Source organism: Coprococcus sp. AM97-35 (assembly GCF_027697525.1).
In the GTDB taxonomy this organism is placed as follows: Bacteria; Bacillota; Clostridia; order Lachnospirales; family Lachnospiraceae; genus Allocoprococcus; species Allocoprococcus comes.
The window spans coordinates 1-40377 of the sequence record NZ_JAQESL010000023.1; the positions used below are offsets into that span (position 1 = coordinate 1).

The 40377-nt window shown below is 43.6% G+C and carries 52 protein-coding genes and 1 pseudogene; 7 read left to right on the top strand and 46 right to left on the bottom strand.

What is annotated here, in order from left to right:
- The 43 genes from PG840_RS13005 to PG840_RS13215 all read right to left on the bottom strand — a co-directional run.
- Positions 1-827 (bottom strand): hypothetical protein (locus PG840_RS13005; protein WP_270613708.1); only part of this gene is annotated, 827 nt, incomplete at its 3' end.
- Positions 824-1822: a Gp37-like protein gene (locus PG840_RS13010; RefSeq protein WP_270613709.1), complete on the bottom strand. Its 999-nt coding sequence runs from the start codon at positions 1820-1822 to the stop codon at positions 824-826. The genes PG840_RS13005 and PG840_RS13010, both read right to left, overlap by 4 nt.
- Positions 1816-2598 (bottom strand): hypothetical protein, encoded by a 783-nt coding sequence (locus tag PG840_RS13015; RefSeq protein ID WP_270613711.1) that lies wholly within the window; start codon positions 2596-2598, stop codon positions 1816-1818. Before PG840_RS13015 ends, PG840_RS13010 begins: the two co-directional genes overlap by 7 nt.
- Positions 2595-5129, bottom strand: coding sequence for a phage tail protein (locus PG840_RS13020; RefSeq protein ID WP_270613713.1), 2535 nt, complete (start codon positions 5127-5129; stop codon positions 2595-2597). The genes PG840_RS13015 and PG840_RS13020 overlap by 4 nt, the downstream gene beginning before the upstream one ends.
- A gap of 44 nt (positions 5130-5173) precedes the next feature.
- Positions 5174-5329, bottom strand: coding sequence for a hypothetical protein (locus tag PG840_RS13025; protein ID WP_270613715.1), 156 nt, complete (start codon positions 5327-5329; stop codon positions 5174-5176).
- Positions 5326-5901: a bacteriophage Gp15 family protein gene (locus PG840_RS13030; protein WP_270613716.1), complete on the bottom strand. Its 576-nt coding sequence runs from the start codon at positions 5899-5901 to the stop codon at positions 5326-5328. Before PG840_RS13030 ends, PG840_RS13025 begins: the two co-directional genes overlap by 4 nt.
- A gap of 6 nt (positions 5902-5907) precedes the next feature.
- Positions 5908-6351, bottom strand: coding sequence for a DUF6673 family protein (locus PG840_RS13035; RefSeq protein WP_270613717.1), 444 nt, complete (start codon positions 6349-6351; stop codon positions 5908-5910).
- A 23-nt stretch (positions 6352-6374) separates the two neighbouring features.
- Positions 6375-6878 carry a hypothetical protein gene (locus tag PG840_RS13040; protein WP_195196651.1) on the bottom strand — a complete coding sequence of 168 codons (504 nt, stop codon included), beginning with the start codon at positions 6876-6878 and terminating at the stop codon, positions 6375-6377.
- Positions 6879-6891: 13 nt separating this feature from the next.
- Entirely contained in the window at positions 6892-7314 is a 423-nt protein-coding gene (locus tag PG840_RS13045; protein WP_270613718.1) for a hypothetical protein, read from the bottom strand.
- A complete protein-coding gene (locus PG840_RS13050) occupies positions 7301-7684 on the bottom strand; it encodes a hypothetical protein (protein WP_270613719.1) in 384 nt (127 codons plus the stop codon). Before PG840_RS13050 ends, PG840_RS13045 begins: the two co-directional genes overlap by 14 nt.
- Before the next feature lies 1 nt (position 7685).
- A complete protein-coding gene (locus PG840_RS13055; RefSeq protein WP_270613720.1) occupies positions 7686-8087 on the bottom strand; it encodes a DUF6751 family protein in 402 nt (133 codons plus the stop codon).
- Positions 8056-8469 (bottom strand): hypothetical protein, encoded by a 414-nt coding sequence (locus PG840_RS13060; protein WP_270613721.1) that lies wholly within the window; start codon positions 8467-8469, stop codon positions 8056-8058. Before PG840_RS13060 ends, PG840_RS13055 begins: the two co-directional genes overlap by 32 nt.
- Before the next feature lie 16 nt (positions 8470-8485).
- Positions 8486-9466, bottom strand: a complete 981-nt coding sequence (locus PG840_RS13065) for a phage major capsid protein (protein ID WP_270613722.1) — start codon at positions 9464-9466, stop codon at positions 8486-8488.
- Between the two features lie 14 nt (positions 9467-9480).
- Positions 9481-10080, bottom strand: coding sequence for a hypothetical protein (locus PG840_RS13070; RefSeq protein WP_270613723.1), 600 nt, complete (start codon positions 10078-10080; stop codon positions 9481-9483).
- A gap of 87 nt (positions 10081-10167) precedes the next feature.
- Positions 10168-10455 carry a ribosomal-processing cysteine protease Prp gene (locus PG840_RS13075; protein WP_195488890.1) on the bottom strand — a complete coding sequence of 96 codons (288 nt, stop codon included), beginning with the start codon at positions 10453-10455 and terminating at the stop codon, positions 10168-10170.
- Between the two features lie 7 nt (positions 10456-10462).
- Positions 10463-10738 carry a hypothetical protein gene (locus tag PG840_RS13080; RefSeq protein ID WP_117835780.1) on the bottom strand — a complete coding sequence of 92 codons (276 nt, stop codon included), beginning with the start codon at positions 10736-10738 and terminating at the stop codon, positions 10463-10465.
- Positions 10739-10795: 57 nt separating this feature from the next.
- The gene (locus PG840_RS13085; protein WP_175305076.1) at positions 10796-10951 is read right to left on the bottom strand and encodes a hypothetical protein; all 156 of its coding nucleotides are present in this window, start codon (positions 10949-10951) and stop codon (positions 10796-10798) included.
- Position 10952: 1 nt separating this feature from the next.
- A complete protein-coding gene (locus PG840_RS13090; RefSeq protein WP_270613724.1) occupies positions 10953-12671 on the bottom strand; it encodes a phage minor capsid protein in 1719 nt (572 codons plus the stop codon).
- Position 12672: 1 nt separating this feature from the next.
- Positions 12673-14088 carry a phage portal protein gene (locus tag PG840_RS13095; RefSeq protein WP_270613725.1) on the bottom strand — a complete coding sequence of 472 codons (1416 nt, stop codon included), beginning with the start codon at positions 14086-14088 and terminating at the stop codon, positions 12673-12675.
- Positions 14075-15481 carry a PBSX family phage terminase large subunit gene (locus PG840_RS13100; protein ID WP_270613726.1) on the bottom strand — a complete coding sequence of 469 codons (1407 nt, stop codon included), beginning with the start codon at positions 15479-15481 and terminating at the stop codon, positions 14075-14077. Before PG840_RS13100 ends, PG840_RS13095 begins: the two co-directional genes overlap by 14 nt.
- Complete coding sequence (terS, locus tag PG840_RS13105) at positions 15414-16172, bottom strand: phage terminase small subunit (protein WP_270613728.1); 759 nt, start codon at positions 16170-16172, stop codon at positions 15414-15416. The genes PG840_RS13100 and terS overlap by 68 nt, the downstream gene beginning before the upstream one ends.
- Positions 16173-16219: 47 nt before the next feature.
- Entirely contained in the window at positions 16220-16645 is a 426-nt protein-coding gene (locus tag PG840_RS13110; RefSeq protein ID WP_270613729.1) for a hypothetical protein, read from the bottom strand.
- 187 nt (positions 16646-16832) lie between these two features.
- Positions 16833-17288, bottom strand: a complete 456-nt coding sequence (locus tag PG840_RS13115) for a DUF1492 domain-containing protein (protein WP_227120838.1) — start codon at positions 17286-17288, stop codon at positions 16833-16835.
- Entirely contained in the window at positions 17254-17466 is a 213-nt protein-coding gene (locus tag PG840_RS13120; protein WP_195488720.1) for a hypothetical protein, read from the bottom strand. The genes PG840_RS13115 and PG840_RS13120 overlap by 35 nt, the downstream gene beginning before the upstream one ends.
- A 165-nt stretch (positions 17467-17631) precedes the next feature.
- Positions 17632-18090, bottom strand: coding sequence for a DUF551 domain-containing protein (locus PG840_RS13125; protein ID WP_270613730.1), 459 nt, complete (start codon positions 18088-18090; stop codon positions 17632-17634).
- Positions 18091-18104: 14 nt separating this feature from the next.
- Positions 18105-18305 (bottom strand): hypothetical protein, encoded by a 201-nt coding sequence (locus tag PG840_RS13130; RefSeq protein ID WP_270613731.1) that lies wholly within the window; start codon positions 18303-18305, stop codon positions 18105-18107.
- An 8-nt stretch (positions 18306-18313) separates the two neighbouring features.
- Positions 18314-18484, bottom strand: coding sequence for a hypothetical protein (locus PG840_RS13135; RefSeq protein ID WP_270613732.1), 171 nt, complete (start codon positions 18482-18484; stop codon positions 18314-18316).
- Between the two features lie 4 nt (positions 18485-18488).
- Positions 18489-18686: a hypothetical protein gene (locus PG840_RS13140; RefSeq protein WP_270613733.1), complete on the bottom strand. Its 198-nt coding sequence runs from the start codon at positions 18684-18686 to the stop codon at positions 18489-18491.
- A complete protein-coding gene (locus PG840_RS13145; protein ID WP_270613734.1) occupies positions 18683-20071 on the bottom strand; it encodes a DEAD/DEAH box helicase in 1389 nt (462 codons plus the stop codon). The genes PG840_RS13140 and PG840_RS13145 overlap by 4 nt, the downstream gene beginning before the upstream one ends.
- The gene (locus tag PG840_RS13150) at positions 20061-20345 is read right to left on the bottom strand and encodes a VRR-NUC domain-containing protein (RefSeq protein ID WP_055247277.1); all 285 of its coding nucleotides are present in this window, start codon (positions 20343-20345) and stop codon (positions 20061-20063) included. The genes PG840_RS13145 and PG840_RS13150 overlap by 11 nt, the downstream gene beginning before the upstream one ends.
- 262 nt (positions 20346-20607) lie before the next feature.
- Positions 20608-23031 carry a virulence-associated E family protein gene (locus PG840_RS13155; protein WP_270613735.1) on the bottom strand — a complete coding sequence of 808 codons (2424 nt, stop codon included), beginning with the start codon at positions 23029-23031 and terminating at the stop codon, positions 20608-20610.
- 14 nt (positions 23032-23045) lie between these two features.
- On the bottom strand, positions 23046-25016 hold the full coding sequence (locus PG840_RS13160; RefSeq protein WP_270613736.1) for a DNA polymerase: 1971 nt from the start codon (positions 25014-25016) through the stop codon (positions 23046-23048).
- 45 nt (positions 25017-25061) lie between these two features.
- Positions 25062-25667, bottom strand: a complete 606-nt coding sequence (locus PG840_RS13165) for a DUF2815 family protein (RefSeq protein ID WP_055247271.1) — start codon at positions 25665-25667, stop codon at positions 25062-25064.
- 1 nt (position 25668) lies between these two features.
- Entirely contained in the window at positions 25669-26844 is a 1176-nt protein-coding gene (locus PG840_RS13170; protein ID WP_270613737.1) for a DUF2800 domain-containing protein, read from the bottom strand.
- Entirely contained in the window at positions 26844-27284 is a 441-nt protein-coding gene (locus PG840_RS13175; protein WP_270613738.1) for a hypothetical protein, read from the bottom strand. Before PG840_RS13175 ends, PG840_RS13170 begins: the two co-directional genes overlap by 1 nt.
- Positions 27284-27520 carry a PC4/YdbC family ssDNA-binding protein gene (locus PG840_RS13180; protein ID WP_270613739.1) on the bottom strand — a complete coding sequence of 79 codons (237 nt, stop codon included), beginning with the start codon at positions 27518-27520 and terminating at the stop codon, positions 27284-27286. The genes PG840_RS13175 and PG840_RS13180 overlap by 1 nt, the downstream gene beginning before the upstream one ends.
- Before the next feature lie 46 nt (positions 27521-27566).
- Positions 27567-27824, bottom strand: a complete 258-nt coding sequence (locus PG840_RS13185; RefSeq protein ID WP_270613740.1) for a hypothetical protein — start codon at positions 27822-27824, stop codon at positions 27567-27569.
- A gap of 28 nt (positions 27825-27852) precedes the next feature.
- Positions 27853-28083, bottom strand: a complete 231-nt coding sequence (locus PG840_RS13190) for a hypothetical protein (protein ID WP_270613741.1) — start codon at positions 28081-28083, stop codon at positions 27853-27855.
- On the bottom strand, positions 28061-28297 hold the full coding sequence (locus PG840_RS13195) for a hypothetical protein (protein ID WP_270613742.1): 237 nt from the start codon (positions 28295-28297) through the stop codon (positions 28061-28063). The genes PG840_RS13190 and PG840_RS13195 overlap by 23 nt, the downstream gene beginning before the upstream one ends.
- Before the next feature lie 213 nt (positions 28298-28510).
- A complete protein-coding gene (locus PG840_RS13200; protein WP_270613743.1) occupies positions 28511-28801 on the bottom strand; it encodes a hypothetical protein in 291 nt (96 codons plus the stop codon).
- A 4-nt stretch (positions 28802-28805) separates the two neighbouring features.
- A complete protein-coding gene (locus tag PG840_RS13205) occupies positions 28806-29015 on the bottom strand; it encodes an ORF6C domain-containing protein (protein ID WP_270613744.1) in 210 nt (69 codons plus the stop codon).
- A gap of 15 nt (positions 29016-29030) precedes the next feature.
- A complete protein-coding gene (locus PG840_RS13210) occupies positions 29031-29780 on the bottom strand; it encodes a phage antirepressor (protein ID WP_270613745.1) in 750 nt (249 codons plus the stop codon).
- Between the two features lie 27 nt (positions 29781-29807).
- Positions 29808-30008 carry a transcriptional regulator gene (locus PG840_RS13215; RefSeq protein WP_055260623.1) on the bottom strand — a complete coding sequence of 67 codons (201 nt, stop codon included), beginning with the start codon at positions 30006-30008 and terminating at the stop codon, positions 29808-29810.
- Positions 30009-30138: 130 nt separating this feature from the next.
- Here PG840_RS13215 and PG840_RS13220 point away from each other — a divergent pair, with 130 nt between their 5' ends.
- The 7 genes and pseudogenes from PG840_RS13220 to PG840_RS13250 all read left to right on the top strand — a co-directional run.
- A complete protein-coding gene (locus PG840_RS13220) occupies positions 30139-30621 on the top strand; it encodes a helix-turn-helix domain-containing protein (protein WP_055260621.1) in 483 nt (160 codons plus the stop codon).
- Positions 30622-30632: 11 nt separating this feature from the next.
- Entirely contained in the window at positions 30633-31208 is a 576-nt protein-coding gene (locus PG840_RS13225) for a hypothetical protein (RefSeq protein WP_055260619.1), read from the top strand.
- Between the two features lie 43 nt (positions 31209-31251).
- Entirely contained in the window at positions 31252-31713 is a 462-nt protein-coding gene (locus PG840_RS13230; RefSeq protein ID WP_270613749.1) for an ImmA/IrrE family metallo-endopeptidase, read from the top strand.
- Between the two features lie 47 nt (positions 31714-31760).
- On the top strand, positions 31761-32258 hold the full coding sequence (locus PG840_RS13235; RefSeq protein ID WP_270613746.1) for a hypothetical protein: 498 nt from the start codon (positions 31761-31763) through the stop codon (positions 32256-32258).
- A 197-nt stretch (positions 32259-32455) separates the two neighbouring features.
- Positions 32456-33217, top strand: coding sequence for a type II toxin-antitoxin system PemK/MazF family toxin (locus PG840_RS13240; RefSeq protein ID WP_055261971.1), 762 nt, complete (start codon positions 32456-32458; stop codon positions 33215-33217).
- A 356-nt stretch (positions 33218-33573) separates the two neighbouring features.
- A complete protein-coding gene (locus PG840_RS13245) occupies positions 33574-34965 on the top strand; it encodes a recombinase family protein (protein WP_055261969.1) in 1392 nt (463 codons plus the stop codon).
- 17 nt (positions 34966-34982) lie between these two features.
- Positions 34983-35786, top strand: a pseudogene (locus PG840_RS13250) (ABC transporter substrate-binding protein); the annotation flags it as partial.
- Positions 35787-35864: 78 nt separating this feature from the next.
- Here the strand turns inward: PG840_RS13250 and PG840_RS13255 are convergent.
- From PG840_RS13255 to PG840_RS13265, 3 genes are all read right to left on the bottom strand, one after another.
- The gene (locus tag PG840_RS13255; protein WP_044998726.1) at positions 35865-36569 is read right to left on the bottom strand and encodes a DUF975 family protein; all 705 of its coding nucleotides are present in this window, start codon (positions 36567-36569) and stop codon (positions 35865-35867) included.
- A gap of 79 nt (positions 36570-36648) precedes the next feature.
- A complete protein-coding gene (locus PG840_RS13260) occupies positions 36649-38472 on the bottom strand; it encodes an ABC-F family ATP-binding cassette domain-containing protein (protein ID WP_270613747.1) in 1824 nt (607 codons plus the stop codon).
- A gap of 287 nt (positions 38473-38759) precedes the next feature.
- Complete coding sequence (locus tag PG840_RS13265; RefSeq protein WP_270613748.1) at positions 38760-40142, bottom strand: NCS2 family permease; 1383 nt, start codon at positions 40140-40142, stop codon at positions 38760-38762.
- Between the last annotated feature and the right edge of the window lie 235 nt (positions 40143-40377).

A 40377-nucleotide genomic window follows, 5' to 3' on the forward strand; every position in this document is an offset into this window, starting at 1 on the left:
AAAATAGCTCTTGTCGCAAAAAGAGTCCATGTGCCTCCATTTTTGTACGAAGTAATATGAAGCTTATCGCCTTTTCTACATTTTCCTGTAAAAGTAGAAACTAATTTGTAATAGTTTCCGTTATTTCCCATATTTACATTGTTTAATGCACAAGCGATTTCCTGTTTATAGCTTTCACTGCTGATATTGGAGGAAACTATAACGATGAAAGCATATGTAATGCCAGCTTTCAAAAAGCTATTGGTATCCAAATTTGCTGTTCCTTGCGCCGTTGAATCAATGAATATTGGTTTCCTGTTCTCTAAAACAGTGTTAGTTTTGGTTAAATTGCTACTTAATCCAGAAAGTCCATCCGTCACACTCAACAAACTCTTCACTTCTGTAACATTGATTCCATCATAATGCACTTCAAAAGCCGGGCATTCATCCACAAGATCTCCATTCTGCAAATTTCCCGAAGTGTATGCCGGCACTGCCGGATTACTTGCAACCGGTTTTCCCTGGATTACCTTCCAACTGCAGTTTTCAACCTCTGTCTCTGCATTTCTGGTATACCGATTTACAATAAGATCAATCCTTTTCATTCCCTGACTACCATTTGTCAGTGTAACCTCATCATAAGTACCAATATCCACGCAAGATATACAGCCGTGATGCGCCATCATCCCACTTCGGATTTTCAGCAGATTATTACTGCTAAGTTCCGGCTTCAGATTCTCTCCGCTTGTTATAATATAACTCCCCTGCCCGATAATCCCCTCCAGCATCTGCCGGAACTGCTGCGAAGTCACATGTGGTGATCCGGTTCTTCCAGATACAATTTTCATTCTTCATCTTCTCCTTCCAGTTTATAAGTAATTGATTCCACATCATTCGTAATCTCATAAATGATATTTTCGATTGGTTTTGACATATACATCCCAGTCAGGTAATCCCTGCCACCGACAATATCTCCAATCCCAACCTCGATTCCAAGCTTTGCAACATCCATCTGAAATGTCTTTTTATTCATCAGCTTCTGCAATTGTTCCGCGGACGTTTTCTCCAGCTCTGCTGTTTCTGTGCTCGTATTTTCGTATACTGCTGAGATCTCATTCAGTCCTTTGTAATACTGCGTCTTTCCAATGCTTCCATCTTTCTGCACATACAGATGGAATATGTTCCTCTCCTGCATTTCCCCTTTTCCGGTTACGACCAGATGATTTACGCCATTTTGTTTATCATCCATCGTGAAATTTAGTCGACTGTCCTGTGACAATTCAATCCGCGCAGAATAATCAGTAATTGGAACTGCTTCAACCAGAATATAACATGGTTCATCCTGTTCTTTGATCAACCGGATCTGCAGGCGGTATCCAACACTTTTCAGCATTTTGGTAAGACCTTCCAGTAATGTGCAGTACCGGTCAAATTGAAAATTCTTTACAGATATACCCGTATCTTCTGATGAAACTCTGAATAATCCATCAAACTCCGGCTCGATCAGTGTTTTCATTACCTGATTCAGTTCTCCGGATACTGTTTTATAATCCGATCCGGCAGGCGGCTCGATCACCTTATACTGCAGTCTTCCCCGCCATGTGATTCCCTTCAGCTCCACATAATCCAGCGTTGTATCTGTCAGCACCTCTCCGATAATGCCTCCATATTCCGTATCCGTAATATACACATAGCTTGAAAAGGTCAGCTCAGGGTACCAGTTCGACCTTGCAATCTGTACAGAGAATTCGTACTCGCCATTCGTATCCACTGTGATATTTGAGTCCAAAATCGCTCCAAGTTCTCTTCCATCACTATCTGCAAGAATTATGTCCTTTACCACGGCGGCTCCCTCCTGTTCAAAAATAAAGTCAGGTCAAATCCATAATCCCCGGACCAGTTAATATTTAAAAGCCCGGATGGTATTCTCTTGAAAACAGTTTGTTTCTGCGCTCTCTGATTAAATAAATTTTGTATCGTTCCATTCGTCAAATACCTTCGGATCGTTCTTCTCTGGCTATCTATGATCAGATATTCCCTGCTTTCAAGCGTTACGAAAAACTCATAAGGATAATCGTTGATCAGAATCTTCGGATTTACACATGGTCCGTAAATGATCATCCGGTACTCGCTTGGAATGATGTGATCAACATCCCATGCTGCGATTCCTCTTTTTTCTCCGGCAAAATCAAACGGATAGTCATACTGAAAGTCGATTCCGGATGCTGCCGTTTCTTCCAATTGTGGAAAAAACTGCCTTGTCGCTTCTACTACCCATACAAGCTCCGGAGCCTGGAAAGTGATCTCCACTTCCGAATACACATACCCCTTCCATCCTTCTTTTGCTGACTTCAATACCTTGCATCTTAAATACGCACCATTCACGTACAGCTTCCCGTAGGTATCATTTTCTGCATCAACTGCAATGATCCGGTATAACTGCTCCATATTCGCCTGGAACTCTTCCCTCTTTCCAAACACATCAATCGTCACTGTTTTTTCATATCCGTCCGAAGACTTTGACCAGTCCGCATCGAACCAGTCAGTCTTCGTTGTACGAAAAGGAGCTTTCAAAAGATTCAGCTTTTCGCCATTCATATTTTCATAATACACAATCATACCTGTGGCACTGCTCCTTTCGGTAATGGTCTGTCTATCCGTTTCGTATCCAGGAATACCGGCTTATTGCCATTTTCTTTTGCAATCTTCCTCTGGATACGTTCAAATCTGTCGTAATCAAATCCTTGATCCTTAAAGATCGGATTATTCTTTATTCCGCCTACCGTTTTATCCGGATTAACGGATGTCGTAAGCTGTACACTTCTCTGCAGGCTCTGGACTGCTTTTTGTACTCCGGCATTCATGGATCCGACCGGAATATTCTTCTCAAATCCGATTCCCATACCAAGAGCCATCATCTTACCAACCTGGTCCCGGAATACTCTCGATGGCGAATGAATACCAAGTTTTGACTTGATTGCATCTAATGCGCTACTTGCCGCAGATGTTGCCGCGCTGATCAGGCTTCCTACCGCACTGGATATACCACTTGCAATGCCGGAAATGATATTCATACCAACACTGCCCCAGTTTACGCTGGTAAATGCATTCTTGATCTGGCTGATCATGGATGGAATCTTACCAAGTAACGCCGGGATTCCCTGAACCAGTCCGACTGCGAGCTGCGTGATAATCTTCACACCAGTCTGTATGATCTTCGGCAAATTCGTGATAATCGTAGATGCCAGCTTACCGATGATAACCGGTGCTTTCGCTGCCACCTGCGGAATCGCGTTTGCAATTCCCTGTGCCAAGCCTTCCATTAACTGTAATCCGGAAGTTATTAACTGCGGAAGATTACTGATCAGCGACTCAACCAGAGTCAGGATCATCTGTACCGCTACCGGAATTAACTGCGGAAGTTGTGCGCCCAGGCTGCTTACCAGAGTTGCTATGATGCTTGCACCTACGGAAATGAGCGATGGTAGATTTGCCGTAATCGCATTCATCAATCCCAAGATCAGGGTTGCACCTGATGAAATCAGTCCCGGAAGTGCTGCTGTGATTCCTGCTCCAAAGTTAGATATGATCTCCGGTCCTTTGGTCTGCGCCAGAAGCAGGATCTGGTCAATCTGTGCACCAAACTGACTGTAAACCAGTCCAAGACCGGCTATCACAACGGCTGCAACTGCACCGAAATTCATCAACCCTACAAATGACGGAATAAAGCCGGCTACTGTTCCAAGAACTCCCTGCAAAGCAGAACCAATCTGTCCGCCCCATGCTCCCAGATAACCGGCAGTATCTCCAAGTAGTGAAAACGCGCTTGTAATTCTGGGGATTTTTGATGCGATTGCAGAACCGATTTTGCCGACTGCCCCACCAATTTTTCCCGGAACACTGGAAACGACCTTGCCGATTTTTCCGACAGTAGCTGACAATTTCGGAGTCAGTACCTGAAACGGTCCTGTAACAGCGCTACCGAGCCCTTTCAGGCTACCCGTAAAATCTTTCTGGAAATTTGCAGCCGATTTTGTTGCACTTTTGAATCCCTTCGGAAGCTTTCCAAGCTCAGACAAAACACCAGTTGTAATTCCGCTGAATCCTTCAACGGCTGACTGTACATTACCGATCTGTGATCCGAATAATGAGATCGCCGGTCCAGCTCCTGCAAGCACTGCTGCAGTCTTGCCAAGATTCATGAGTTCATCCGTACTCATGTTCTTTAACTTATCTGCTAATTTTCCGACACTATCTGTAAGTCCCTTTAATTGTGGAACCGCTTCACCGATTTTTCCGGATAAGGATTCCACCACATCCATTCCGGTCTTTCCCAGACGCGGGATCATTTGACCAAGATTATTTAAGATATTCTTTGCCGCTGTCCAGAATGTGTCAACCAGGTCGTTCGCACTGATTACACCGGCTTCAAAATTTTCCCAGGCGGCTTTAGCAGAATTAACAGAACCTTCAATCGTTGTAGAGGCTTCTTTTGCGGAAGTTCCTGTGATTCCGAGATTTTGCTGGACTTTGTGAATTGCCTGAATCATCTGGTCAAACGTTACATTATCCAGATCTTCTATTTTTTCATTTAAGATACCGGAATCATTGATCAATCGGATCATTTCCGACTGTGTACCGCCGTAACCTAATTTAAGGTTATCCAACATTGTGTAATTCTGCTTTGCAAAGCCCTGATAGGCATTCTGGATATCCTGCATATTCGTACCCATCTTATTGGCATTGTCTGCCATATCAATGATTGCCATATCTGCTATCTCTGCAGCCCTTGCAGTATCTCCGCCTAAGCCCTGTAGTAATGATGCTGAAAAGCTTGTAACCGTTGACATGTAATCATTAGCAGAAAGCTGTGCTGTTTTGAACGCATTGTTTGCGTTTCTGATCACTGTCTTGGCACTATCTTTAAATAATGTCTCTACACCACCGATCTGCTGCTCCATATTGGCGACTACACCAAGAGAAGACTTTACAATCACCGCCGCTCCAGCTCCTACAGCTGCAACAGCTCCGGTCATTGCCTTGCTGACTACAGATAAGCCACTTTTTCCAAGACTTCCAAGCTTATTTATGCCTTCATTGAACCCACTCTCATTGATTTTGGTATCAAAATTCAAATATCCATCTGCCATACTATCATCCTTTCTGATAGCACGGCTCAGGGGCTCACAAGTGCTTAATTCTTAATTTTTATCTCCACCTCCCGTCGGCATTTGCGGCATTTTACATACAGTCCGCTGCACACTGCAGTATCTGCGTAAACAAGCAGATGCTGACCGCAGTACGGACACAGATACCACTCACGCCGTGTCGGTATTTTAATTTCCATCATGAGAACATATCTCCAATCTCATAATCATCAAGCTTTCGCTGTTTCTTTTTCAGTGCAACAGCTCTCTGGATCTTCTTGATCCGTTTGCGTTCATTCTTATCCGGAACCGTTCCTGGATCAATCGAACGGTACATGATGCGTTGTTTAATCTCTGTGTCATCCGGCAACCAGTCAAACAAGCTCCGGAACTCCCACCAGTGCATATAATCGATCTGCTGCAGGTCGATTCCATATGCCTCCCGGAACGCTGCATAAATGCAGCCGGCATCTTCCGAAAAAGAAAATACCGGCTTCCCTCTTTTCTGCTGCCCTTCCTCTTCATCTTCCAGATCATCCTGGTACATCCTTTTGCACATCAGGAAATCTCCAAGTGCATAAATTGCAACTTCAATATCATCCGGAATCTGATCCAGATACCACTGCAACAGAAGTCCGCACTTCATCCGCCACGGAACCGAGTCGTCTTCAACCAGCTCCGTAAAACGGATCCATTCACGGAAATCTGTCACGATCGGGTAGTACTCCCCGTTCACCTTGACTTCTTCCGGAAACTGCTCATATAAAATATTCATGCTCTGCTACCTTCCGGTATTGGAATATTTTCCTTTACCATACTGTTTCTGGTAGTTTCTTCTCTGCTGACGGTTTCCATTTGGCTGTGACTGCGGATGCGGGAACTGCTGCGTTGTATTTTGATTTGGTACATACTTATCATATTTATCGTCCAGTTTCTTTGTTTCCGCTGTTTCAAAGTCTAACAGTGATTCTGCCGCTTCAGTGCACAACTTGATGCTGTTCTTTCCGCAAAGGATACGCTCCCCAGCTCCATCGCCAAAAAGGGTATCGAAGAACACATAAAAACACGCGCACTGCGCGCGGATGATATCACTCTGCTTTCCGGTTATGGGAACCTTTTTCCCTGCTTCAAACATTTCTGCTTTTGCTTCCTCTAACACATCCAAAAAATCCGCATCCGTGAAATCCACTTCTGCTTCAAAATTTCCAAATTTCCAAAGGCTCATAGGCTCACTCTCCCATTTCTTCTTTATTCTCCGCCAGCAGTGAATGTACAGGTCTTCCATCCGTCTGTGGTGGTTGCAGTACCCTTTGTGATTTCTCCGGCCGCTTTAAAGCTGCCTTTGTAAATCAGGGCATCCGTACCGTCCCCTTCTGTATCCGGAATTACACTCCATGTTCTCTTTCGTGCGGTACAAGTTGTTTCCGATGTCTTCTGCTCAAACAAATCTACCACCACAATATCAACCTGTGCTTCTGTTCCGAGAATCTCATCATCGGTAATTGCTGCAATCTTTTCATGTACCGGATCATTGGTATACCGGTCAAATTCGTAATCGATCGCCGGCGCATAACCGACTACGTCACTTCTTTCAGACGCCTCATCCACATACTGCCGGCTGTACTCTGTCGAGTTTTTTCCATCCGACAGCGATGTAAATCCCGTCATTCTGGTAAATGTCTTTCCTGATCCGTCAGCGTCCATAAAAGCCACTCTCTTATGTCTGCCAACTAACATTTTTTCACTTGCCATTTCTTCACACTCCTTACTTATAAATCAATCTGCAAATCATCTGATACCGTCCCAGATCGACCTCTGTACTAAACAAATAGCCGGACTGCAGCACTTCCACTCGAATAGCATCGTGCCCTTCCAGCTCTGGAACAATATCATTCAGGTTATTCTGTTCTGTCCACTCTTCAAAGTTCTGATAAAAACCACTGTTGGCAATACCGGTTCTGGCATCCCCATCGTAGGCTTCCTTACTTGTCAGAGCGAACTGGAACTGCTTCAGGCAGCTCCCGTCCACATATCTCTTGTAAATGGGATCTGCTCCAATCGGATCAATGGAATATTCCATTCCATTACCTAAACGATCAATATTGATTTTCCAATTATTGATATCCGGATACATTCTCACGTACTCACGAATACTCTCAATAATCGTTTTCTTCTTATTCTCCGGCAAGCTTCTCAGCTCCTTCCCTGATTGTATCCTTGTGGCTCGCTTTCATCTTCTCAAACCATCTCGCCTTGGTTTTATGCTCGTAATACTGCCGACGGGCATATGGGGCAAGATATTCAATAGAACCGGAACCAACCACCGTACCAAGCGTCCCGGACTTAATCAGCATCCCGGTTCTTCTCGGTGTCAATGGATTCATATAGCGCAGACACTCGGAATCCACAAATGCCTGCGCCCTTGAAAATCCCTCCGCTTTTTTCTGTGCGAATCCCGGAGCCCATTCCAGCCGTGCCGTGGTAGAACCATTCTTACCAGTCACGGTAAATACACTTCCTCTCGGAGTTGTGATCCGGAACTCTTTCTTTCCTGCCATCTTACTCGCCTCCGATCCGCCAGTGCGGAGTCGTACCAAACCGGTTGTCCGACCAGCTTGTCACCTTGCAGTGCTTCTGGAACACGGCTTTCAGATCTGCAGGCCTTTCAATTGCAATCTGACACTCTCCCAGGACAATCTGATCATCATTCTGTATGGTCCAGTATCCATAATCTCCACAGCAGGCGAACTGATCCGGCGGAAGATACTGCCCTGCTTCCGGAATATCCGCGGGAATCCGGATTTTGTAAACCTCCGCACCTTTCAGTCCATTATCCGTAACTGCTGTCTTATGGTCCACATATACATGCACACCGTGAAGAACGGTTCTATGCCAGGTATCATAATTGGATGCATCTCCGCTTATTCTGTTATAAACTGTCACATCTGCATTTGTGATCACACCGCACCCCTACCTTTCTTGACAGCCATCCAGTAGGGAGAAGATAAGGATATACCGCATCATACGCCTTTTTCTTCACCATCTCTTCCGCTGTCTTTCCATCCGTCTGCTCTGTGACATAGGTCACACTGTAGCCATCGTTATTTTCTGACTTCACCAACGGGGTTCCTGACTGTTGCTGCGCATTGTATTTGTAATAAACCTCTGCTGCAGCACAAACAGCATCCTTTACCATGTCATTTTCTGCGGCAAAGACATCACCTTTCACATAGGTCAGATGCCGGATATAGGCTTCCGCCTGCCTTTCGGCTTTTTGGAAGTCCTGTTCCGGAATGGTTTTTCCTCCATATTCATCTGCGTAGTATCCATACGTGATCTGCATGGATCATCACCTTCCCTTACTCACCTGTTTTCAGAACTGCAAACGGGCATCTCTTGTTTTTGTCCGTCTTCAGCGAATTGATTGGATTCGGGATCTCCCATCCGAGACGCATCACTGCACGAAGCGCAACCATATCGTTCTGCATCAGGTTGTATGCGATTGTGCCATCTGTATTCTGGACAACACCTTCCGTAAACAGCTTGAATGTAATATCCTGTCTGATGGAATATACCAGCTGTGAGAAATCTCCGGAAATCATAAGCGCCTTTGACTTATCAAACGCTCCATTGTTCGGGAAGTTCATTGGTGATCCATCCAACGCGTACTGTGTTGTTCCCTGCAGATCCTGTTTAAACAGCGGATCTCCATTTGCATTTTTCAGACCTCTGAGTTTCGCCCTCATGGAAATGTCCGCCATGTGACCGTTTACAAAGTATCCGCAGTCTTCAATATGTGCGATCACTCCGTCCTCTGCCATGATCTTGTCATACAGACTGTCTGCGGCTCCTAATGTTACGACTGCTCCCGCTTTTGTCGCGGTTGTAACCACATCTTCTCTCCATGTGTTCGGTTTATTTTCACCGAACAATACTGCGCTGTCGATGACCTTTCCAAATGCTTCTGTAACTCTCGGTTTTACTTCTCCCCAGATGTCATACTCAGAATCATCCAGAACTGCTTCCGGAATTGGAACAATAACCGCAATCTCTTCGGCAGTGATGAACTTCTTGTCCCATGCCTGCTTTGTAGTTTTCTTCTGTCCGGTATCACCGTTTACGAAATATGCAATCGGCAGCATATCCAGTACCGGCATTTTGTACTGTCTGCTTGTCATGTTCGACAGCTTGCGACCTCTTGACAGGACTGCTGACTGTGCGATCGTTCCCTGGATGATCTCATTGGATTCCTGAATTGGAATCAGAGACTCTGCTCCGGTACGGTCAATGATGTTTGCATCTGTGTCAAACAATCTTAAATTCATTCTTCTATTCTGCATTTACTCTACCTCCATTATCTTCTCGCGGCAGCTCTGATCCGGTCATTGATGGAAACGTTCATGTTTCCACCAGCACCATTTGAAGCATTACCTGCTGAAGAATCTGCAATCCGGTAAGAACCGCCACCGGCAAATCTCGGATTTTCCTTCAGGAACTTCTCTGCTGCCTTTTCAAATGTCGTTTTATCATCTACCATTTTGGAAACCTTGTAAGTCACATAGTCCAGATCATCAGCCTTGACACCTTTTCCGGATAAGAACTTCTCATTCTTCATCTGCTGGACTTCATTTCTGGAATTTTCCAGATCCTGCTGCAGCTGTGTCACATTCGGCTGATTCTTTTTCTGCTGTTCCTTATAATCGGCAATTGCCTGATTCACCTGCTGCTCTGTCATTCCCTGCTGCTGAAAATAGGAACGAAGCGCCGCTTTTTCAGCTCTGTCTGCTCTCGCATTGGCAATCTCTTCTGCCTGCGCAAAGCTGTATGAACCCTGGTTTCCTGATCCACCGGCATTTCCCTGGCTGCCGTTACCTGCTCCAGCGTTTCCACCCTGTCCACCAGAGCCAGCTCCGCCGCCGTCTTCAAAGAGCTGTAAAAACATTCTTTTTCTCATGCTTACCTCCAAATATGAGTGTTTTCCAGAGCTTTTTCTGTCTTCATGTTTTGGACATAATAAAAAGCACCCTCACTGGATGCTCATTTACTCAAACTGTATGCAATTGTATTCCTGGCTGATCACTGTGATTCCCAGGAACCACGAATCCACCAGAAGCTTCCCGCCATCTGACAGATCTTCCCATTCGATCACAGTCATTCCGCTGGCTGTTTCTCCCCGGATTCTGTCACCTGTCAGATCTTTCAGGGAATTGATCAGATTACATGTTAGCGCTGATACTGCCGCACATACCCGGTCAATCCCATCCGGACTCTTCTGGCAGGCATGACCGTTCATACGGATGCTGCGATCTGTTATTTTGATTGTTATCATAAATTCTTTACTCCTTTGACTCTATGATGGTTACTGTTCCTTCAAAGACTCCAAAATTTGACTGCTGTTGGAATGTATGGGTTTCAGCAATATCCTCATTAGTCATTGGTCTTGTAAGGTACCATAAAGAATCATCTTTCCAGGTAATTTCTTCCAGTTTCTGATTTGGCTCAAGCTTTATCGTTGTCTTCCCACCATAACTTTTCGTGGCGGTCTGGCATCCAGTTAAACCTGCTATCAATATGCTGATAGCCGTTAATACTGCTACTGCTTTCTTTTTCATTACCGGCCTCCTAAAAATAAGTACAAAAATACCACCGGTCATTTCGACTGGTGGCAACTATTCAAACTCTTTAAATTTAATTCCGTTTTTGCATTCCTCTTCATAACCAGAAAAAATTACATCCTCCGGTATTCCATCTGGAAATGCTTTACAAGTCATCTCTTCACTATTTTCATTGAAATTACTGCACAGCATACACTTTGGCAATGTCATTCTAAACCCTCCGCCAATGAAGGATATATTTTCTGATAAGTTTTCTTGCTTCATCTGGAATCCACTCTCCGTTTCTATACCTAACAAACGCCTCCGCTAAGCACTCTCGACCGTCTTTGCTTCTATCTGCATATCCTGAAATTCCTGCTATGAACTGCCTTCTTATTTTTTCATTTAACTCTATATATTCCACTTCTGATACGCAGTTCTGAAATGGCATTATATGCGCCATTTCATGCGCAATGTAATCTTCAAAATTCTTTCCCGCCATTACACCATCATTGTACCATCTCGGCATAATAGTTTCAACTTTTCTATAATCTTGTTTGTAATTCAAAACAAGTCCATGTCTCAGCATTCCATTTTCATCCAAGTAAGCACCTGTTGCAAAAATATCATTTTTCTTTAGTTTTCCGCCTTTAATAGAATCTAAGTAAATCACGTATTCCGAATCCAACTTCTTTATCGCCGCATTGATTTTCGCTTCAATTTCTTTGCTCAAACCTGCTTTCTTAACAACTGTGTCTGGAATAGAAATTCTCATTTTCAGATCATACTGACTCGGTGCAATTCTTCCTCGTCCATCAATATAAATCCGCTCTCTTTCCTCTTTCAGCCTCATTTTCCGAGAAAACGCCGCATATTCATCAAGCTGTCCCTGATATTTGGCTTTTTGGAGCATAATCTCCTGCCAATCAGCGCCTCCGTCCTGAAGCATCTGTACTTTTTCACGCTGTGCCCGCATTGCTGTCTCCATCTGGCGCTGCCTTTGCTTTGCCTCGTACAGAGTGTACTCTTTGCCCCGGAATTCTTTTGGCTTGCTTTCCTTCCGGTTCTGAGCTTCCAGCCATTCATCTGACCAGTTACGCTGTGAAATGCCAGGAAAGAATGGGTAATAAGTATGATAACAGTTGGCTCCCAGAAGTCCTGTCACTGTACCAAGTCCACAGACTGAGTACAATTGTTCTTTTGTCCAGACCTGACCTTGCCATACCGCATGAGTAGGACGGGCCCCGGCATGCCACTCAACCTCAAAATACTCTGTTCCGAGCTTCTTGGCATTGTAGTCTGCTATTTCTCCGGTAAGATTCGCCACACCAGTCATGACCGCTCTTCTGGCAGCCACTTCTACTCGGCTTGCATATCCGGATCCGTATTCAATCTTCCGAAGTCCACTGTTCGTCAGCTGCGTAACCACACGGCGCAATACACTGCCATAGTCAAATGCTCCGGTCACAATATCAAAACAGGCATTGTCCAGATAATTGGTATAAACCTGTGACAGCGGTGTTAAAACCTTTCTGCCATTATAATCCAGGTAAAATCCAAGTGACTTCGTTACATTCTCCAGATCTTCCAGACTCTGCTGAATGATCGCATCTGTGATCTGCTGCAGTTGCTTATTCTCTTCATACGGGATAAACTCTGCATTGATCTGTTCATAAATGTCCTTGTTCCGGACGTATTCCCAGTCGATCACTTTATCATACAACTCAAACATCTCCGGATAAGACGCATCCAGTGTTTTCTTGATCTCTCTTTCGATATCCTCGGAAGAATATCCCAGAATCCGTAAACGGTTAATCTGCCAGTCAGCTGTACTGGTGATCTCGCCGGTCTTTTTGATCCGCCGGGCAATGTCCTGCAGAATCCGTTCTTCCAGACCTATGTACCGCGCTGCAATCTTATCGGCAACCTGATCTTTGTATTCTTTTCGCATCCTACTCCATCACCTGATTCTGCTCTGGCAGATTCTTCTTTGCCTGTTCCACTGTTTCACCGTACCATTTTGCACGGTATTCTTCGTGCCGCATCACGCCCATGCTGACATCCTGACGGTCCTGCTGACGCTCTGCGCCCTTATCCTCAATGATAGAATCATCAAAGTCAATCACAATATCTGTGTTCTGGTCCAATGTATTTCCTGTCACAATACCGAGCCGGATAATGATTCTGACCAACCGCTTTATGACATCTTCCAAGATTATCTCATGCTTCTTCAGCATACGGTACATATCTGAGTTCTCCGAAATGATCTCGGTTGCTGTCTTCGCTCCTGCTCCGTCAAACCGGTATCTTTCCGTACCGAATCCGCATTTCAGAGACAGATAATTCAGATCATCATTGATTGCCTTACTGTGCTGTTCTACACGAAGGCTCATGTCCACTTCCTTGATCAGACCGGTCTGGCTCTTATCGTAATCTTCCGGAAGCGAATAGAACACACCATCATCCGGATCAAAGGTTGGGGATCCGTCCTCATTCGTCAGCATTTCCGGAGCAACAAAGATTCTTTTTCTTCCCAGATCGAACTCATTGCAGTAGGAATCAAACTCCGTGTCCAGTTTTTTTAAGGTATCTATGGCGTTTGCAAAAATCGCAATTCCCATTGGATTACATTCGCCCGCATTGTTTGTGATATTCAGCCTGTCGATAACAAACTGCGGTTCTGTGGATCCTGTCTCTGTTCTGGATGCCAGATTTGCAAATGGTTTCAGCTGTTTCCATTCCTGTTCTGTCAGCTCACGACCTTCCACACTGCCTTTTGCGCATTCCAGGACGCTGTTTTCAATCACATACATTCCTTTTGATTCAATCCTGTGAAACTGAATCTGCACGTATTTCTTCTGACGAACTGTATGCACGAACGTAAAAATGCACTCCGTAACCTCCCCGTTATTCCAGCTGACCGGATAAATGTTCTTGGCATCCACATAGTTGATTCCAATCTCACCTGCAGATATCGTTCCATCTTCCTGCACAACCGCATTGTACAGATAAGGGATATATGCCACGGTCCCGGAATACGCTTTCCGTTCCTGGTAGTCATTTCCCATAACCAGGAAGTGATTGTTATCCAGAACCTTCTGCACAAATTCCTGTGTCGTTTCATCTTCCAGTGTGATCATAACTCTCTCATTAAGGAGCAGATCTGCAATATCCTCTGACAGTTTCTTTGCCATTCCCATGCTCTTCCTACGGCATCGTTTACTTGTACCTCGTCCGGTATTCACCTTGTAGAACGTAAACTGCCGGACATTGGAATTGTACCAGCTGATCCACTCATCGATCTTCCGGTAGAACGAAGCATCTACCGTATCGATTCTTTTTTTCCTGAAATAATTAAAGATATTCATCCTCTTCTCTCACCTCCCTGCTGCCGATATCGCATATGTCTATTTCTTCCGGCGTTTCATCTTTAGGTAGCCAATGTTTGATCTTGCTCCAGGCGCCCATAACCACATAGCGTATGGCATCCATGCAGTGATCCGCTTCCTTCACCGGCACTTCTTTTCCTTTTTCAATGGATTTCTTATCATACTCGTAGGTTCCAAACTCCTGCACCGCATACTCCTGCTTCGGGGAAATCGACATGATATCGAATACCAGTGCTTTCTGTACCCGGCTGATTCCAAGCGCCACATCATTTTCCGCATCCCGCAGAAACACCTGATAGTCCAGTCCGATTCTGGTAGCTCTCCTAACCTCTTCTGCCAGACCTTTTGCAGATGGATCCAAAAAAATATAAAAGATCCGGTTATCATACTGTTCATGTAGCCCATCCATGAACTCAACCAGATCTCTTGCATATTCAGACGGACTCTTCTGCCTTCCAGATTCCCGTCCACTGTGATAATATTCTCCAAGTCCCGGAAATTTCTTCCGGTAGGTGTCCAGACCAAACGCTTCAAAGGTTGTCGCATTCTGCTGACCGTAGTCACCTCCAATGTAAATCCGGTCATATCTCCTGTCCGGATCCGGCTTTTGTCTGTGCCGATCTGAAAACATATAATAGATCAGCTCATCCACGCCAATCGCTTCGCCGAGCCATACCCACCGGTACATCTTCGGATCTGCTTTCTTCATCATCTCCGCCGATGCAATCAAATCAGGACCAAGCCAGTCCACCGGCACATCCCGGTAATCTGTGTGAATGTGAATGCAGTCCTCACGCTTCTCCATTTTCTTGCACCACAAATTGATCGGAGCATTTGGGTTCTTTGGCGGGTTGTACAGATAAATCATCTGGAATCCACCCTTATTTCCACGGACAAACGTTGCTTCAATGTTGGTCAGCTCATCTTCGCCTTCGCCATCATCAAAGAACTCTGTCAGTTCATCCAGGACAACCAGCTTGATCGGTTTATCCTCGTCAATGATACCCTTTGTATCGTCAATACCGTCTGATCCGGCAAAGTACATTGTTGTCCCGTACTTCTTGTAAGTGATTTCCATCGGGGATTTCGTAATCCGGAACTTGTTTTTCGGTATCTGCAAACGGCTGATTCCCCGCAACATTTCTTTGTATACCGTCTTCCGGAGCTTGTTATGATGCTTACGCAGCACAACAACGGAACCGTTGGCATCTGATACAAGCTGATAATCTGACCGGATGGAAGCATAACTGGACTTTGTTCCTGCTCTCCCAGAAGTCAGGATGATGTGCTTGATACTCCGGTTGTTAAATATTTGCAGATACTTCGGAATTATGATCTCCGATATCCGGACCTGTTTCTTCTGGTGCGTCATTGATAATCTCTACTCCTTCATCCTCATCACCGTTTCCACCGCTCATTCTGGCGGTATTTGTACGAATCTGCTCAATTCTGGCTTTCTGCTCTTCACTTGCAGCTTCCCAATCTTTATGCAGCATCTCATCATACTGCTTGATCATTGCCCGGAGCTCCCCTTGTGCTCTTGCCTGCGCCTTCAGGAAGTTCTCCTGTTTGTCCCAGGCTTGCTGCACTTCCCATTTCTCACCAATCACATTCCCGTCTTTCTCTTCTACCTTCTCAACGGTCTTATCAGCCTGATCCTTAACATATGCAATCCTCTGCGCCCTAACAATCGCAGCATAGGCAATCTGTATCTGATGCCATAGCAGATCAAGTGGATCAGCCTGTTCAATGGCAGAAAAAATCTCCCGTGTTTCCTCCGGGAGATACTTGCTGAAGAATCCGTATTTTTCAGCATTCTTATTCTGTTCTGGTGCTCCGCCGTCATTCCCGACAGCATTTTTATTCTTTGGCTGTCCGCCTCTTTTTCGTTTCCGAACGTTCGTTTTCTTATCCGAGCGTTCGTTTTCCCATTTATGAGTACACTTCCAACGCCGAACTGTTCCTTCTGGCAAACTTAGCTGACTTGCAATCTCAACTAACTTTATGCCCTGTAAGTACATGGCTTTCGCCTGTTCGATTCGTGGATCCGGTGCTCTCGCCATGTACCATCACCTCTCATTCGTGTTGTTTTGACTTTAACTGCTTTAAACTATTCGCCCAGGATTTTTGAGATATCCTTACCAGTCTTTTCCTCTTGTTCCAGCAATATTGCTTGAATCTGACCTCGCAATTCTAGTTCGGTGGTTTCGTCAGTAACTGTAATCAACTCTTCTCTATCCGAAAAGGCAATCGTTTTCTCATAACCTGTACATTTGGTCAAAAAAACGTAGACTAGCTTTACCACTGTCACAATGGCAGTTATATCACCTACAATATACACCCCTTTCTCAAATTCAGAAATCATGACCTGAATAAAATCTGGTGGTATCGCTGCGGGCAAGCATTTAAATTCTACCGATGCCTCACACACATCTTCTCTAAAAGCATCGCGTGTAAATTTCTCTATAGCTCCTGATTCAATTTCGACTTTTTTACCATTGTAGTTATTTGTATTAACCTGAATATTAACTTTCATCTTCATTTCCTCCACCGATAAATCTAACCTCATAATACCTCTTTTTCTGGCACTTGGCAACGAAAAAGACGACCTGTCACCAGATCGCCCTTTTACCACACTTACCGTCGGAGAACTTATTGTGAAAATGTCACATCCGAAAAGCTCTTTTCTTTCGCTTCTCGATGTTATCATAATACCACAGATGCTACTGACATTCACTGACATCTTTTTCCGGAAGCCGAAAATTTACCAGTGCCTTCCCGTGAAATCGATAGATCTGCCGTTCTGAAAACTTCATCTTCTCTGCAATCTCCCACCAATCCATCCCACGGATATACCGGTAAAACAGCACGTCTTTCTCATTTTCGCTCCGCAGCCTTTTGATCTGCCGTACAATCTCCTGATATTCCACCATCCGTACATATCGTTCTTTTATCAGCTCCGATACCATACGGTCAAGCTCTGCTGCATAACCGGACAGATCTCCCTGACTGCTCCCGTGTGGCATCCCATCATTATTCATCGATGGGGAAATCTTCATAGATCGCAACTCTGCTATTTCCGCATTGATTCTATGTATCCTCCGGACATGGATCCTGTACTGTCTCAGATACTCTTTCTTTTTCTCATTTTCCGTCATTTCTTTTTCTTCGGTCTGCAATGGTATCCACCTCCGCTGTAATGTCATACTTCTTTGCCAGATATTCTGCAACGCTTACGCTCTGATAAGCCGGTCGCTTAAATCTCTCCAACGCCTTTGCATCATGCCGGCTCTCCAACTCTTCATAATGCTGCTGCCTGTCCCGCCGCTGTTCTTTTCTGCTTCGTTTCTCCTGCAAATTATCACCTTCTATCCATCATCACTCTAATATAGCCGGAATGCAAAACGCCCATAAGCACCACGCCGATCCCGTCCATTTCATTGCTATCAGAATGGTTATAGCTGTTATCATCCAGATACAAATCTTTTTTACCGCATACATTGTGTATTTATCCTCTTCCATTTATCCCTTATACCTTTCCGGAAGTGGCATCCACGCCACAACCTTATACGGTTCTCCCTGTTCATCGAACCAGGCGCCCGTTTGGGAATAATACAGCGTTGTCGCTTTCTCTGCTCCCTCGATCGTAACCAGGAACTCCGCTGCATATGCACTTCTGACATATGATTCTATGAACTCCCGCTGATCCGGAAGACGTTCTGTTGTTGGAATCCATTTCATTTCCTTCCGCTGTTTAGTTTCGTGTGGAACCACTTCAAAATATTGTTTTTTCCAATCAAACACATAATCCAAACAATATGAACCGTAACCGATGTAGCAAAAATCATCACCAGCTACTCTATATCTAAGTTCGTAATAAGGTTTACCGCCAATCTCTTCAACTATTACATTGATACTCTCGACTTTTATTTTTTCTTGTGTAGCACTCGGTACTGATTCTAATGTTTTTTCATCATCCATCTCTTGCACCTCTTTCATTTTATGCTCCTTTTCTGCATTTGCTCCGTATATTCTGTAACCCTGATCTTCTCTCCACAGATCGGGCACTCTACAAAGTTCCCAAGCTCATTCATTCCAACCTGAATGTTTGTAACATCTTCTTTCTCGCAAGTAATTCCGATTCCACATGCATCACATTTCCCCTGGTATTTAATCTTACTGATAATCCGTATCATTTTGCACCTCACATCCCCCGTATTAAGAGTTCCTTCATGAGTCGTCCTCTTACACTTTTCACGATCTCCAAGTTACATCTGGTACAGTCTTTCATCCCGTTTTCTTCCAGATACATCTGGAAATCTTCCAATGCGGTGATTGTCTCTTCAACCTCCGTCTTTGTCAGATTTATAAACATCTTCTTACCTCCAGATTTTTTCAAAGCATCCACGATGCAAGAATATTTCTGTCCCGCGTTTTGTTTTTATGTATTCAACCTTTTCCAGTTCATCGTTCTCCCGGATATATTCCTTACATCCGGGACAAGTAGCACATTTCCCGTACCGTTTCCTGTACTTCTCCAACAGACTCTTTTTTTTCTTGTCCGTTAACTCAATCACATTATCCCCTCCTGACGAATCTTCCGGATCCTTGCTTTCAGGCTTTCCATTACCCAGTTCTGAACATCCTCTTTCTTCTCCAGCGCCAGCATAACGTCCTCATCACGGGTTCCGCTGCACACCAGATGATGGATGATCACTTTTTCTTTCTGTCCCTGTCTGTGTAATCTTTTATTTGCCTGTGTGTATAATTCATAGTTCCAGGTCAGCCCAAACCAGATCACGTGGTTTCCACCCTGCTGCAGGTTCAGTCCATAGGCACTGCTTGCAGGATGTGTCAGTAGAACGTCCACCTCATGCCGGTTCCAGGCATCCTCGTCCTCAATTGTTTTCAGTTCCCTTACCCGAAGTTTTAATTTTTCCAGTGCTTTCAGAATCCGTACCCGGTCATGCTGGAAATTATAAAACACAAGGACAGATTTTCCATTCAGGCTCTCTATCAACTCCAGAAATGCCTCGATCTTGCATCCGTGGATTTCGTGAACCTCATGATCCTCGTCATAAATCGCCCCATTTGACAGCTGCAGTAATTTATTACTCAACGCCGCTGCACTGGTAACACTGATCTCCTCTTCGTCTTCCGGAAGCGCCAGAACCATCTTTCTCTCCAGTTCCCTGTATACTTTTTCGGCTTTCGCATCCAGCGTGACCGGAATCTGATGGTAAATGATATCCGGAAGTTGCAGGTAATCCTCAGCCTTCATGCTGATGCAGATATCCGAGATCTTTTCCAGAATGCTCTCTTCCGTTCCGGGTTTTGCCTTGTAGTTATAAATCACATTCTGCCCTCTGTCCCCCGGATCAAAATACCTCTCCCGGAACTGGGTGTATCTTCTTCCAAGCCTTTCACCACCATCCAGTAAAAAGATCTGACTCCAGAGATCTTCCAGTCCGTTCGGTGAAGGTGTTCCGGTAAGTTCTACCATCCGGTTAATGTGACCACTCATACTTGCCAAAGCTTTGAACCTTTTCGCTTTGTGGCTTTTGAAGGATGAGGACTCGTCCACGATCACCATGTCAAACGGCCACGCCTGTTTATAATAATCCACCAGCCAGCATACGTTTTCCCGGTTGATGATATAGATGTCTGCCGGTGTATTCAGCGCCCGGATCCGTTTTATCTGGCTCCCCAAAACCTGGGATACCCGAAGCATCTTTGTATGCTCCCATTTGTCTTTTTCTTTTGTCCAGGTTCCCTCTGCCACTTTCTTCGGCGCAATCACAAGCACCTTCCTCACCAGGAACCGGTTGTATTTTAATTCTTTTACTGCCGTCAGTGTTGTGACGGTCTTTCCAAGTCCCATATCCAGGAACAGCCCGATCTTGTTAATCTCTAAAATCTTTTCGATACAGTGTGCCTGATACGCATGCGGTTTAAATTCCATTCCACATCTCCTCCAAAAAATTTTCTACGTCCTTCGCTCCATACAGAACTCTCACATTCTGACCAAGTTTTTCCAGTCTTGTGATCTGCACTTTCTGCAGACTAGATAATTTTCCCGATTCCGTTTTCAGTTCCACAAACATTGGTGCCGTGTCCGGCAGAACCACAATACGGTCCGGCACACCATCGTTACCCGGACTGACGAATTTATACGCTCTGCCGCCCATCCTCCGGACACCGTCCACCAGTTTTTTCTCAACCTCGCGCTCAAGCATTTATCACACCTCCTGTTACTGTTCCTCGCGTACACGCGTATATGTACCCCTGTATTATGTGCGTTATGTACGCCATATACGATTTTTATTATTTATTTTTTTATTCATATATAAATTATGGCAACATTGGTAACATATTATAGAAAACCCTTTATTTATCAGGCTTTCAGCGTTGCTTTATCCGTTGCCTTTTCTAATTTCTTATGCAACATTGGCAACACCCCTATTTTTTACCCGTTGCCGTGTTGCCGTTAAGTTGCCGTTATTTTTCAAGTATGTCAACACTTCTGGCAACGCGTTCAAACCCTTTTTGGATTCCATGTGGACCATATCTGCGCTTCGATCGGTTTGGTTTCCACCCTTTAATCCCACCGAGTATCTGGTTGATCTCCCTGCTGTCCGTTCGTTTCATGTACTTTGCTTCTCCACCAAAACACTCCGACCATATCTCTAATGAACATACTTTATCCCTGTCTACAAGCTCCGTTTTTTCATCCAGATGGAGATTTCCATTCCAAAATTGTTTCCTCTGAAGCAGACTCAGTGAGTCCCAGTTATCCGGTATTTTCCGCTCCAGAAACTCCCGGATGATCCCTTCTTTTCCGGAAGACTCCCTGTGGCTCTCCTGCATCTCCTGCGCCATTTCTTCCTCTTCTTTGGACATATATAAGGGCTCGCCCAGTTTCCAGTACATATAGGCTTCCGCCCATATCTGGTCTACTTCTCCGGGCAGATCATTCCACACAGATTTCTTTGCCGGATGCACACCCACATCCACTGGCCAGAACCGGCGGTTCCCTGTCATATCCTTTAAAAATTCCTCTTCATTACTGGTTCCGAAGAATACACAGCGTCTCGGATATTTATTCGTCCTGCGCCCATATGCCGCACGGTAAATGTCGTCTGTCTTACTGAGGAACTGTTTTACCGCATTGGTTTCCTGTTTGGTCATGGCGGTCAGTTCCCCTACTTCATTGATCCACGTACCCTGGATCAGCTCGGCTGATTCTTTCCCTTCAAATGAGGTCAGTGAATCCGAAAACCATTCCTTTCCAAGAATGCTCAAAAAGGTGCTTTTTCCGATACCCTGCGGACCTGTAAAGATTGGCATGTAATCGTATTTCACTGCTCCGATCACAGCCCTCGCAACTGCAGCACACAGAGATTTCCGCATAACCGCCTGCGTATAAAGATTATTTTCTGCCCCCAGATAATCGGAAAGCAGTGTATTTACCCGCCTTACCCCATCCCAGGTAAGACTTTTCAAATATTCTTTCACATCATTGATCTTGTTCTTGCTACTCACGATCAGAAGCGCACTATCCAGCTTATCTCTTCCGGTGATCCCATAGAACAATTCCATATAGTTATAGAATCCGGCATCGTCTTCATCTTTCCATCTGCGTTTTCCTTCTTCCTTGCTCCATGGAACTCGTCCCAGAATGAGACCACAGCTTGCAAATTCATCCGTAACGATCTTCCCTTTTAATAAAGGATCATTCTCCAATACCAGTACCGCATTGTTGATCGTCTTTGCAAATTTGCCATTTCCATCCCTCGCAAGACGGTCCAGCCACGCAAGATCTGGTTCCTCCGGATCTGTTTCTTTGGTATCATAAGAATTCTGCGCTTTTTCAAAAGTTTCTTTTGCCATTAAACCAGCTACTGTTTTATCATTGCTGGCAAGCTTTGTCATTGCTATAAAAGATGGAAGCTTACTGTTTGGTGTTCCCTCTTTCGCTTCCTGATCCTGATCTCCAAATTTATGTAAACGGACCAGATCGAATGCATTCACCAGAAGACCGGAGCATGGATCGGTTGCATGATGACTGTATAAAAACAGATCTCCATCATAAACGATTGCCCCTCCTACCGTTGTTCCACCTGTATAGGTATATCTTCCTTCCATATCCGTAGGTTCATATAATCCTGGAATAAATTTCTCCATCGCCTGCGTGATACTGTAGGTTCTGCAGAATGCTCCGATGATCCCCTTCTTTTCTGTTGGATTTTCCTGTTTTGCCAGTCTGCGTTTCTCAATTGCTTCTGCTCCTGGTACTCTCGGCCACTGTACAATATCTGTCCAGTCGCCATACATTCCCAGAAGTCCCTGCAGGCTACAAAACGGACGGTCGTATACTTCGCATACATACTCACTGTTTTTACAGCAGCTTGGCCAATACATCAGACGTGCCACGTCAAAGGTTGTCGGATCACAAAACTCGATTCCGATCAGAGATGCCAACTTTCTTGCTGCAGGCTCATACTCATCTGCCGAAGCTGTCCGGTCTAATGGCACAATCACCCTCAGTCTTGGCGCATAGCCGCTATGCTTTCTTGTGCTGTAGACTGCAGCATTGCATCCAAGTCCTGCCACACGTTTCAGAATGTCCTCTGTCTTTCCCGCTGGGATATTATCCAAATCCAGCGTCAGCAGATCTCTTCCTTCCACGTATGCTGCTTTCCGGATATCCCCGGCAAATGTACCTCCGACAAATCCACCAACATCCTTCAGCTCGTCCTGCTTTACCTTGGCATAGCTTAAATACTCTTCCAGTGTCTCTGTACTCCGGGCTGGTGTTCTTAATTTTTCGGTGAACTCAGCCCATGTAATTTCCGTTCTCGGCCAGTGTTTGGTTTTTCTGGTCCCTGCTGTACTGATCAGCATCTTTCTGTTATTTTCCAATTTCTGACCTCCTGCTAATCTTTCATGTAATAATTACCTTCAAAGCCGGCACCTTTCAGGATAAGCCCCGGCGCCCATGCAATCGGTTCTGCCATCAGATCACAGATCTCTTCCACGGTAGTTCCCGCCGGCGCATCAATGATCACTTCATCATGCACGTGGAACACAACCTGCAGCCCCTTTGCATCGATTCTTCTTAATGTCTCTGCCAGGCAGTCTCTCGCAATTGCCTGGACAATATTCTCTGTCATTTTTCCACCATAGGTAGAAGTCACTTCCCATTTTCTGCTCTGCTGTCCCACGGTGTAATAATGGATTGCCATTTTTCCAAACTGATTTTCTTTCAAAAATGGTCTTGGATAGTATAATTTTCTCCCACTTGGGAGCTGTACCGTCAGGAAACTCTGACCATAAACAATATCGCTCTCCAGATTAAAAATCAGGTTATAGATTGCCTGTGGCTGCGCTGTCTGCATAACCGCAAGAGCAGCTTCCTCTACTGCATACCACAGATCCCGGATTCGTGGGTTCGCTGTTCTCCACCGCTGTACAATATCCGGAAGTTCTTCCTCTGTCAGTCCCATATTCAGCGCTCCCATTGCAATCAGTGCATTGGATCCGCCCTGATATCCCAATGCAAGTGTCGCTACTTTCCCTTTCTGTCGCAGGGCGTACTCCGGGTTTCCTTTTGCTATTTTTTCAATCGGTACATGGAACATCTGGGAAGCTGTTGCCTCATAAATCTTTCCATGAGTGGCAAATACTTCATTTACCCATGTTTCTCCAGCAAGCCAGGCAATCACTCTGGCTTCAATTGCAGAAAAATCCGCAACTACAAACTTATTTCCTTCTGACGGAATAAATGCAGTCCGGATCAGCTGCGATAAAGTATCCGGCACATTTTCATACAAAAGCTTAATACCGGCATAGTTTCGTTCTTTTACGAGTTTCCTCGCATAATCCAGTGTCTTGATATAATTTCTTGGAAGATTCTGCATCTGCACCAGACGTCCCGCCCAGCGCCCGGTCCGATTGGCACCGTAATACTGCGTCAGTCCACGAACCCTGTCATCCGGACCTTTTGCAGTGTCCATAGCCACATACTTTTTAATGGATGTCTTCCCCAACTGCTGTCTGATCTCAAGTGCCCGCCTTACATTTTCCGGTAACTCTGCAGATAATTTTTCGGATACGGTTGCCTTCTGCAGATTTTCCATTTCCACTCCATTTTCATGCACCCAGTTAAGAAGCTGCGCGGAGCTGTTCGGATTTTCCAATCCCGTTAACTTCCTTGCTTCATTTTCGAGAAGAACGGTACTTTGTTCGTTGACCTGCAGCGCGCCATCGATCAATGCAGTATCTACCTTTACCCCGAATGCATTCATGCGGATGTCCATCTGCCATAATTTTTCTTCTTCATCCGGTACCGGGAAAGCATCCAGTCTCCGGAGGATCTCGCTCTCAGTCACAACGTCCTGTCTGCAGTATTCTTTGAATAACTCCCACTTCTCCGGTGCATGTCTCGGAAGATTCCATGTCCTGTTTCCATTACTCTTTGTAGGTTTACATGGTACGCAAAAATACCGGATCAAAGCTTTTCCGGTTGCCAGCTTTCTTTTATCCTGCGGAAGTCCGATCGCCTTTCCCGTAGCATCAAGTCCTGCGGTATACCCACAATAAAGTCCGTGAATCATAGTACATCTCCACTGTTCCAATGGTGTCACGTACCCCACACGATTCAGACAATACCATTCAAATGCTGCGTTATATGCGTGCTTAACTGTTTCTGGATCCTTTAGTGCTGCAACGACTTCATCCGGTATTTTCTCTCCCTGTTCCAGATCAACAATCTGAACAGCATCATCCTTAAACCGGTATGCAAACAGAAGTATCTTAAAATCATCTGACTGTGCATACCGGTACAGTCCAGCTTTTCCAATATCAATGCTGCTCCTTGTTTCAATGTCGATGCTCAACTGTTTCATGTTGTTCTCCTTCTGATAGCTGAAGAGGGCTTTTTGCCCTCTCCCTTACCACGGTAATCCTGTGATCGGATTGACTCTCCCAGTCCCGACTCCATCGGTTGGTTGTACACCTGTTCCAAACACTGCGGATGCTTTTGGTGCGCTTCCACCGAGTGCTTCCCCGTCCTCCAGTTTCTGCACCGGACCAAGTCCGCATCCAATTCCTTTCTTTCCACCAAACATATACGGGAAAAAAGTTACGTTGACTCGACCATACATCCCGCTATAAACTTCCGACTGGTTGATAATCGGATTTCCCATTGAATCAACGATCTCAGGCGGGTAATCTGCCTTTGCAGATGCGGTAAATACCCAGTGTCCTTTACACTCCGGACCAAATGCCATTCCATCCGAAGGTCTTACCCCGTCCCCGTCATAAACCGGATTGGAAACGATTGGCGGGCATACGCCGTTCCATTTCTCTGCCGTGCCTTTCTGCTTCGCTGCTTCGATGGCAGCATCGATTCTCGCTTTGGTATCTACATCACTTTTCGGGACCAGAACAGTTGCCTGATATTTTTCTTCCTGCCCCTGCTGATAAGCATATGGTTTATAGAGATGTACATATGAGAATCTTACTTTTCCAGTTGTTACGTTACATAAATTATCCATGTTAGTTTTCCTCCTTAAATACCTGTGCGGCTGTCACTTTGTTTGTAATTGCTTCCCTCTTATCAGATTCCTCCACCAGTGTTGGTTTTCCTGCTTTCTTCTCGATGAATTCCCCGACTGCTTCCTGAAAGTCTTTCTTTCCGATCATCTTTTCTACCTGCGCCAGGGTTAATGGTTTCTTTTCATAAAGCATTTCTTCCACTGTGACTCCCGTACTGATCAACTTGTCAAAAGCTGCATCCATATCCGTCCAGTCTCTTACGCTCCGTCCCTCAACGGCTTTCCATCCAGGAACTTCTTTTCCCGCAAGGCATTCACTTAAACACCATTCCTGCAGGTCTTTCTGATACTTAACTACGTCCCGCAGTTCAATAAGTCTTTTTCCGGCTTCTTCCGTGCTGATCAGTGGTGGTAGTTCTCCAATTCCAAATGCTTTCTTTACATTAAAATCAGATCTTGCCCTGCACTGTGCTTTCGCCCTGCAGAACCTGCAGGCTTTTTCCCCTGGGTGATAGTCCCCTTTCCCTTCAATAGCAAGTGCCGCTTTTTTCTTAACCACTTCACCAAACGCCAGCAGTTCATCCAGCGTACAGGACCATTCAGAAATATGATCAATCCGCGGCTGTATGATCGTCATGCAGATCTTCTTGACCGGATACAAAATCTTATATGCTGCATAAGCACCCAACGCATAAATCATCATCTGCGGATTCTGCTCTGCATCCACCTGCACGCCTTTTCCATACTTGAAATCAAAGACATGGATTGTATCCCCGTAAACCATCACGCAGTCTGCAGTTCCAAATCCTTCCGGGATCCATGCAGTCAGATCAAGCTTCTGCTCAATCGCAACATACGGCGCAGATTTCAAATTAAGTGCTGTCCCTTTTATGTAATCCAAATATTCATCCGTATGCCGTTCCATCTCATCCTGCCAGAGATCTTCTTTCTTCAATTTGTTCAGCCTTGTAGTGTACTTCCGTTTTCCAAAGTCTGGTGTATAGAAGTAATGTCTGACTTTTATTTCTGCCAACTCATGAGCTAACGTTCCCTCTCTGGCGGCTTCCGATGTACTATCCGGAAACTGTTCTTCCAGTCTTGCGCTCGGCGGGCACTCCATCCAGCGGTGCGCGCCGGATGGACCTAAAAGTGCATGGCTTCTTTCTGCATGTCCCATTAGATATTTGCCCCCATTCCACGAAGTGCCGTTGCAAAGTTGCCATACTGGTTCTTTGGAAGTGCCGGCAGAGCTTCCACGCCATATCCGGCAAGCAGGTTCTGAAGCTGTGTCTGCATTCCCTTGTCCATCAGAGTCATTGCAGCGTTTGCCAGATCATCCAGGGTATAGGTATGCTCTACAGTAGGTACAACCGGCGCTACCGGTGCAGCCTGTACGGGTGCTGCAGTCTGTACCGGTGTCGTCTGTACAGGTACTGCCGGCTGCACAGGCGGTACAGCTGCCGGCGTCTGCTGGATTGGTGCCGCGCTCTGGGCTCCGTTTGTACCCTTACTTTCCCTATATACCGGGTGTGCCTGTTCATCTGCTACGCCAAGAATTTTCTTTGAAAAATCCACCAGTTCCTCAAAACTTTCAAACTTAAGTTCAATCTGTGCCATTATTCTTTACCTCCTAATTTTTCAAACCCTGCATGGGCGATCTCTATGAATTCATCCTTTGAAAGGCTGATCCCTTTTGTCATTTTTGAGTGGTCATCAGACCATCCCCTGATATCCAGCTTGTCCGGTTTCCCGTACCAGCTGATCACATTTAACTCTTTGTGATAAACATCCGTTTCACTTTCCTTTGGCAAGCATAGGAGCGTTTCTTTAATTTCGTAGTTCTTATCATTCATCCACTTGATTCTCCTGTTTTATAACCTTTTAGGTACACATCTTCCTCTAAAGTGACGAATTATTCATCAGCATTGTCAGAAACTCTCCTACTGCTTTCAGTACTTCCAATTCAAGTTCCGCATCCGTTGTAAGACCAAGTTCTACCGCCCAGTTAATCACTTCCTTCGCCTCGGCTTCGCTTTGATCACACTTCTCCGTCAGTGTCTTTTTAAGAGTCCGGACGATAACCGCCAAATCTGTCGTTAATCCCGGTATTCCCTTTGATGTCTTAATATGACATACTCCATTTTCAACATTGATCATTGACTTTCTCCTCCGATTTTCCTATAATTTAGTTGAGTTTTTTGTTATGTGCGCCACTGGAAGCTGCAACTTCCGGGCGCATTTTTATTGTCTTTACGCCTATCCTATCCAAATGATTTGCCAGATCCGACAAGTATGCGATCGCATTATTCTTGTAATACTCGGATGTACCGTCAACCCTTTCCAGCGACTGCAGTTTGTTGATCATCTTATCAAGCTCTGACGTTCTCATGCTCTTACGCTGCTTCTCTTCTGGCATGCTCTCTCGCCTCCCTTATCTTTCTTTTCCTGTGCCGGTATTCCAACATCCGGAAATATTCCAGCGCATACGCTCCAACCGCAAACACTGCAAGTCCAAGAGCTTCATACAGGTAAAACAGCTCCTGTTGTTCTACCGAGCACCCACCAACCATGCACATAAATCCAAATACAATCGCTGTTTTGCTTAATAGCTTCGCCGCCTTATAGAACATCTCTTATCCCTCCTTTGCTTGTCCAACTGGTACCGCTTACGCGGTTTTCTCAATGGTATATGTAATTTTCACTTTTTCCTGTTCTTCCAATAAAGAAATCATCACCTGTATGATTTTTTCGATATCGGGTTTCATGCTTACCACCTACTTTCTATTGAAGTTTATGCGGTGCTGGTTGTACTTGTTGATTTACCCTGCTGATTTTTTCCCACTCTAACACCACAATATTTTTGTCTCATCCTGTCCTTTCATAACGGCTCGAAACTCGGCGTCCAATATGAAGCGTTTCTCATCAAACGCATCATTTCCGTGATATTCGTCTCGCTTATAGTTTTTTTTGATAACCGTATCTAACCCGAACATTACCATTTTCTCTGAATATCCCCTAAGCAATGCTCTCCGTGCTAACTTTTGCAGTCCTCGGAAACTAATGCGGTCAGATAGCTCTGGATACTGATTAACAAGCTTTCTTGCGATTTGTGTCTCGCCTACATCTTGATTCATAATTTTAATCACACTCCATAGATAACTGGGCGTTGCATTCTTGAATCATAATCCTTGTATTTGTACACGGCTGCCAATTCTTTACATACTGCACAGCTTCATCGAATTTCTTTTTTGGAACATTATTTCTCGCATTGACATTAAAGTAATGCTTCAAATCTCTGTTGCATTCCGCAAATACCTTTTTACTGATTTCTTTAATCCTTAGGTTCATTTGTTACTCTCCGTGTTAACTTAAAAATTTGTTGATAAAATACTGCTGACCTTTTCCAGTAACTTTCGGAGTCTTATTGATTCTGACCGAGCCATCCGGATTATTTACGGTACTTTCCTTAATTTCGATAATTCCTAAGTCCATCGACTTTTGTGTCGGCATATTCCAGTCCGAACCTTTTCGCTTGATAAGATAGCCGTTTTCTCTGAGCCAGTTGAACAAGCGTTTCTGTCCAATCTCGATGCCGTTCTGCTTCAGGAGCTTCGCAAGGTCTCCGATCAGGATGGAAGTGTGGCTGGTAGCTACTGCATCGGCAAAGATTTCTTTCGGTTTCATTCGCTGGTTGTCTGCTTCAAGAGCTTTATTCTTCTCTCTTTCCTCTTTCAAAGCTGTGAATGCCTTAATTGCCATCTCAGGATTTGAAAGAAGTTCATCGACTGCATACACACCATGCTTTCTGATTGCCGGAAGAACTTCCGATGTTACCCAGTGTTTGAATCTCTTAGCTGATTCCAACTTGCTTCCAAAGATTAAAGCATATAAGCCAGACTCGTTGATGACCGTTACTTCTCTTCTCTGACCTGCGTACTCAATTTGGGTACTCAGCTTATCTTCCTCACTTACATGAGTTGGAACTGCATTTTTAGGATTTGCATAACCAAGTGCTGTTGCAACATCTTTTCCTACAAAATAGATTTCGTTATTAAGTTGTACCGTTCGGATATCACCGAACTCTTCTGAATTGAAAATTTGTAATTCTTTCATTTACGCCTCCTTTAGTATCTTCAAAAGTTACTCATGTGCAAAAAAAATAGGCATTGGATCATCTATATGTAGTTCATCAATCATAATTTGAATCTCATCACTACCAAAAACACCATTTTTCATCTTTTCATAAAATGTTTTTGGCGTAACACCTATCATTTTGGCAACATCTGTTTGAGATAATCCATTTTTAGCAATTATCCCTCTCAGTTCATTTGTCTTTATCACACTTTCACCTCCGTATCTTTTTAAGTTACTCTTAGTATATCACATTTCGGTAACTTGTCAAGATATTTTTTATTGCAATTACAACATTTTTGTGCTATTATAAAGTTACTTCATAAAGGAGGAACTAAACATGACTGTTGGTGAACGTATAAAAGAAATTAGGAACAAACTAGGAATGAGTCAGGTTGATTTTGCTGACAAAATAAATGTATCCAAACAAACACTATATAAGTATGAAAATAATATCATTACAAATATTCCCTCTGACAAAATAGAGGCTGCTGCTCATCTCGGCAACGTTTCTCCAGCGTATCTGATGGGATGGACTGTTAGTGATGGTGATATTGCAAATGCTTTTATCAATGATAATTTGGAAGATATAATTGATAGCATAAAAGATTTTTCACCTTCCGAAAAAGAACATTTTAAAAATTATTTACACTTACACGAAATAAACCGAAAGGATATTGACAAATACACTACTCAGTTGCTATCACTTCAGGAAATGCAAACAAGTCCACAACTTAATGCTGCGCACACACGTACAGATATAAATATTCCTGAAGGAACAGATACATCAGATAATGATGTTATGGATGATGATAATTTTTAAGGAGATAATTTATGGGATTTTTCAATTTTTTCAAAAAAGAAGTACCAAAGCCAAAACCTACTGTTCCTGCTGTTAAAACTGTGACTGTCGAAGATATGAAGCTCTTCCCTAATATAGGATATGATTTTACAAACATTAAAGTTTATAAACATACTCCTAATTCCGATCCGTGTTATCTCATTGAAGGAATAAATCTTAATAAGGCAAGAGAGGACTTGAAAAAAATCAATAGTATAATCAAAGAACATGCCAAAACGGATAAAATTTTTTCTCGTTTCAGTATTGATGTTGCAACTGCTCGATTTTCATCTGAAGGCATGAAATCTGGACACGATGACTTTTGCTGTTTGTTTTGTTCTCCTACTACCAAGAGTGGTAAACCCGCTAAATTTCCTCTAAGTATGAGAATTGCCCCATTATCTTCGGATGAGGTTTGGAAACGCGAATCTTCAAAAACAGGGAAAACTATACATGGACGGATATATTATCTTGCGGATGGTAGTATTGGCAAAGTCGAAATCTATTGTTGGCAGGGCGGTAATGGATATTTTATAAAAGAAAATTATACTTTGAAAAAGAAAAATTGATTATTTTTCTGTATATTACATTGATCTTTAGGGGGTGTTAGCAATAAACACTTATGAAGCACTTTTAGATGAGGCCAGCGATATTGGTCTCACGGTAAAAGAAAAACCTCTAAAATATAATAATGGTCGAATCAAAGGTAGTCGGATTGCAATCCGGCAGGATATTACTACAACCACAGAAAAATCCTGTGTCCTTGCCGAAGAACTCGGACACCACTACACTTCCGTTGGCAATATTCTTGACATGACATCTACTGCCAACCGAAAACAGGAACGTCAGGCAAGACTCTGGGCGTACAACAAGCAGATCGGTCTGATCGGACTGGTACGAGCCTTTGAGCATGGCTGCCAGAACCGGTTTGAAATCGCTGAATACCTGGAAGTGACAGAAGAATTTCTGGAAGAATGTATTGAATGTTACCGGAATAAGTACGGGATTTGTAAACGGGTAGATAATTATGTGGTGTATTTTATACCACAGTTGTCTGTGATGAAATTGGTATAACCGCATATGCGATTATATAGAAACACTTTATATGAGGAGGAAAAATTATGAAAAAGAAACTTATAGCATTGGTTCTGATCGGAAGCATGGCACTGTCATTTACAGCCTGCGGCAATAGCTCCGATTCATCAAAAGAAGCAAAGGAACCATCCAAGAAGACAGAAGCATCTGCTGAAACTCCAAAAGAGGAAGTAAAGGAAGAAGTCAAAGATCCTGTTGTGCTTACTGGAAAATGGGAGTACAAAGATGATGACGGTACTTGGATGCAGGCAGATATTACAGAGGATACCATCACAATAAACTGGATCATGGATGAAGGAAACACGACTGCTGTTTACTGGGTTGGAACCTATACTGCTCCTACAGAATATTCTGAAGAATATACTTGGACATCCACCAGAGATAAGGAAGCAACCGATTCCGCTCTTCTCGCCTCTCTGGATGATACAAAAGAGTTTTCTTATTCCGATTCAAACAAGCAGATTACCTATCAGGTAACAGTTTCTGGAATAACAAAAACTATAACCCTTGAGCAGACAGAATAAATAAAAGAACCGCTCCTGCGCCAACAGGAACGGTCGAGCGATGAAACATACACCAATATGTTTCTCTATTAAGTACTCCGAAGAGATACCCAATTTCCAAATAATATTGTATCATCTTCGGAGCAGCCACGCAAGAGAACTAATCGTAACTATATAAACAATTACATTTTTGTTTCCAAAAGAAATGAGGTGAATATATGGGACGTAATTTAACAAAAGAAGAGCTTAAACGACATAAAGAAAAGGCTTTGGCAAAAATGGAACACTATATCGACTCTTTGATCAATAGTCCAGATTCTAAAACCAGTGGAAAAGCTGACAAATTAAGTTATTGGCTTGAAGATTGGTCTACTTTTCTCGATTTTGAATCTCGTTTTTCCCCATCCAGTTTAAGAAGATACAAACGAGGTGAAATCATAAAAGTCCATCTTGGTTATAATATTGGTAGCGAAGAAGGTGGGTTGCACTATTGCGTTGTTGTCGAAAAAAATAATTCAAAGAACTCCCCTGTAATAACTGTTGTTCCGCTTACCTCTGTTAAGAAGAAATCTGATGTAGATCATCTTCATAAAGGTTGTATCTATTTAGGTAACGAACTATACACAGGGTTAGTTTCCAAAATTACTTATATTCAAAGACCTCTGGAAAAGAAAGTCTTTGACCTCAAAAAAGAAGTTGACGCCACTTACAAAACTCATCCAGAAGACATGCATAAATTCCAAAAGGATTTAGAGGATTGTGCAAGGGATTTATTGTTATTAAAAAGAATGAGAAACGAAATCAATAAAGCAAAACTTGGTAGTATTGCTTTAGTTGGACAAATCACAACCATCAGCAAAATACGAATTTATGATCCGAAAACTAATTTCGATATTTTAAGCAATGTAAAGCTTTCCAACGAAAAGCTTGATCGCATAGATCAGGAAATTATTTCTAACTTTACAAATAGAAAAATTTAAAAATCAACATATTTTATTGACATTTTCATATAATGAGGTATATAATAAATAAGCTAAAACAAAGCCGTTAACCGGCAGTATACAAGACAATGCTCCCAGTCATCTGGCGAGCCGTATTTATTGAAAGACCTCGTAGAAATGCGAGGTCTTTTACGTTATATAAACATTTTTTCAAAATAAAACCGCTCCTGCGCCAACAGGAACGGCTCAAGACTAATGCCCCGAAGGATACACCAGTACGTTCAAAATATAGTGTATCATCTTCGGGCAGCCACCGCAAGCAGAACTCATGTTCTTCTGCTGGCTGTTATTTTTATACTCATTTTTACGTATATTGAAGAGAAAGGTGATATAATATGCCAAGTAAAATTGAACGCTGCGCCATTTACATCCGTGTGTCTACTGCAGAACAGATGATGCACGGTAAATCCCTGGAAGCACAAAAACAGTACCTGACCAATTACGCCAAAGAACATAATATGACCGTTGCTGGAGTTTATGCTGACGAGGGTAAAACTGCCCGTAAAGAATTAAAAAAGAGAAAAGCTATCCATTCCCTGCTTGAGGACGTAAAAGCCGGAAAAATTGATGTGATCATCTTCTGGCGGATTGATAGATGGTTTCGTAACCTGTCTGATTTTTACAAGGTACAGGAAGTCTTGGACGATAATAACGTCCATTGGATCAGCACCAGTGAACCCGGAATCAATATGGAAACCAGAGACGGTCGACTGCAGCTGAATGTAGTTCTATCTATCGGTCAGAATGAGGTCGATACCACTAGCGAACGTATCAAATTCGTAAACGAAGCATCTATCCGGCAGGGAAAACTGATCTTCGGTGATGTGAATATGGGGTACGGCTACAAATCTGGAATCATTGGCGGCGTAAAACGCATGGTAAAAGATCCTGATCGAGAAGATGCCGTAAATGCTTTTTATCGTTTTTTCTTTAAGCACCATGCAAAAGGACTTTCCATGCGCTATATTCAGGAAAATTACGATCCGGATTTTACATGGGCGAATATGCGAACACTGCTGTCAAGTGAATTTTACAAAGGAACCTATCGCGGAATTCCATACTGTCCTGCTTACCTGACAGAATCCGAATGGAATAATCTGCAGGAAATACAGAACGCAAATGTTAAGCGTGCTCCTTCTGGCCGGATTTATCTTTTCAGTGGCATGATAAATTGTCCGATCTGTGGACGCAGGCTTAGCGCAAGAGGCGGTTCATCCATTATCAACAGGAAAACCGGTGCCAAAAAAGTATACTGCTATTACCGATGCAATAAAGCTTTCATTGATCACAAATGTACATACAAGCACATGGTAAGTCAAAATCTCATAGAACAATACCTGATTGATCATCTGGAATACGAATACAATAAATTTAAAATAAAATGTGAAAAAATTGAAAAGGAACAAGAAAAAAAGAAGAAAATTCAGACTCCTGAAAAGCTCCAGAAAGAATTAGAACGATTAAATCTTCTCTTCCAGAAAGGAAGAATCGAATGGGATTATTACAGCAAAGAATATGATCGGATTGAAAACGAACTGAATGAATTGTTAAATGCGGCTCCGGAATTAGAACCTGATTATGCTTATCTGGAAGAGCTGCTGAATACAGACTTTAGAACAATGTACTACAATTTAACCCAAGAAAACCGCAGAGCCTTCTGGCATTCTATTATCCGGGAGATTCACCTGAATACTGATCATACCGTTGACTCTGTTGATTTCTTATAGCGTCTTGTACTAACTGGTTGACTCCGTTTGGAGCGGATAAAGTTATGACCGCCGTCCTCTCCGGTGAGGCAGATATTGGCTTTATGGGAAGTGAATCTTCGATTTATACTTACCAGGAAGGTGCAAATGATGTCATCAAAAACTTCGCACAGCTTACGCAGCGCGCCGGAAACTTTCTGGTCGCACGTGAAGAAATGCCGGATTTTTCATGGGATGATCTGAAAGGAAAAGACGTTCTTGGCGGAAGAAAAGGTGGCATGCCGGAAATGGTCTTTGAATACATTTTGAAAAAAAACGGAATTAATCCACAGAAGGATCTTTCTATCAACCAGAGTATTGATTTCGGTTCAACCGCTGCTGCATTTTCCGGTGGGCAGGCAGACTATACCATCGAATTTGAACCGAGCGCTACTGCCCTTGAAGCGGAAAATTCCGGTTATGTCGTTGCTTCTCTCGGCGTTGATTCCGGCTATGTCCCATACACCGCCTATAGTGCCAAAACAAGTTATCTGAATGCTAATCCGAACATCATCCAGAAATTCACCAATGCCCTGCAAAAAGGAATGGATTTCGTTCAGTCCCATACTCCGGAAGAGATTGCAAAAGTCATTGCACCACAGTTCAAGGAAACCGATCTCGCTACAATTACAACAATTGTCAGCCGTTACTACGAACAAGACACCTGGAAATCGGATCTGATCTTCAACGAAGAAAGCTTCAATCTGCTGCAGGATATTCTGGAAAACTCCGGTGAGCTGAAAGAGCGTGTTCCTTATGAAGAACTAGTTACGACTACCTTTGCGGAGAAGGCCGCCCACTAAATAAAAGCGCAGACGCTTCATTTTAAGCCAGCGTCTGCGCTCTATTCTTACATTTTAAAATTTATCCTTCTGAAACTCTTACCGGATATATCCCTCCTGATAAGCCTTCTGCTTATTGAATGTGTACATCTCCGCAAAGGATGCCTGTACATACGGATTTACATAAAAAATTGCAAGAAGTCCACAGGTAACCGCACTCAGCAGATACCATCCAAGGAATGACAGATCCATGATAAATGCTTCCATTTTTTCTCCATCCATCATCTGTTTACTGATCTGGAATGCTTCTTTGTAATCCATTGCCGGATTCTCAGCAATAATATATGGTACCATCAGATATTCATAATGCTTAACGATTCCAGGTACCACCAAAAGCAGACTCCAAAGTGTAGTAAATAAATCTCTTAAAAACATGGTAAGAACAATATTAACATAATGTCCGGAACGGAAACCGTCAAGCAATGTTCCGATTCCCGGCTGTGCAGTCTGGTTCAGGATAAAGAACCGGTATCCACCCATTTTCAGGAGATTACCTACAAATACTTTTGCCACAAGGACAATCAGTATTACTACCGTTGCGATTCCTGCAAGCAATCCGGTAATCATTCCCACATTAAATAAATTTCCACTATATATATCTGAATTCTCACTTACCCGTCTTGCACTGGATTCGCCAGAGACTGTGCCAAAGATTCCCATCAGAAGCGCAACTACAACGGCTGACACATAATTCTTCTTAAATGCCATATTGCCTCTCATTTTAAGTTCTGCTCTATTCCACATCATATACCTCTCCTCCTTCGAATACATTGATATGATTCTCACTACCTATACTTTATCATCTGTAAATCTGTCAATCACTTTACTGATTTTCTATCTGCTCAGCAAGATCATTCAAGTACACCCATCTGTCCATCTTTTCTTCCAGTGTTGTCTCTGTTTCTTCCTTCTCTTTCATAAGTTCGGACAACTTCACGGAATTGGTGGCATTCTTAACCATCTCCCGATCCAGCTTTTCGATCTTCTCTTCCAGCTTTGCGATATCCTCATCGATCGTCTCGTATTCCCGCTGTTCTTTATAAGAAAATCTCAGCTTTTTCTCCCGCTGCTTCCAGGTCTTTTTGCTGTCAGACTCACCGGTCTGTGCAGAAGCTGCATCTGACATATTTTCTGCAATTGTCTGTCCGTCTTTCGGTTTTTCAAGCTCCACACGGATCAGATAATCGGAGTATCCACCTTCCGACTGGCGGATTTTTCCACCTCCATTAAATGCAAAAATACGACTGACAGTACGATCCAGGAAGTACCGGTCATGGGATACAATCAGAATAATACCATCAAAATGATCCAGATAATCCTCCAGGATTGTCAGCGTCTGGATATCCAGATCATTGGTTGGCTCATCCAGGATCAGTACATTTGGTGCTTCCATCAAAACACGTAGTAGATAAAGTCTCCGTTTCTCGCCTCCGGATAACTTTTCGATCCGCGACCACTGCATTGCCCCGTCAAAAAGAAATCGTTCCAACATCTGGGACGCGGTAATCTTCCCGTCAGAAGTTGCAATGTACTCACCTGCTTCTTTTACATAATCAATGACACGCTCGGATTCATCCATATATTCATTCTCCTGTGAGAAATAGCCAATCTTGATTGTCTGTCCAATTTCAATAGTTCCGACATCCGGTTTTATGATCCCGTTGATAATCTTGAGCAGCGTCGATTTTCCACATCCATTATGTCCAATAATTCCGATTCGGTCTTTCTTCAGAAAAATATAAGAGAAATCTTCGATCAGCTTCTTTTCTCCATAAGATTTGCAGATTCCGGAAAGTTCGATTGTTTTATTCCCCATACGGGAAGCCACAGAATCCAGCATTACTCGCTTTTCTTCCTGAATATCTTTCATTTCCTGCATAGCATGAATCCGGTCAATATGCGCTTTCTGTTTGGTACTTCTCGCCCTTGCGCCGCGGTGTAGCCATTCCAGCTCCGTACGCAAAAGGCTTTTTCTCTTACGTTCTGTGGCAAGCTCCATGTTCTGACGCTCGGCTTTCAGACGCACAAACTCGGAATAATTGCCTGGATAGTTATATAATTTCCCATGATCAACTTCCACGATACGATTTACCACACGGTCCAGGAAATAACGGTCATGCGTAACCATCAGGATCGCTCCCCGGAACTGGATCAGATATTCTTCCAGCCATTCGGACATCTCATTGTCCAAATGGTTCGTCGGTTCGTCAAGGACCAGAATGTCTGCCGGTGTTAAAAGTGCCCGGACAAGTGCCACTCTTTTCTTCTGTCCGCCGGACATATGCTCAATCTTTTCATCATAATCGGTAAATCCAAGCTGATTCAGCATAGACTTTGCTTCTGCCTCGATCGTCCAGCGGTTCAGCTCATCATAATTTCCTTCTGTTGCCGCGCGAAGAATTGTTGTTCCTGCTTCAAATACCGGCGTCTGCGGAAGATAGCAGATCTTCACCTGATTCCCCATGCTGATCGTTCCGGCATCACTTTCTTCGATTCCGGCAACGATTTTCAGCAAAGTGGATTTACCCATTCCGTTGACTCCGATCACACCGATTTTTTCATTTTTATTGATTCCAAATCCCACATCATCCAGAAGCACACGATCCGTATAGGCTTTGGATACATGTTCCATTGTCAGTAAATTCATATATTTTCCCCTGTGATTCTCTGTTTTGTCTTTTTCCATTATAGCAATTTGTACGGGTCCTAGTCAATCCAAAGTATCTCACCCGGCACCGATTCTGACACGCAAAAGGCACAGAATCCTATCCGTTACCGGACAGTCCCTGTGCTTTCACATATCCCCATATTCTTTTTATCTTATGATGTGAGTGTCAAAAATAAATTTTGCCGCTCACTGGTGTAATCAGATTGCTCCATTGCTAAGCAAGCTTGCATCGGCTTTCTGACCTTTTTGACCCTGGTATCATCATCTTATAAGAAAATATATTTCAGGATAAACAGTATCACCAGTACATACATCAGTACACTGATCTTCTTTTCTTTTGCTTTTCCTGTAAGTACGTTGATTACTACATAAGAAATCACTCCCATGGAAATACCTTCTGAAATACTGTAGCAGAATGGCATTGCCGCGATACAGATAAAGCACGGAATTCCTTCGCTGTAATCACTGAAGTTAATTCCTGCCACATTGCTCAGCATATAGAAGCCGACTATGATCAGTGCCGGAGCTGTCGCAAAGGACGGAATTGCAAGAAAGATTGGTGATAAGAAAAGGGAAATTCCAAACAGGATCGCTGTTGTCAGGGATGTTAAACCTGTACGTCCTCCTTCTGTTACACCAGAAGCACTCTCTACGAATGTTGTTGTTGTAGAAGTTCCGAGTACTGCTCCAACTGTAGTTGCAACTGCATCTGCCATCAGTGCCCCTTTAATTCTCGGAAGCTTTCCGTCTTTGTCAAGCATGCCTGCCTTTGTAGATACACCGATCAGAGTTCCGAGTGTATCAAAAAGATCTACGAAAAGGAATGCAAATACTACAACAACGAATTCCAGTGAAAATACATTCTTAAAATCAAGCTTTCCAAATACCGGTGCAAGGCTTGGAATTGCAAGTCCGGAACTGAAATCCGGAAGCAGACTGTAGAATCCGATCTCCGGATTCGGTACATAAAGGCCTGCTATCTGGCAGATGATTCCAAGTATCCATGTGATCAAGATCCCCCAAAGGATATTTCCTTTGATGTTCTTAATCACCATGATTGCTGTGATCAGCACACCTATGATTGCAAGAAGTACAGTAATTCCAACGTTATTGAAGCTTGCTTCCACTCCATTTGCCTGATTATATGCATCTACGGAGAAGAGCTGTACCAGAGTAGATCCTCCGACAACGATATTGGCATTCTGAAGTCCAAGAAATGCAATAAATAATCCGATACCAACGCTGACTGCTGTCTTAAGACAAGTTGGGATCGCATTGAAGATCGCTTCTCTGACATTTGTCAGGGAAAGAATAATGAAAATAATACCCTCTACAAATACTGCAGTCAGTGCAGTCTGCCATGAGTAGTTCATACCAATTACTACAGTATAAGCAAAGTAAGCATTCAGTCCCATACCAGGTGCAAGTGCAAATGGATAATTTGCGAATACTGCCATACACAGCGTACCGATCAGTGATGCAAGTGCTGTTGCAGTAAAGACTGCCCCCTGATCCATACCCGCTGCGGAAAGAATACTTGGATTGACTGCCAGGATATACGCCATCGTCATAAATGTCGTAATACCTGCAAGAATCTCAGTTTTGACATCGGTGTGATTTTCTTTAAGCTTAAACACCTTTTTCAACATATTGTTTTCCTCCTGCTGTCTGTCTCGGATATTCCCTCTCACTCCTTAAAATATCCTCGTACAATTTTCTTGTAGCAGAGAATATTTTAGCAAAAAAAAGAGAGAAAGTAAACACATTACTTTCTCTCTGATTTCTAACTCTTGTTCGCTATTACTGTTCATAGTAGCTGTATACCGCAACTATTTGCTCTCTCTGATCTTCTTTCTGAGCAGAAGTACCATTGCAGGGGATACG

Excerpts from the sequence above, each read along its gene's own strand:
- PG840_RS13015 (WP_270613711.1), bottom strand. The coding sequence starts at position 2,598 with ATGATTGTGTATTATGAAAATATGAATGGCGAAAAGCTGAATCTTTTG.
- PG840_RS13020 (WP_270613713.1), bottom strand. The coding sequence starts at position 5,129 with ATGGCAGATGGATATTTGAATTTTGATACCAAAATCAATGAGAGTGGG.
- PG840_RS13025 (WP_270613715.1), bottom strand. The coding sequence starts at position 5,329 with ATGATGGAAATTAAAATACCGACACGGCGTGAGTGGTATCTGTGTCCG.
- PG840_RS13030 (WP_270613716.1), bottom strand. The coding sequence starts at position 5,901 with ATGAATATTTTATATGAGCAGTTTCCGGAAGAAGTCAAGGTGAACGGG.
- PG840_RS13035 (WP_270613717.1), bottom strand. The coding sequence starts at position 6,351 with ATGAGCCTTTGGAAATTTGGAAATTTTGAAGCAGAAGTGGATTTCACG.
- PG840_RS13040 (WP_195196651.1), bottom strand. The coding sequence starts at position 6,878 with ATGGCAAGTGAAAAAATGTTAGTTGGCAGACATAAGAGAGTGGCTTTT.
- PG840_RS13050 (WP_270613719.1), bottom strand. The coding sequence starts at position 7,684 with ATGGCAGGAAAGAAAGAGTTCCGGATCACAACTCCGAGAGGAAGTGTA.
- PG840_RS13060 (WP_270613721.1), bottom strand. The coding sequence starts at position 8,469 with ATGCAGATCACGTATGGATACTACGCAGATGAATATGGAGGAAAAACC.
- PG840_RS13065 (WP_270613722.1), bottom strand. The coding sequence starts at position 9,466 with ATGCAGAATAGAAGAATGAATTTAAGATTGTTTGACACAGATGCAAAC.
- PG840_RS13070 (WP_270613723.1), bottom strand. The coding sequence starts at position 10,080 with ATGAGAAAAAGAATGTTTTTACAGCTCTTTGAAGACGGCGGCGGAGCT.
- PG840_RS13075 (WP_195488890.1), bottom strand. The coding sequence starts at position 10,455 with ATGATAACAATCAAAATAACAGATCGCAGCATCCGTATGAACGGTCAT.
- PG840_RS13080 (WP_117835780.1), bottom strand. The coding sequence starts at position 10,738 with ATGAAAAAGAAAGCAGTAGCAGTATTAACGGCTATCAGCATATTGATA.
- PG840_RS13085 (WP_175305076.1), bottom strand. The coding sequence starts at position 10,951 with ATGACATTGCCAAAGTGTATGCTGTGCAGTAATTTCAATGAAAATAGT.
- PG840_RS13090 (WP_270613724.1), bottom strand. The coding sequence starts at position 12,671 with ATGCGAAAAGAATACAAAGATCAGGTTGCCGATAAGATTGCAGCGCGG.
- PG840_RS13095 (WP_270613725.1), bottom strand. The coding sequence starts at position 14,088 with ATGAATATCTTTAATTATTTCAGGAAAAAAAGAATCGATACGGTAGAT.
- PG840_RS13100 (WP_270613726.1), bottom strand. The coding sequence starts at position 15,481 with ATGACGCACCAGAAGAAACAGGTCCGGATATCGGAGATCATAATTCCG.
- terS (WP_270613728.1), bottom strand. The coding sequence starts at position 16,172 with ATGGCGAGAGCACCGGATCCACGAATCGAACAGGCGAAAGCCATGTAC.
- PG840_RS13110 (WP_270613729.1), bottom strand. The coding sequence starts at position 16,645 with ATGAAAGTTAATATTCAGGTTAATACAAATAACTACAATGGTAAAAAA.
- PG840_RS13125 (WP_270613730.1), bottom strand. The coding sequence starts at position 18,090 with ATGGATGATGAAAAAACATTAGAATCAGTACCGAGTGCTACACAAGAA.
- PG840_RS13130 (WP_270613731.1), bottom strand. The coding sequence starts at position 18,305 with ATGATACGGATTATCAGTAAGATTAAATACCAGGGGAAATGTGATGCA.
- PG840_RS13135 (WP_270613732.1), bottom strand. The coding sequence starts at position 18,484 with ATGTTTATAAATCTGACAAAGACGGAGGTTGAAGAGACAATCACCGCA.
- PG840_RS13145 (WP_270613734.1), bottom strand. The coding sequence starts at position 20,071 with ATGGAATTTAAACCGCATGCGTATCAGGCACACTGTATCGAAAAGATT.
- PG840_RS13150 (WP_055247277.1), bottom strand. The coding sequence starts at position 20,345 with ATGCTTGAGCGCGAGGTTGAGAAAAAACTGGTGGACGGTGTCCGGAGG.
- PG840_RS13160 (WP_270613736.1), bottom strand. The coding sequence starts at position 25,016 with ATGAAACAGTTGAGCATCGACATTGAAACAAGGAGCAGCATTGATATT.
- PG840_RS13165 (WP_055247271.1), bottom strand. The coding sequence starts at position 25,667 with ATGGATAATTTATGTAACGTAACAACTGGAAAAGTAAGATTCTCATAT.
- PG840_RS13170 (WP_270613737.1), bottom strand. The coding sequence starts at position 26,844 with ATGGGACATGCAGAAAGAAGCCATGCACTTTTAGGTCCATCCGGCGCG.
- PG840_RS13175 (WP_270613738.1), bottom strand. The coding sequence starts at position 27,284 with ATGGCACAGATTGAACTTAAGTTTGAAAGTTTTGAGGAACTGGTGGAT.
- PG840_RS13180 (WP_270613739.1), bottom strand. The coding sequence starts at position 27,520 with ATGAATGATAAGAACTACGAAATTAAAGAAACGCTCCTATGCTTGCCA.
- PG840_RS13185 (WP_270613740.1), bottom strand. The coding sequence starts at position 27,824 with ATGATCAATGTTGAAAATGGAGTATGTCATATTAAGACATCAAAGGGA.
- PG840_RS13190 (WP_270613741.1), bottom strand. The coding sequence starts at position 28,083 with ATGCCAGAAGAGAAGCAGCGTAAGAGCATGAGAACGTCAGAGCTTGAT.
- PG840_RS13195 (WP_270613742.1), bottom strand. The coding sequence starts at position 28,297 with ATGTTCTATAAGGCGGCGAAGCTATTAAGCAAAACAGCGATTGTATTT.
- PG840_RS13200 (WP_270613743.1), bottom strand. The coding sequence starts at position 28,801 with ATGAATCAAGATGTAGGCGAGACACAAATCGCAAGAAAGCTTGTTAAT.
- PG840_RS13205 (WP_270613744.1), bottom strand. The coding sequence starts at position 29,015 with ATGAACCTAAGGATTAAAGAAATCAGTAAAAAGGTATTTGCGGAATGC.
- PG840_RS13210 (WP_270613745.1), bottom strand. The coding sequence starts at position 29,780 with ATGAAAGAATTACAAATTTTCAATTCAGAAGAGTTCGGTGATATCCGA.
- PG840_RS13220 (WP_055260621.1), top strand. The coding sequence starts at position 30,139 with ATGACTGTTGGTGAACGTATAAAAGAAATTAGGAACAAACTAGGAATG.
- PG840_RS13225 (WP_055260619.1), top strand. The coding sequence starts at position 30,633 with ATGGGATTTTTCAATTTTTTCAAAAAAGAAGTACCAAAGCCAAAACCT.
- PG840_RS13235 (WP_270613746.1), top strand. The coding sequence starts at position 31,761 with ATGAAAAAGAAACTTATAGCATTGGTTCTGATCGGAAGCATGGCACTG.
- PG840_RS13240 (WP_055261971.1), top strand. The coding sequence starts at position 32,456 with ATGGGACGTAATTTAACAAAAGAAGAGCTTAAACGACATAAAGAAAAG.
- PG840_RS13245 (WP_055261969.1), top strand. The coding sequence starts at position 33,574 with ATGCCAAGTAAAATTGAACGCTGCGCCATTTACATCCGTGTGTCTACT.
- PG840_RS13255 (WP_044998726.1), bottom strand. The coding sequence starts at position 36,569 with ATGTGGAATAGAGCAGAACTTAAAATGAGAGGCAATATGGCATTTAAG.
- PG840_RS13260 (WP_270613747.1), bottom strand. The coding sequence starts at position 38,472 with ATGAATTTACTGACAATGGAACATGTATCCAAAGCCTATACGGATCGT.
- PG840_RS13265 (WP_270613748.1), bottom strand. The coding sequence starts at position 40,142 with ATGTTGAAAAAGGTGTTTAAGCTTAAAGAAAATCACACCGATGTCAAA.